53 protein-coding genes (1 of these 53 running past the window's edge) are annotated in these 57,671 nt (G+C 51.1%); all 53 read right to left on the minus strand.

The window, feature by feature from the left end:
* Positions 1–231: 231 nt before the first annotated feature.
* The gene (locus tag HFP08_RS18930; RefSeq protein WP_168122175.1) at positions 232–753 is read right to left on the minus strand and encodes a YlbF/YmcA family competence regulator; all 522 of its coding nucleotides are present in this window, start codon (positions 751–753) and stop codon (positions 232–234) included.
* A gap of 94 nt (positions 754–847) precedes the next feature.
* The gene (gene miaB, locus HFP08_RS18935; RefSeq protein WP_168122176.1) at positions 848–2,446 is read right to left on the minus strand and encodes a tRNA (N6-isopentenyl adenosine(37)-C2)-methylthiotransferase MiaB; all 1,599 of its coding nucleotides are present in this window, start codon (positions 2,444–2,446) and stop codon (positions 848–850) included.
* 92 nt (positions 2,447–2,538) lie between these two features.
* Positions 2,539–3,153 (minus strand): TetR/AcrR family transcriptional regulator, encoded by a 615-nt coding sequence (locus HFP08_RS18940; protein ID WP_168122177.1) that lies wholly within the window; start codon positions 3,151–3,153, stop codon positions 2,539–2,541.
* A 150-nt stretch (positions 3,154–3,303) separates the two neighbouring features.
* The gene (gene pduL / locus HFP08_RS18945; RefSeq protein WP_168122313.1) at positions 3,304–3,882 is read right to left on the minus strand and encodes a phosphate propanoyltransferase; all 579 of its coding nucleotides are present in this window, start codon (positions 3,880–3,882) and stop codon (positions 3,304–3,306) included.
* 107 nt (positions 3,883–3,989) lie between these two features.
* Positions 3,990–4,856, minus strand: coding sequence for a 2-oxoacid:ferredoxin oxidoreductase subunit beta (locus HFP08_RS18950; protein ID WP_168122178.1), 867 nt, complete (start codon positions 4,854–4,856; stop codon positions 3,990–3,992).
* Position 4,857: 1 nt separating this feature from the next.
* On the minus strand, positions 4,858–6,591 hold the full coding sequence (locus tag HFP08_RS18955) for a 2-oxoacid:acceptor oxidoreductase subunit alpha (RefSeq protein ID WP_168122314.1): 1,734 nt from the start codon (positions 6,589–6,591) through the stop codon (positions 4,858–4,860).
* A 190-nt stretch (positions 6,592–6,781) separates the two neighbouring features.
* Positions 6,782–7,729 (minus strand): dipeptidase, encoded by a 948-nt coding sequence (locus tag HFP08_RS18960; protein WP_168122179.1) that lies wholly within the window; start codon positions 7,727–7,729, stop codon positions 6,782–6,784.
* A 97-nt stretch (positions 7,730–7,826) separates the two neighbouring features.
* The gene (locus HFP08_RS18965) at positions 7,827–8,087 is read right to left on the minus strand and encodes a stage V sporulation protein S (RefSeq protein WP_006036664.1); all 261 of its coding nucleotides are present in this window, start codon (positions 8,085–8,087) and stop codon (positions 7,827–7,829) included.
* Positions 8,088–8,166: 79 nt separating this feature from the next.
* On the minus strand, positions 8,167–8,961 hold the full coding sequence (locus HFP08_RS18970) for a TIGR00282 family metallophosphoesterase (RefSeq protein ID WP_168122180.1): 795 nt from the start codon (positions 8,959–8,961) through the stop codon (positions 8,167–8,169).
* Between the two features lie 99 nt (positions 8,962–9,060).
* Positions 9,061–10,608 carry a ribonuclease Y gene (gene rny / locus HFP08_RS18975; protein ID WP_168122181.1) on the minus strand — a complete coding sequence of 516 codons (1,548 nt, stop codon included), beginning with the start codon at positions 10,606–10,608 and terminating at the stop codon, positions 9,061–9,063.
* Between the two features lie 185 nt (positions 10,609–10,793).
* Positions 10,794–11,507: a RecX family transcriptional regulator gene (locus HFP08_RS18980; protein WP_168122182.1), complete on the minus strand. Its 714-nt coding sequence runs from the start codon at positions 11,505–11,507 to the stop codon at positions 10,794–10,796.
* Between the two features lie 80 nt (positions 11,508–11,587).
* The gene (gene recA / locus HFP08_RS18985; RefSeq protein ID WP_277345867.1) at positions 11,588–12,637 is read right to left on the minus strand and encodes a recombinase RecA; all 1,050 of its coding nucleotides are present in this window, start codon (positions 12,635–12,637) and stop codon (positions 11,588–11,590) included.
* A gap of 266 nt (positions 12,638–12,903) precedes the next feature.
* Positions 12,904–14,151, minus strand: coding sequence for a competence/damage-inducible protein A (locus HFP08_RS18990; RefSeq protein ID WP_168122184.1), 1,248 nt, complete (start codon positions 14,149–14,151; stop codon positions 12,904–12,906).
* Between the two features lie 96 nt (positions 14,152–14,247).
* Positions 14,248–14,823: a CDP-diacylglycerol--glycerol-3-phosphate 3-phosphatidyltransferase gene (pgsA, locus tag HFP08_RS18995; RefSeq protein WP_168122185.1), complete on the minus strand. Its 576-nt coding sequence runs from the start codon at positions 14,821–14,823 to the stop codon at positions 14,248–14,250.
* Entirely contained in the window at positions 14,820–16,148 is a 1,329-nt protein-coding gene (rimO, locus tag HFP08_RS19000) for a 30S ribosomal protein S12 methylthiotransferase RimO (protein WP_168122186.1), read from the minus strand. The genes pgsA and rimO overlap by 4 nt, the downstream gene beginning before the upstream one ends.
* A gap of 29 nt (positions 16,149–16,177) precedes the next feature.
* On the minus strand, positions 16,178–16,669 hold the full coding sequence (locus HFP08_RS19005) for a YajQ family cyclic di-GMP-binding protein (RefSeq protein ID WP_168122187.1): 492 nt from the start codon (positions 16,667–16,669) through the stop codon (positions 16,178–16,180).
* A gap of 42 nt (positions 16,670–16,711) precedes the next feature.
* Positions 16,712–17,608 carry a helix-turn-helix domain-containing protein gene (locus HFP08_RS19010; protein ID WP_168122188.1) on the minus strand — a complete coding sequence of 299 codons (897 nt, stop codon included), beginning with the start codon at positions 17,606–17,608 and terminating at the stop codon, positions 16,712–16,714.
* A 73-nt stretch (positions 17,609–17,681) separates the two neighbouring features.
* Entirely contained in the window at positions 17,682–18,449 is a 768-nt protein-coding gene (locus HFP08_RS19015) for a DUF3388 domain-containing protein (protein ID WP_168122189.1), read from the minus strand.
* Positions 18,450–18,588: 139 nt separating this feature from the next.
* Positions 18,589–18,840 carry a DUF3243 domain-containing protein gene (locus tag HFP08_RS19020; RefSeq protein ID WP_168122190.1) on the minus strand — a complete coding sequence of 84 codons (252 nt, stop codon included), beginning with the start codon at positions 18,838–18,840 and terminating at the stop codon, positions 18,589–18,591.
* Between the two features lie 91 nt (positions 18,841–18,931).
* The gene (gene ymfI / locus HFP08_RS19025) at positions 18,932–19,678 is read right to left on the minus strand and encodes an elongation factor P 5-aminopentanone reductase (protein ID WP_168122191.1); all 747 of its coding nucleotides are present in this window, start codon (positions 19,676–19,678) and stop codon (positions 18,932–18,934) included.
* Positions 19,675–20,952: an EF-P 5-aminopentanol modification-associated protein YfmH gene (gene yfmH / locus HFP08_RS19030; RefSeq protein ID WP_168122192.1), complete on the minus strand. Its 1,278-nt coding sequence runs from the start codon at positions 20,950–20,952 to the stop codon at positions 19,675–19,677. Before yfmH ends, ymfI begins: the two co-directional genes overlap by 4 nt.
* A gap of 3 nt (positions 20,953–20,955) precedes the next feature.
* Positions 20,956–22,230: an EF-P 5-aminopentanol modification-associated protein YfmF gene (gene yfmF / locus HFP08_RS19035; protein ID WP_168122193.1), complete on the minus strand. Its 1,275-nt coding sequence runs from the start codon at positions 22,228–22,230 to the stop codon at positions 20,956–20,958.
* A 143-nt stretch (positions 22,231–22,373) separates the two neighbouring features.
* Positions 22,374–23,147: a spore cortex-lytic enzyme gene (sleB, locus tag HFP08_RS19040; RefSeq protein WP_168122194.1), complete on the minus strand. Its 774-nt coding sequence runs from the start codon at positions 23,145–23,147 to the stop codon at positions 22,374–22,376.
* A 131-nt stretch (positions 23,148–23,278) separates the two neighbouring features.
* A complete protein-coding gene (locus tag HFP08_RS19045) occupies positions 23,279–25,999 on the minus strand; it encodes a DNA translocase FtsK (RefSeq protein ID WP_168122195.1) in 2,721 nt (906 codons plus the stop codon).
* A gap of 55 nt (positions 26,000–26,054) precedes the next feature.
* Positions 26,055–26,300 carry a YlzJ-like family protein gene (locus HFP08_RS19050; protein WP_168122196.1) on the minus strand — a complete coding sequence of 82 codons (246 nt, stop codon included), beginning with the start codon at positions 26,298–26,300 and terminating at the stop codon, positions 26,055–26,057.
* Positions 26,297–27,067 (minus strand): ClpP family protease, encoded by a 771-nt coding sequence (locus HFP08_RS19055; RefSeq protein ID WP_168122197.1) that lies wholly within the window; start codon positions 27,065–27,067, stop codon positions 26,297–26,299. The genes HFP08_RS19050 and HFP08_RS19055 overlap by 4 nt, the downstream gene beginning before the upstream one ends.
* Positions 27,068–27,211: 144 nt before the next feature.
* Positions 27,212–28,891 carry a ribonuclease J gene (locus HFP08_RS19060; RefSeq protein ID WP_168122198.1) on the minus strand — a complete coding sequence of 560 codons (1,680 nt, stop codon included), beginning with the start codon at positions 28,889–28,891 and terminating at the stop codon, positions 27,212–27,214.
* 267 nt (positions 28,892–29,158) lie between these two features.
* Positions 29,159–30,040 (minus strand): 4-hydroxy-tetrahydrodipicolinate synthase, encoded by an 882-nt coding sequence (dapA, locus tag HFP08_RS19065; protein WP_168122199.1) that lies wholly within the window; start codon positions 30,038–30,040, stop codon positions 29,159–29,161.
* A gap of 110 nt (positions 30,041–30,150) precedes the next feature.
* Positions 30,151–31,365 (minus strand): aspartate kinase, encoded by a 1,215-nt coding sequence (gene dapG, locus HFP08_RS19070; protein ID WP_168122200.1) that lies wholly within the window; start codon positions 31,363–31,365, stop codon positions 30,151–30,153.
* 15 nt (positions 31,366–31,380) lie between these two features.
* Entirely contained in the window at positions 31,381–31,974 is a 594-nt protein-coding gene (locus tag HFP08_RS19075) for a dipicolinate synthase subunit B (RefSeq protein WP_168122201.1), read from the minus strand.
* Complete coding sequence (gene dpsA, locus HFP08_RS19080; RefSeq protein WP_168122202.1) at positions 31,971–32,870, minus strand: dipicolinate synthase subunit DpsA; 900 nt, start codon at positions 32,868–32,870, stop codon at positions 31,971–31,973. The genes HFP08_RS19075 and dpsA overlap by 4 nt, the downstream gene beginning before the upstream one ends.
* A 162-nt stretch (positions 32,871–33,032) precedes the next feature.
* Positions 33,033–33,434: a dUTP diphosphatase gene (gene dut, locus HFP08_RS19085; protein WP_240941596.1), complete on the minus strand. Its 402-nt coding sequence runs from the start codon at positions 33,432–33,434 to the stop codon at positions 33,033–33,035.
* Positions 33,435–33,456: 22 nt separating this feature from the next.
* On the minus strand, positions 33,457–34,722 hold the full coding sequence (locus HFP08_RS19090) for a M16 family metallopeptidase (protein ID WP_168122204.1): 1,266 nt from the start codon (positions 34,720–34,722) through the stop codon (positions 33,457–33,459).
* A gap of 52 nt (positions 34,723–34,774) precedes the next feature.
* On the minus strand, positions 34,775–35,773 hold the full coding sequence (locus tag HFP08_RS19095) for a polysaccharide deacetylase family protein (RefSeq protein WP_168122205.1): 999 nt from the start codon (positions 35,771–35,773) through the stop codon (positions 34,775–34,777).
* A gap of 205 nt (positions 35,774–35,978) precedes the next feature.
* A complete protein-coding gene (gene pnp, locus HFP08_RS19100) occupies positions 35,979–38,078 on the minus strand; it encodes a polyribonucleotide nucleotidyltransferase (RefSeq protein WP_168122206.1) in 2,100 nt (699 codons plus the stop codon).
* A 105-nt stretch (positions 38,079–38,183) separates the two neighbouring features.
* The gene (gene rpsO, locus HFP08_RS19105; protein ID WP_028561387.1) at positions 38,184–38,453 is read right to left on the minus strand and encodes a 30S ribosomal protein S15; all 270 of its coding nucleotides are present in this window, start codon (positions 38,451–38,453) and stop codon (positions 38,184–38,186) included.
* 116 nt (positions 38,454–38,569) lie between these two features.
* Positions 38,570–39,538: a bifunctional riboflavin kinase/FAD synthetase gene (locus tag HFP08_RS19110; protein ID WP_168122207.1), complete on the minus strand. Its 969-nt coding sequence runs from the start codon at positions 39,536–39,538 to the stop codon at positions 38,570–38,572.
* A 50-nt stretch (positions 39,539–39,588) separates the two neighbouring features.
* Positions 39,589–40,500, minus strand: a complete 912-nt coding sequence (truB, locus tag HFP08_RS19115) for a tRNA pseudouridine(55) synthase TruB (RefSeq protein ID WP_168122208.1) — start codon at positions 40,498–40,500, stop codon at positions 39,589–39,591.
* 2 nt (positions 40,501–40,502) lie between these two features.
* Positions 40,503–41,441: a DHH family phosphoesterase gene (locus HFP08_RS19120; RefSeq protein ID WP_240941592.1), complete on the minus strand. Its 939-nt coding sequence runs from the start codon at positions 41,439–41,441 to the stop codon at positions 40,503–40,505.
* Positions 41,442–41,485: 44 nt separating this feature from the next.
* Positions 41,486–41,842 carry a 30S ribosome-binding factor RbfA gene (rbfA, locus tag HFP08_RS19125; RefSeq protein ID WP_168122210.1) on the minus strand — a complete coding sequence of 119 codons (357 nt, stop codon included), beginning with the start codon at positions 41,840–41,842 and terminating at the stop codon, positions 41,486–41,488.
* A 6-nt stretch (positions 41,843–41,848) separates the two neighbouring features.
* A complete protein-coding gene (gene infB / locus HFP08_RS19130) occupies positions 41,849–44,470 on the minus strand; it encodes a translation initiation factor IF-2 (protein WP_481856587.1) in 2,622 nt (873 codons plus the stop codon).
* Between the two features lie 68 nt (positions 44,471–44,538).
* Complete coding sequence (locus tag HFP08_RS19135; protein ID WP_168122212.1) at positions 44,539–44,865, minus strand: L7Ae/L30e/S12e/Gadd45 family ribosomal protein; 327 nt, start codon at positions 44,863–44,865, stop codon at positions 44,539–44,541.
* Positions 44,855–45,166: an RNase P modulator RnpM gene (gene rnpM / locus HFP08_RS19140; RefSeq protein WP_168122213.1), complete on the minus strand. Its 312-nt coding sequence runs from the start codon at positions 45,164–45,166 to the stop codon at positions 44,855–44,857. Before rnpM ends, HFP08_RS19135 begins: the two co-directional genes overlap by 11 nt.
* Positions 45,167–45,220: 54 nt before the next feature.
* Positions 45,221–46,318, minus strand: coding sequence for a transcription termination factor NusA (nusA, locus tag HFP08_RS19145; protein ID WP_168122214.1), 1,098 nt, complete (start codon positions 46,316–46,318; stop codon positions 45,221–45,223).
* A 40-nt stretch (positions 46,319–46,358) separates the two neighbouring features.
* On the minus strand, positions 46,359–46,820 hold the full coding sequence (gene rimP / locus HFP08_RS19150) for a ribosome maturation factor RimP (protein ID WP_168122215.1): 462 nt from the start codon (positions 46,818–46,820) through the stop codon (positions 46,359–46,361).
* A 156-nt stretch (positions 46,821–46,976) separates the two neighbouring features.
* Positions 46,977–51,287 (minus strand): PolC-type DNA polymerase III, encoded by a 4,311-nt coding sequence (locus HFP08_RS19155; protein ID WP_168122216.1) that lies wholly within the window; start codon positions 51,285–51,287, stop codon positions 46,977–46,979.
* Between the two features lie 97 nt (positions 51,288–51,384).
* Positions 51,385–52,833: a proline--tRNA ligase gene (proS, locus tag HFP08_RS19160; protein ID WP_168122217.1), complete on the minus strand. Its 1,449-nt coding sequence runs from the start codon at positions 52,831–52,833 to the stop codon at positions 51,385–51,387.
* A 10-nt stretch (positions 52,834–52,843) separates the two neighbouring features.
* Positions 52,844–54,106 carry an RIP metalloprotease RseP gene (rseP, locus tag HFP08_RS19165; protein WP_168122218.1) on the minus strand — a complete coding sequence of 421 codons (1,263 nt, stop codon included), beginning with the start codon at positions 54,104–54,106 and terminating at the stop codon, positions 52,844–52,846.
* Between the two features lie 112 nt (positions 54,107–54,218).
* The gene (locus HFP08_RS19170; protein ID WP_206109290.1) at positions 54,219–55,358 is read right to left on the minus strand and encodes a 1-deoxy-D-xylulose-5-phosphate reductoisomerase; all 1,140 of its coding nucleotides are present in this window, start codon (positions 55,356–55,358) and stop codon (positions 54,219–54,221) included.
* A 21-nt stretch (positions 55,359–55,379) separates the two neighbouring features.
* Positions 55,380–56,174 (minus strand): phosphatidate cytidylyltransferase, encoded by a 795-nt coding sequence (locus tag HFP08_RS19175; RefSeq protein ID WP_168122220.1) that lies wholly within the window; start codon positions 56,172–56,174, stop codon positions 55,380–55,382.
* Between the two features lie 26 nt (positions 56,175–56,200).
* Positions 56,201–56,965: an isoprenyl transferase gene (locus HFP08_RS19180; RefSeq protein WP_168122221.1), complete on the minus strand. Its 765-nt coding sequence runs from the start codon at positions 56,963–56,965 to the stop codon at positions 56,201–56,203.
* Between the two features lie 37 nt (positions 56,966–57,002).
* Complete coding sequence (gene frr, locus HFP08_RS19185; RefSeq protein ID WP_168122222.1) at positions 57,003–57,557, minus strand: ribosome recycling factor; 555 nt, start codon at positions 57,555–57,557, stop codon at positions 57,003–57,005.
* A protein-coding gene (gene pyrH, locus HFP08_RS19190; protein WP_168122223.1) for a UMP kinase crosses the window boundary here: on the minus strand, positions 57,557–57,671 show its end. It continues 614 nt past the right edge of the window; the window shows 115 of its 729 coding nt (coding positions 615–729); its start codon lies beyond the right edge, outside the window; it ends in the stop codon at positions 57,557–57,559. Before pyrH ends, frr begins: the two co-directional genes overlap by 1 nt.

Below are 57,671 nucleotides of genomic sequence, written 5' to 3' on the forward strand. Positions count from 1 at the left end.
TGTCACAGGGCTTCAACCTTAGGATCTCTCCACCAGTTGCCTGTCAGCTACGAGGCGACTTGGCTCTTACCTCGACCGGACTTTCACCGGCTAGTTGTGCCTAGCTTGGCTAGGCGCGCACTACAAAAAAACCCAAAATCGAAGCCATCGATTTCGGGATTTTTTTTTTGCAGTTCACCGTTAGAGCCCATTGTTGCTTTGTCGCAATGGCCTAGCAGCAATCAGCTTCATTCAGTCGCTGCAATTCTCCGGATCCTGCGCTTCGGAAGCGTTCTCGACATTAATTTTCTCCGAAACAGTATCGCGAATGCTCGATACGACAAGCTGAAGCAAATAATTAATGTCTGCCTGGCTTTGCTGGAATTCGGAAACGATTGGAATCGCGTCGAGCTCATCCTGAAGCTGCTCCATCTCTGCTTCAATCTTCTTCACCATATCCGCATTTTTGAACGTCGTTTCGAAAGCCACAACTTCCTTTTGCTTTTTCTTAATGAGATTGATCAGCGATTGAACGCGTTCGTTCTTGTTGATCTGCTGCTCCGCGCGGCGATAATGCTGAACCTCTTCCGAGGTGTAGATCGCCCCTGCAAGCTCGTTCACCTTCGCCATAATATCTTCCTTCACGATCAAATCGCGTGTGTTGAAGGAAGGGATATTTTGAAATTCGGCAGGAATGCTGCTGCAATAATCGCCTCCGGAATGCTCATGATGATGGGCTTCCCCTTGATTTGCCTTCAGACTTTGTTCTGACATGTTCATCTCTCCTATTATAGGTCGTCTTACGCTATCCAAGTTGAACTTTTGTTTCTTACAGACAGGCTGCTGCGAGAGACGATCAATCTTTTTTTCAACTTATCTGGCTTACGGCTTCTTCTTTGGCTGCGTCGATTGCATCCGCTTTAATATACCAGGTTTGAGCGTCGGTCACTCTCGCCTTAATGAAGGAACCGATCCATTCCTTCGGTCCTGCCAGGTGCACCAGCTTGTTCGTGCGCGTGCGGCCGGATAGTATTTGAGCGTTATTCTTGCTTTCTCCCTCGATGAGCACATCAATCACTTGACCGGTTAACGCTTCGTTGCTCTCCCTTGCCAAAGCGCCTAGAAGCTCGTTCAAGCGCTGCAAACGACGTTTCTTGATCTCCATCGGCACGTTGTCCTCCATGCTCGCCGCAGGCGTTCCAACGCGGGGCGAGTAGATGAACGTATAGGCGGAATCAAAGCCGACCTCTCGAACCAGGGACAAGGTGTCCTCGAATTGCTCCTCCGTCTCGCCTGGGAAGCCGACGATAATATCGGTAGAGAGCATGACATTCGGAATCGCTTGCTTAATGCGCCCGACAAGCTCGAGATACATCTCCCGCGTGTATTTCCGGCTCATCCGCTTCAGCATCTCGGTGCTTCCCGATTGAACCGGCAAATGGATATGCTCGACGAGATTGCCTCCCTTGGCCAGCACTTCGATCAGATGATCGTCGAAATCGCGCGGATGGCTGGTCATAAAGCGGACGCGCGGTATATCAATCTTCGAGATTTCATCCATAAGATCGCCGAAGAGATAGTTGATATCCTCGAAATCCTTGCCGTAGGCATTCACATTCTGGCCGAGCAGCGTAATCTCCTTATAGCCCTGCCTTGCAAGCTCGCGAACCTCCGCGATGACATCATCGGGACGCCGACTTCGCTCCTTGCCTCTCGTATAAGGAACGATGCAGTAGGTGCAGAACTTGTCGCAGCCGTACATAATGTTGACCCATGCTCTTAGCCCCTCGCGTTTCTTCGGCATGTTCTCGATAATGTCGCCTTCCTTCGACCATACCTCCACAACAAGCTCCTTGCTGAAATAGGCGCTCTGCAGAAGCTGCGGAAGTCGATGAATATTATGCGTGCCGAAGATAAGATCCACGAAGGCGTGCTTCTGCAGGATGCGAGATACAACCGATTCTTCCTGGGACATGCAGCCGCATACCCCGAGAATGAGGTCCGGCTTCTCCGTCTTCAGCACCTTCAGATGCCCCAGCTCGCCGAATACCTTGTCCTCCGCATTCTCCCGAATCGCGCATGTATTCAGCAAGATGACATCCGCTTGCTTCCTGTCCTGCGTTTCCTCGTAACCCATTCCCTCGAACATGCCTTTCATCACTTCGGTGTCATGCTCGTTCATCTGGCAGCCATAGGTTTGGACCAAATAATGCTTGCCTCTGCCCAACTCGCGCAGCTCGTCCGCAATGTTGAAATCATAATGAACCTGTATCTCTTCCTTGCCCCGCTTCTTCTCATTCTGATGAGACGGCGCGGCGTTGATCTGTATATTTCGCCCCTTGATACGAAGGGTTGTTATGCCGTCCTCTTCGCTAATGAGTTTAGCTTCCGAGAAATCGAAGTATTTCGAGTAATCCTTCTTGGTGGCACTCGCTTTCGCATTTGAAGCGTCTTCGAAGGTAGCCATATGCGCAACTCACATCCTCATACTGATATCCGAACAATCAATATATGATTATAGCATAATTACAGTCGTCACAGCCATTGCCAATCGAATGCTTATGCCATCTTTTTGCGAAACAACGGCGTAATGAGCATTTCATTGAAATGCTTCTCTACCTCAGCCTGCGTATAACCCTGGTCCTGAACCAAATGCTGATAAGTATAAGGAGACAGGAAGCCAATTAACGCATGCGCCGCAAAATTCGGATCGAGCTGCGCGCAATCCCCTTCCTGCACCGCTTGAAGCAGCAAACCATGAAGTACGCCATGAAGAAACAAATAGGGCTTGGACTTGCAAAATTCATCCTTGCTTTTCGGATGAATCTGTTCGGCTTGAATGGTGCCGAGCCACATTGCTTTATCCGCAATGAATGCGATAATCTGGCTAATTACGCTTTTCAATTTCTGATCGACCGACTTCTCCGCATTTCTCCGCAAATCATCCTCAATATCCCGGCGAAAGCTCTCGAAGTAATCGAACATCATATCCATACAGAGATCCGCCTTATTCGAATAACGACGGTACAGCGTTCCTTGACCGATTCCAGCGCCTTTCGCAATTTGATGCATGCTGACTTCTTCGACGCCGTATTCATTGAACAACCTGTGTGCCGTTTGAAGAATGGCATGGTTTAAATGATCTTTCAACCTACACTGTTCTGGAGCAGCCATTGTCCTCACTCCTTCATCGAATGCTGCGGATTCCCTGCTCCGACTTTACTCTTGCTTTGGGGTTTGCAGGATCGATTCGGACAATTGTCCCCCCAGAATCCACATATCCATTGTAGCCTTGCGGCCAGATTCGGTCAATCCAAAGCCATGTTATCCTTCATCCAGAATTTCCGCAAGCTCGCCATTCTGCACGCCTGCCGCGTTCGCTTCATCCGTATCGATATGCATGTCCAGTGCAAAATTGTCCGACACCCTCGCAATCACATGCTCGAACACAACGCCGCGTTCTCCTCCGACGCGAACTCGCAGCTGCTGCTTGTCGGCTACTCCGAATTTCTTCGCATCCTCCGTATGAAAGTGAATGTGACGGGCGGCAATGATAACGCCTTCCTCCAGCTCTACTTCTCCGGCCGGTCCTTGCAGCTTGATTGCCGCCGATCCTGCGATATTGCCGGACTCGCGAAGCGGGGGATTTACGCCGAGGGCGAACGAATCCGTGCGCGATATCTCTAACTGGGACTGCTTTCTAACCGGTCCCAATATACGAACCTTGGCGAACGAGCCCTTGGGACCGATGACGGCAACCGTTTCATTCGCGGCGAACTGTCCCGGCTGGGACAACGGCTTCATGATCGATAGCTCGGCCCCTGCGCCGAACAATTTCTCCACATGCTCTTGCGTCAAGTGAATATGTCTTGCGGATACGCCAACCGGCACTGTTTTCTTCATCATTCCTACACATCCAATCTGTCAATGATAAGCGAGGCTGGTTGCCTCTACCGTCAATGAAATGCAAAACATGCGGCTGCAAAGCAGCCGCATGTCAAGTGTAGCATTTATTTAAACTCGGCTACAAGCTCATTGAATTGCGCCTGGCTCAGAGTTAAGTCCTGCTTTGACAGTCCTTCCGGTTGGAAGCCCGCAATCATATCCTCATATGCCTTTCGTTCTTTGTTCTGATAGATGAGACCGGTGAGCAGGCCGCCCGTTTCCATAATCTTGTTCATAGCCGCGATTCGGTTGGACGCGTCATAATCCGGGAATTGCTCGAGATTAACGATATTTTCCTTGAACCAGTCATACGTGTTCACCTTATTGAAGGTCACGCAAGGACTGAAGACATTAATGAGCGAGAAGCCTTCATGCTGAATGCCCTGCTCGATCAGACTCGTTAGCTGCTTAATGTCGCTGGAGAAGGACTGCGCGACGAAGGTCGCGCCTGCCGACATCGCGATCTCCAGCGGGGAAAGCGTCGACTCAATCGAGCCTTGCGGCGTCGATTTGGTTTTGAAGCCTTCTCCGCTTCTAGGCGATGTCTGACCCTTGGTCAGCCCGTAAATCTGGTTATCCATGACGATATAGGTAATGTTCAGATTTCTTCTGATCGCATGAACGGTGTGACCCATGCCGATCGCGAAGCCGTCGCCGTCGCCGCCGGAAGCTATAACCGTCAATTCGCGGTTCGCCAGCTTAACGCCCTGCGCGATTGGCAGCGCGCGTCCGTGAATGCCATGGAAGCCGTACGCGTTAATATAGCCGGAAATTCTGCCGGAGCAGCCGATGCCGGAAATGACGGCAAGCTGTTCAGGCTCCAGTCCGACGGCCGCCGAAGCGCGCTGTATCGCTGCTTGAATGGAGAAGTCGCCGCATCCGGGACACCAATTCGGCTTGACATTATTGCGGAAGTCTTTAAATGTTGCCATATCAGTTCAGCTCCTTGCAGGCTTTATAGATTTCAAGCGGCAGGAACGGATTCCCGTCGTATTTCAGCATGCTTTCGATCTTCTCCGCGCAGCCTGCGTGCATCTTGATCTGCCCGGCCAATTGCGCAGTCGCATTGTTCTCGATGACAAGCACCTTCTTCGCTTGCTCCAGATAAGGCTTCAATTGCTCTGTCGGGAACGGATGAATTTGACGGACCGTAATATGATTGGTCTTGATGCCATCCTTCTCAAGCAGCTTGCGAGCAGCATCGATCGTGCCGCCGGTCGATCCCATGCCGATAATGAGCAGGTCGGGCTTCGCTTCCTTCGCGTCGACTCGTATCGCGTCGCGAATGGCAAGGTTGTTCAGCTTGTTCAGTCGTTTATCCATCATACGCTGACGATTGCCCGCATTCTCGGATGGACGGCCCACTTCATCATGCTCGACGCCGGTCACATGATGCAGCCCGCCGATTTCGCCTGGCAATATTCTCGGAGACACGCCGTCCTCCGTGAGCTCGTAACGCTTGAACAGCTCGTTCGCTTCAAGAGTCGGCGCCTCAGCAGTGAGCTTGCCGCGGTCAATAGCGATTTTATTATAATCTAGCGGTTCGCAGGATTGCTTGCCGAGCGAAAGCTGCAAATCCGTCATGACGATGACCGGCACCTGATATTGCTCGGACAGATTGAACGCTTCGATCATATCGTAGAAGCAATCCTCTATGGAAGCGGGAGCAATGACAATTTTCGGAATTTCGCCGTGCGTACCGTATACCATCGCGTTGAGATCCGATTGTTCTTGCTTCGTCGGCAACCCCGTCGATGGACCGCCTCTCTGCGTATTCACAATGACAAGCGGCGTTTCCGTCATTCCGGCAAGCCCGATCGCCTCCATCATGAGGGACAAGCCCGGTCCGGCCGATGCCGTCATGGTGCGCACGCCTGCGTAATTCGCTCCAATCGCCATCGTAACGGCCGCGATTTCATCCTCGGTTTGCACGACTGTTCCGCCGAATTTCGGCAGCTTCTTGATCAAATATTCCATAATCTCCGAAGCTGGCGTGATTGGATATGCCGCCATAAGCCGGCAGCCCGCAGCCAGACTTCCGAGACCTATCGCTTCGTTGCCGATCATGAACAGCTTCTGCTTGCCGTCGGCTTCGTCCAGCTTGAACGCGTCAAGCGGACCGCCCGCCTGTTCAAGCACGAATTCGGCGCCGTTCTTGACGGCTTCGATATTCTTCTCGACGATGGCCGCTCCCTTGCGTCCGAACTCCTCCTCAACCGCCTTGTTGAATACATCAAGCGGCAGACCAAGAAGCGCCCATGAGGCGCCTGAGGCTACCATATTCTTCATTAGAGATGTGCCCAGACCCTCCGCGATCTTGGTGAACGGCACAGCGAACAGCGTCGCGTCTATTCCATCCGGAATGACCGGACTGAACTTCGCGTCCGCCACCACAACGCCGCCTGCGCGAAGCTCTCCGGCATTCAAATCGATGCTCTCTTGATCGAATGCGACCAGGATGTCGAGATCATCCGAAATTGCGCGAATCGGCTCCGTGCTGATTCGAATTTTGTTATTCGTATGACCGCCTTTGATACGCGATGAGAAATGACGATAACCGTATAAATAATAGCCCAAACGATTCAGTGCTGTGGAGAAGATTCGGTCGGTGCTCTCTACGCCTTCGCCTTGCTGGCCGCCGATCTTCCAAGACAATTGACTAATCAGAATGTCCATCTCCTCTGTCAAATGAAAATACGAATGCCGGAAACCTGCAATAAGCCCAGCCTATTAGGGATGCAATGTTAATGATCACACCAAGTGTAAGGGCATCATCTGCAAATTGCAAGATGTAAACGTTTAGCAAAGCATAGTTTGTTGCGATGGATATGATACCGTTTGGAGATGGAACCTCTAATCAGCCACCCGTCAACTGACTTCTCAGGAAAGCGAGCGCATTGTTATGCATAAAGCCCTTAACCTGTTCTTCCGTATAATTCTGCAATAGCGCCTCCCGCAGCGTCTCCACCTGTCCGGGATGAGTCAAGCCCGATATATGCGAAGCAATGCCGTCGAAATCGGAGCCGAGCATGATATACGGCTCACCGCCAAGGCCGCACATATAATCGATATGACGCAGAAGATCGGAGATTTCGACAGTTTCTTTGCCGGCGGCTACGAAATAAGGCACATACGTGACGCCTACCCTTCCCCCATGGGAGAATGTCGCCTTCAACTGATCGTCCGTCAGATTTCTCGGATGATCGCATATTGCCTTGGCATTGGAATGAGAAGCGATGAATGGCCGCTGAGCGAGTCCCTCCACATCCCAGAAGGCTTGTTCGGATAGATGCGACACATCCACGATGATGCCCAGACGCTCGCATTCTTTCACGAACTCTCTGCCCCTCAGCGTTAATCCGCCTCCTCTTGGCTCCATCACGCCGTCGGCAGCCCAATTCGCATGATTCCAGGTCAGACCCGCGGCGCGCACGCCAAGCCGGTGAAGAAGTCGCAGAAGAGACAGATTGCCTTGCAAGCCCCCTACGCCCTCAAGCGACAATAGCGCCCCTGTCTTGCCCTGCTCCAAACAAGCTTCCAAATCTGCTGCAGTGCGAACCAGCATCATTCTCTCGCAGCTCAGCACCTTCTCATAGAAGATGTCGATGCTTTCCAGAATCGGAACCATGTCGCCATCCTGCTCCGGCGGGATAAATATCGCAAAGGTTTGCAGCAGCGTACCCGCTTCGCGCAATCTCTCATACGTAACATCCATTACGCCTTCATTCTCTGCTTCGTCAAAGGTCAGCGTTTTATTCTCAAGCATTTTCAATAAAGCGTCGCAATGGAAATCAATTATATTCATGCTTGTCCACTCTACCTTTCTGCTATGAAATGAAAAAAACAAAAAACCTGTTTACTTTAAAATCGCAAACAGGTTCATAGACAATAATCCGCGGCATTCAGCGCGGCTCTACAATTAATTTGATTGCTGTTCGATCCTCGCCATCTATGACGATGTCCGTGAAGGCTGGAATACAGATCAGATCCACTCCGCTAGGTGCAACAAATCCACGGGCAATCGCGACCGCTTTAATCGCTTGATTGAGCGCTCCGGCGCCGATCGCTTGAAGCTCCGCGCCTCCACGCTCACGTAGAACGCCTGCCAACGCGCCGGCAACAGAGTTCGGATTCGACTTGGCTGATACCTTTAATACATCCATGAAAAGTACCTCCCCTAGAATGTTGGATGGATTCCACTTCTAAAATACTATTCGAGGAAAGGAGAAAGATTCCTGCTTTCTACATCACAAGCCATTCATCTTCGGTTAATCTGATTTTGGTAATTTTCGTAGCCGAGCCCGTCGCTTCGTCAATTTGCAGCGATAAGCCATGCAGATGCCACTTGCCTTCATCCACCACGAACCTCGATGGAAGCTGAGTAAGAAAGCGATGCAGCACCGCCGCCTTCTCCATGCCAAGCACGCCTTCCTTGGAGCCGACCATGCCCACATCGGTAATATAAGCCGTTCCGCCAGGCAGGATCGTCTCGTCATTCGTCTGTACATGCGTATGCGTGCCAAGCACGACGGAAGCTCTTCCGTCCAAATACCAGCCCATCGCGATTTTCTCTGATGTCGCCTCGGCGTGGAAATCGACCAAAATCGCTTTCGTAGTCTCTCCAGCCTCCTCGATTAATTCATCCGCCTTGCGGAACGGACAATCAATCGGCGGCAGGAACGCGCGACCTTGTATATTAATGATGGCCAGTTTTTTTCCGTTGGCGGCGATAATCGCCATGCCTCTGCCGGGCGCTTCCGAAGAGAAGTTGGCCGGTCTTACGATTCTTGGCTCGTCGTCGATCCATTCGAAGATATCTTTGTTGTCCCAGGTATGATTGCCCATTGTAATCCCGTGAACGCCCCATTCGAAAAATTCTTTCGCAATGGCTTTTGTGATGCCTCTTCCCGCAGCCGCGTTCTCGCCGTTGACAATAATTATATGCGGATTGTATTTATCCTTAAGAGCAGGCAATACCTGCTTCAATGTCTTCCTGCCTATATTCCCCACAATATCTCCAATAAACAGCACATTCATCGCAAATCCATCCTTTTTTCAATAAGTGGCCTTAAATTGTTTCTTTCATGCAGAAAAGTGGCTGACTGGCAGCCACTTTTCCGAAGGTGTATTTCTTTCTTATTTCGCGTATTCCACTGCTCTTGTTTCACGAATAACCGTTACTTTGATGTGACCCGGATAATCGAGCTCGCTTTCGATTTTCTTCGTAATGTCGCGAGCAAGACGGAATGCTTCCGTGTCGTCGATCTTCTCCGGCTGCACCATAACGCGAACCTCACGGCCCGCCTGGATGGCATAGGATTTCTCTACGCCTTCGAAGGATTCCGTGATGGCCTCGAGCTTCTCCAGACGTTTGATGTACGTCTCCAGCGTCTCGCGGCGCGCTCCCGGACGAGCGGCAGATAATGCGTCCGCTGCTCCGACAAGCATGGCGATAACGGAAGTCGCTTCCGTGTCGCCGTGATGGGAAGCGATACTGTTAATCACAACAGGGTGCTCCTTGTACTTCTTGGCAAGTTCCACGCCGATTTCGACATGCGAGCCTTCAACCTCATGGTCAAGCGCCTTGCCGATATCATGAAGCAGTCCGGCTCTCTTCGCGAGCGTAATATCCTCGCCAAGCTCCGCTGCCATCAGTCCCGTCAAGTAAGCCACTTCCATGGAATGCTTAAGCACGTTCTGACCATAACTTGTCCGATACTTCAAGCGGCCAAGAATTTTGATCAGATCAGGGTGAATGCCGTGAACGCCAACCTCGAAGGTCGCTTGCTCGCCGTATTCACGCACGCGTTCATCAATTTCCTTGCGCGACTTCTCGACCATTTCTTCGATTCTTGCAGGATGGATACGACCGTCTGCTACTAGTTTCTCTAGGGATGTTCGAGCAATTTCACGTCTGATTGGATCAAATCCCGACAAAATGACCGCTTCCGGTGTATCGTCGATAATGAGATCGATACCGGTCAATGTTTCCAAAGCGCGGATATTTCGGCCTTCGCGTCCAATAATGCGGCCTTTCATCTCTTCATTAGGCAAGGTTACAACCGATACGGTTGTTTCCGCCACATGATCGGCTGCACAACGCTGAATAGCTAGCGAAATGATGTCCCGTGCCTTCTTGTCAGCCTCTTCCTTCGCTTGTTGCTCGATATCTTTGATCATCTGCGCAGTTTCATGACGCACTTCCTGCTCTACATTGCTCAATATAATCGATCTTGCTTCTTCCATAGACAAGCTTGAAATACGTTCCAGTTCGCTTAGCTGCTGCTTGTAAATAGAATCAATCTGATCTTGCGTTTCCTCGATTCGTTTCTCCTTGTTGGCAACAGTTTCTTCTTTGCGCTCCAGCGCGTCTAATTTTTTATCAAGCGACTCCTCTTTCTGAAGCAGTCGTCTTTCCAGACGCTGTACTTCATTTCGCCGCTCACGAATGTCCTTTTCAGCTTCCGCACGTAGTCTGTGGACTTCGTCTTTCGCCTCAAGTACGGTTTCCTTTTTCTGTGCCTCCGCTTCCTTCTTCGCGTTTTCTATGATTTGGACAGCAGCTTGTTCAGCACTTGAAATTTTCGCCTCGGCAATCGACTTTCGATAAAAATAACCAATCAAAAAGAATAATGCGCCAACAAGGATACAGGCGAGGATCAAGATCCAGATGTTAACATCCATCTTGTTCACCTCCTTGCTGCATACACCAAGGCATTTGCCCCGTGATGTTATTAGGTTTTTAACCGGTTTCGATACCGTCTCATCATGTACCATTTTGACGAAAAAAATCGATTCGAATCAACTTTTGGAAGGAAAATTGATTCTAAAGTAGAAAGAATACAACCTCATTTTATCTTTTCGCAAATTCAATTGTCAAGCAAAACGCCATCATCTTCCTCATCATCGATTGATTCCGTTCCCAAGTCCGCTGTTCTGATCGCATCTCTGACAATATCTCCTGGAAATCCTCTTCGAAGCAGAAATCCCATAAGCTTGCTTCGTCTCGTCCTCGCGTCGCCCTTCAGCGATCTGCTCTTCTTGCTAGCAAGAACGCGGGCTGCGGCAAGCTCTTGCTCGCGATTGAGCTCCGAGAGCGCTTCTGCCGCAGCGGCCTTCGATATGCCGCGTTGCTGCAGCTCGTGTCTGATCATCAGCCTGCCCTTCTGGCCGGATGACATTCTGCTCTCCGCGAATTGTCTCGCATATCCTTCATCATCAACAAGTTGCTCGGATTCTAAACGGTCCAGAGCCGCTTCAATATAAATTTCTTCTAGTTCTTTCCTGATCAAATATTGCTTAATTTGCTTTCTTGTCCTCTGTTTCAAACCAAGATATGCGATTCCGAGCAAATACGCCCGATATCGCTCATCTTCTTCTCGAATCTCCCTCGCTTGCTCAGCCGATACGATCTGATCCTTCATCAGCCGATGACGAATCAGAAGATCTTCATGAAGCGACAGATAGGGCTCGTCCGAATAATCCCCGTACAGAAGATATCTTCGTTTTTCCTTCTTATCCCGTTTTACCGATGTGATTGTCCATTCTTGTTTTTCTTGCTTCCCCTCATCTTCCTTGGTCATCTTGGTTCCCCCTAACAACAGCATCGCCGCTCTCGGAAGAGAGCGGCGATGCTGGACGATATGCCATTCAGGTTATTCGATTAATCCAGTTCGTCGAACTCCTCGTCTTCCTCTTCTTCCTGGAAGTTCGCCGGCGTGGCAGTTGCCGACAGATTGCTTGCATCGCGAATTTGCTTCTCAATCTGAGCTGCAACTTCCACATGCTCCTTCAAGTATTGCTTCGCGTTCTCGCGTCCTTGTCCCAAACGCTCTCCGTTGTAGGAGAACCAGGCGCCGCTCTTCTGCACGATATCATGCTCGACGCCGATATCGATCAGACTGCCTTCCTTGGAGATGCCCTCTCCATACATGATATCGATTTCCGCTTGCTTGAACGGAGGCGCGACCTTGTTCTTCACAACCTTGATCCGCGTGCGGTTGCCGACCATGTCATTGCCTTGCTTCAACGTCTCGATCCTTCTGACATCAAGACGTACGCTGGAGTAGAACTTCAACGCGCGTCCGCCTGGCGTTGTCTCCGGATTTCCGAACATGACGCCAACCTTTTCGCGAAGCTGGTTAATGAAAATCGCAATCGTTTTTGATTTCGCGATGGCGCCGGACAGCTTTCTCAGCGCCTGCGACATCAAACGCGCTTGCAGACCTACATGGGAATCCCCCATATCGCCTTCGATCTCGGCCTTTGGCACGAGAGCGGCTACGGAGTCGATGACGATAATATCGACGGCGCCGCTGCGCACAAGCGCTTCCGCAATCTCAAGCGCTTGCTCTCCCGTATCCGGCTGCGACAAGAGAAGGTCGTCAATATTGACGCCAAGCTTGCTCGCATAGAGCGGGTCGAGCGCATGCTCCGCATCGATAAAAGCGGCTTGTCCGCCGACGCGCTGCACTTCGGCAATCCCGTGAAGCGCAACCGTGGTCTTGCCGGAAGATTCCGGCCCGTATATCTCAATAACTCTTCCTCTTGGCAATCCGCCTATTCCAAGAGCGATATCTAAAGCAAGCGAACCGCTGGGAACGGTTTCCACCTGCATGTGAGTGGATTCACCTAATTTCATAATGGAACCTTTACCAAATTGTTTCTCGATTTGACGCAATGCGTTATCCAAAGCCGCGCGACGATCCGCCAATATACTCACATCCTTCACCATTTATAATAGTATGATACCTTATTTCATGCTGGTTGCCAACATTTTTTTCGAACACACATTCGCTATTTTTCTCGAACACGCGAAGAGCGTCAGAAGCGACATTCCAGCGAAAACATAAAAAACCGCAGCAAAGTAATCTTCGCCACGGTTCTTCCGATAACTACAGCTATTATAGCGCCGTCACCATCATTTGACAACCACTTTGAGGAATTTTCTGCGAAATAATCGAAAACCATCGAAATCGATTATTGCTGAAGCGATTGCCATAAGCGGTAAAAGGCCGCTTTCACCGCGCGCAGACGAATCATTCCCCGGCCGCCGCTAAGATGAGTAGTATGCACCTTCGTCGGCTTTCCTTTCTCGGCGATCGCAAAATAAACGAGACCGACCGGTTTTCCTTCCGATTCGGCTGGACCGGCGACGCCTGTCAGTGCGATGCCAAAATCCACGTCGAGCAGCGCTCTGACATTCTCCGCCATCATAGCCGCCGTTGATTCGCTGACGGCCCCGGGCGCTCCTTCTCCCTCCAATTGCGACATCGGAATGCCGAGCAGAACATGCTTCATTCGATTGGTGTATGTAATTACGCCGCCTGCATACTCGCCGCTGCTTCCCGGCACATTGGTGACCATTTCTCCGAGCAGACCTCCGCTGACGCTCTCAGCGCTCGCCATTCGGCGTCCAGAGCTTCTAAGCAGTCTAACGATCGCTTCCTCGATCGGAATGTCCTCCTGAGCATACAGGAAGTCTCCTGCCCTGCGCATGATTTCGTTCACGCTGACATCAAGCTTGCCGTCCGCCTCCTCGGGCGTATAGGCCTTCGTCGACACTCGAATGGCCACCTCGCCTTCCTTCGCATAAGGCGCGATCGTTGTTTCTCCCTGAGATTCAATCAAATCCATCAGCTCGGCTTCCAGATTGGATTCGCCAATTCCGGCGAACTTGAGAAGCCTGGAATAGAGCGGCCGTTCTTCTCCGAGCAGGGATCGAAGCCAATCCGTCCCTGCGCCGTCCAGCATTGGCTGCATTTCCTTCGGCGGACCGGGCAGCAGCATATAATAAGTTCCATCGACCGCAAGACCGTTGCCAACCGCCAAGCCTGTCGTATTCTCCAGCGGCACGCAGCCTTCTATCATCATCGCTTGCTTGCGATTGCTTTCTACCATGGCCATGCCGCGCGAGGAGAACAGCTTCTCGATCTTCTCCATGGAGGGCTCGTGCAGCATAAGCCGCCGATTCAAATAAGCGGCCAGCACATCCTTCGTCAGATCATCCTGCGTTGGTCCCAGGCCGCCTGTGAATACCAGCAGCTCCGCTCTGCTTCTGCCAATCTCGATGGCTTCGCGCAGTCGTCCGGGATTATCGCCCACCACGGTTTGGAAATACACATCGACGCCAAGCTCGGCAAGCTTTATCGAAATGGCCTGAGCGTTCGAATTGACAATTTGTCCAAGCAGCAGTTCCGTGCCTACCGCAATCATTTCCGCTTTCACCTTGATTATTCCCTCCTCTGCGCAAGTCACGCGTATTGTCTGTTACCATGTATGGAATGAAAAGCACTCACCGCCGGAGCGAGGAGTGCTTCTACATTATTCTACCGGTATAAGCTGCTTATTCTTCACGAAATAATCAATGCCGGAGTATACCGTTATAAGGGCCGCCGCCCAGCTTGCGATGACATCAAAGGGAAAATCAATAAGAGCAAACGGGAAATTATTGATTAATATGGATATAATCATCGTGATCTGAATAGCTGTTTTCCATTTGCCCCATTTGCTTGCAGCCATGACCGAGCCTTCGAGCAAAGCGATCTGGCGAAGACCGGTTACGGCGAACTCGCGGCTAATGATGACGATCGCGATCAAGGCGTTCGTCTTATCCATCTCCACCAGGGAAATAAGCACGGCGGCCACTAGAAGCTTGTCGGCAAGCGGATCGAGCAGCTTGCCCAAATTCGTCACAATCTTGTTTTTTCTCGCGATATAGCCGTCAAGGCCGTCGGTGCTTGCCGCCACGATGAAAATAATCGCAGCTACGATCTGGTTATACGTAATGGAGAAATCATTAAAGCTCAGAGATCCCAAATCAACCTTGATCAACAAGAAAAACATGATGATCGGAACCAGGAATATGCGTGCAAGCGTAATACGATTAGCTAAATTCAAGCGATTCCCTCCCCGGACAGGTCGAACTCGTAAGCATGCGTCACGCGAACCTTCTGTATGTTGCCGATGCCGGAGGAGCAATTCGAGATGAATACCTCGCCGTCAATCTCCGGAGCGTCATACATCGAGCGTCCTACGTAGATATCGCTTCTGCCGTCATAGCGTTCAACCAATACATCGATTTCCTTGCCGATATATCTGCTGCTGTTGTCGCGGGATACCATTCTCTGAATTTCCATCAGCGTGTTCACTCGCCACTCCTTGACCTCGTCGGGAACATGATCGGGAAGTCTTACGGCAGGCGTGTCTTCTTCGCTCGAATAAGCGAATACGCCAAGACGGTCGAACTTCATATCCTTCACGAATTCGCACAAACGCTCGAAGTCCTCCTCCGTTTCACCGGGAAAGCCCACGATCAAGCTTGTGCGTAGAGCGACATCCGGAATCGCGCTGCGAATTTTCGCAACGAGCTCGCGGGTATCGCGCTGCCTCCCGGGTCGGCGCATTCTTTTCAGAATGATATCTTCGCTGTGCTGAAGCGGCATGTCGATGTATTTGCAAATTTTCGGATTCGTTCGAATCGCTTCTATCAATTCGTCGGTGAAGAAGCCCGGGTAAGCATAATGCAACCGAACCCACACAATACCTTCCACTTGACTGACCCTGTTCAGCAATTCGGGCAGCATGAAGCCGTCATACAGATCCGTTCCGTAATTCGTTGAATCCTGGGCGATCAAGCTTATTTCCTTTACGCCCTGTGAAGCGAGCAGTTCAACCTCCGCGACGATGGACTCCATGGACCGGCTGCGGAAGGCGCCTCTCATAATCGGAATGCTGCAGAAGGTGCATGCATTGTCGCAGCCCTCGGCAATTTTCACGAAGGCCGAATAACGCGGCGTCGACACCATTCTGGGAAGCTTCTGTTCATAGTTGAATATCGGATTGCCGACTCGAATCGGCTTCTTGCCATGAAGCGCTTCGTCCACAATTTCCGTAATGTTGTGGAAATCACCCGTTCCGACGATACCGTCAATCTCCGGCATTTCCTCCATTAATTGCTGCTTGTAACGCTGCGTCAAGCAACCGGATACGATTAAAGCCTTGAGCCGCCCCGTTTCCTTCTTGTCGGCCATATCCAGAATCGTATTGACGGACTCCTCCTTTGCTGCATCGATAAATCCGCAAGTGTTGACGATTATAACCGTTGCGTCATCCGCTTCTTCCACGAGACGATAGCCTCTCTCATGGATCAGGCCTGACATAATTTCGGAATCCACCAAATTTTTCTCGCAACCCAAGGTAACAACCTTTACTCGCTCACTCATGTTTAATCCTTCCAATCCCTTCTATCCGCTTACCTGTAATTTGTGAATTGAAGCTCGACCGGAAGATCGGCGCCGCGAAGCATATGCATAACGGCCTGCAGATCATCGCGGCTTTTACCTGTCACGCGAATTTGATCGCCTTGAATCTGACTCTTCACCTTCAGCTTGGAGTCGCGAATCATAATATTGATTTTTTTCGCCACATCCTGCTCAATGCCCTGACGCAATTTAATGCGCTGCTTGACGGTGCCGCCCGAGGCGCCCTCGATCTTCCCATAGTCCATGTTCTTGATTGGAACGCCGCGTTTTACCATCTTCGACAATAGAATATCGATCACGCTCTTCAGTCGATATTCGTCATCGGAGCCGACAACCAGCTCCTCCTTCTCCAGCGCAATGCTGCTCTTGCTTCCCTTAAAGTCGAATCGGTTCTCAATCTCCTTCTCCGCTTGGGAGATGGCATTGACAAGCTCCGGCATCTCCACCTTCGACACGATATCGAACGAGCTTTCTGAACTCATTATGTACACTCCCTTCCCTACTATTGAAATGAGTGACGGCTTCTATTCACTCCCAATAGATCCGCCCGACTCGCTTCCTTGGCTATTTGTATTGGTTTCTTTCAACGGCTGAAGAAGCATCGTCTTCTTGCCAGCCTTGTCAGTGTCCGGAACAAGCACGCCGTCTACGCGAATTTCCGCAAAATCGGCACGTCCCACGTTGATGTACAAGGTGTCCGTCAATTCATAAGTCTGTACGGAGCCCTCTTGCGCATTAGCGTAAAAGAGCTTTTCACCGGAAGTGCCGCCAGAGCGAACCTCCACCCAGCATTTTCCTGAAATTTTAATTTCAACGGTGTGAGCGACTCCGGCAGGACCGATATCATATTGGTCGGAAATGCCCACCTTGCTGTTGAAAACAACCGTAGTCGGCGGCGCGGTTGGCGGCGGCGGAGTTGGCGACACGACTGCGTCGTCTGTCGGCGATCCCGTTCCGTCCGTCGCGTTCGGCTCGCTGGATTGCTCGGTAATTGGCGTATCATCGGCCGTTCCTGGCGGATCGGACTTCTTGTTGATCGCATAATACCATATTACCAACACAATTAAAACAAGGAAGCTCCACATCAAAACATTGAAGCCTATTTTGCCGAGTTTCTCTGATTTCTGAGATTTCATCTTTCTCGGTTTGCGCGCGGGAATAGGCTCCGCAGCCTGCTGAATGTTCGGAGCAGGCACTTCATGTTTATATAAACGCAGAACTTCGTCCGGCTCAAGACCGACGGCTTCCGAATAATTTTTCACAAAAGCGCGAACATAGAACGTTCCCGGCAGCACACGGTAATCGCCCGTTTCGATCGCTTCCAAGTAGCGTTTTCTTATCTTCGTCACTTCCTGTATATCGTCCAGCGATAAGCCTCGCTCTTCTCTTGCTTGACGAAGCAATGCGCCTAGATCAGACATGATAACGCCTCCTTTCTATACAACCCACATCCCGATTCCAATAACGTAGTTAAGAACTTATTATACAAAATAATTAGAATTCCTCGGAATAATTGGCGGTAAACGATTCATAGGTAATCTCTTCATCCGGCGTGTTTCGCAATTCAATTATAATATCGAAATGGCTGTAATCATAGTGCGATTCTTTGACGAATATATCGGGATGCTCAATTACCTTCGTAGACGGCATCGCCATAATTTCTTGCAGCAAAGCGTGATGCTTGTCATTGGACCTTACCGTGCTGACGATGCCGTCGATGATGAAGATATTATTCGGCTGCATCTCTTCCTCGGACAACTGACTGCGCACCGTCTGTCTAAGCAGCGTTGAGGATACGAAGGTCCATCGCTTATTGGAGCACACGCTGCCTGCAATAATGGATTCCGTCTTGCCGACACGAGGCATGCCTCTCAGGCCGATGACATGATTGCCGTCCCTCTTGAACACTTCTCCCAAGAAATCAACCAGGATGCCAAGCTCGTCTCTCGTAAAGCGAAAGGTCTTGCGGTCATCCGAGTCGCGTTCGATATAACGGCCGTGACGAACAGCAAGAATATCCACTATGGTAGGCGTTCTCAACTTATTGACCGTTATGTTGTCCACCTTGCGGAGCATCTTCCCAAGCAGCTCTATCTTCTCGTCGTCGTTCGTTTGAAGCAGCATGCCTCTCGTTCGATCCTCAACCCCGTTGATCGTCATAATGTTAACCTCGAGCATTCCGAGCAATGAAGCAATATCGCCAAGCAAGCCAGGTCGGTTCTTATGTATCTTGTATTCCATGTACCATTGCTTTGATTCCAACTCATTTCACCTTCCTAAGCTCTAATAATAGCAGGTATACTTGTCTATTCTACAAAATTCGCCATAATCCTGCACATTCAAAGAAACATTGCAGAAAAGCCTCCGATTTGGAGGCTTTCCCGCAACGATATGATGATGATTACGATTTTTCGACGAGTCTAACCATCAGCCTTGCAATGGTTTTTCTTTCGGATTCATCGCCAACATCCCATAGCTGCTTCAACACACGCTCTTGCTCATTTTTGGGATCCACCTTCTCGTCAAGGAAAGAACCGATCTCGTATGCCAGCTTGGCAATCGTATCTTCGTTCATCCCCATCGACTTCGCCTGCTCAAGACGGTCCTCCAAAAAATGCTTCCATGTTTCGAAATTCGTAAGAACAGTTGACATGCCTCTTCGCCTCCTAGTCTGATGTGAAAAGAATCATCAACAGTACCTATTCTGCACGTCAACCCCGAAAGTTATTCGTGTGGATTCCTGATCATGTATGCCAACCGCCGTTTGGACTAATAATTTGGCCGGTTATGTAGGATGATTCCGGCAGCGACAGAAAATAAACCAGGCTGGCCACTTCTTCGGCAGAACCGAATCGGCCCGCGGGTATTTCCTGCTGCAAGGCGGCCTTCTCCTTCGAATCGAAGCCGCTCATCATAAGCGTATCGACCACGCCGGGAGCAACCGCATTGACAGTGATGCCGCTCGGAGCAAGCTCCTTGGCGAGCGCCTTCGTGAACGCGTTCATGCCTCCTTTGGTTGTGGAATACAGCACCTCGCAGGAGGCTCCGACATTTCCCCAGACCGAGGATACGTTAATGATGCGACCGTAGCGCTGTCCGACCATATACGGCATGAATAGCTGCGAGCAAAGAAACATGCCTTTCAGGTTGACCGCCATCACATCGTCCCAGTCCTGCTCGGACACCTCGGAGAGCATCCCGTAATGCGAGATGCCTCCGTTGTTAACGAGAATATCCGGCTTGAAGCCATGCGCGTCAAGCTTATCGCGCATGCGCTCCAGCTGCTCCTTCGAACGCAAATCGGCGGTCATGGTCATCACATTCGCTCCCATAGCCATGCAAGCCCTTGCCGTTTCATTCGCCCGTTCATGCGATTCCAAATAATGAATAACAATATTGACGCCTTCTGCCGCAAATCGCTTCGCGATCGCCGCGCCTATGCCGCGGCTTCCACCGGTTATCAGTACGGTCGTTTCCTGCAGCGTCTTCATTCCTGAACAATCGATACAGCCATCTGTTCAGGATCGAAATGCTCAGCCAAACGATTGTTAACCTGTTGAAGCGTACAGTTTTCGTACAGCGAGAGCACATCGAACATATCGCTGTTGCGGAATCTGTATCTTGTGAATTCGCCCGCTATGGCTTCCGGCGAGTTCAGCATGCGAAGGTAGCTGCCGATCTTTTTGCGCTTCGCTCTTTCGAAGGCGATTTGGTTAATCCCGACGGCAGCGCATTCCGCTATCGCCGCTTTCAGCTTCTCGATCAGATCATCCGGATTCGGGGTATCGCCGCCAAAAACCGAAAAGCTGTATTCCGTCGCCGAATTATATTCATGGCCGAAGGAGTCGGAAATCAATCCCTGTTCGTACAAATCTTGATAGAGCTTCGAGCTGCCGCCCATCAGCGCTTCCAGCATCAGCTTGGTCGTTACTTCTTGCCGCAGCAGTTCTTCTCCTTCTAAGCCAACCTTCTTGTCCTTGAAACCAATCATGCATTTCGGCAGGGAAACGGGAAGCTTGGCTATTTTGCGCGGAATTTTGACAGCGGCCGGCTCTTGATCGAAATCACGTTTGATTTCGCCCTGACGCTGGAATGTTTTTTTGCTTTGATTGACTCTTACGAGTTCCATCACTTCATCCGCATTCACGCCGCCCACAACGAAGAGCAGCATATTGGAGGGGTGATAGAAGGTTTCGTAGCATTTGTACAACGTTTCCTTGTCGATTTCATAAATCGACTCGACCGTTCCCGCAATATCAATATGAACGGGATGCTTGTGATACATCGCATCGATCAATCCGAAGTAAACGCGCCAATCCGCATTGTCCTTGTACATATTAATTTCCTGCTCGATAATCCCTTTTTCCTTGTTCACGTTAGCGTCTGTAAAATATGGATTTTGAACGAAATTAATAAGCGTCTCCAAATTCTCGCTGATTTGCTCTGTCGCGGAGAACAAATATACGGTTCGATCGAATGAGGTGAACGCGTTGGCGGATGCGCCTTGCGAAGCAAATACGGCGAAAATATCGCCCTGCGGCTCTTCGAACATTTTATGCTCAAGGAAATGCGCAATGCCGTCCGGAACCTGCTGAAGCTCTTCTCCTCCTACCGCAAAACGATTGTCCACCGAGCCGTATTTCGTGGAGAAGGTTGCATAGGTTTTCTGGAAGCCGTCCTTAGGAAGCACGATAACCTCCAAGCCGTTCGGCAGCACCTCGCGGTACAAGGTTTCCTGAACATTCGGATATTGCAAGGTTTCCATGGCTTACGCCTCCTTTCGATCGCGCAAGAAGTAGATGGTGTCAAGCTGTACCTTCTCGGCGACAGCAATAATATCCTTCGTCGAAACAGCGTTAACCTGCGCGAGCAAATCTTCCGCCGATCTGTGTTTGCCCGTCAACACACTGTTGAAATCATAACTAATCATCTCGTACGCCGAATCCTGAAGCTCTCTCAGATGATTCGAAATCATCGCTTTTGTCTGATTCATTTCGAGATCGGACAGCTTTCCGGCAAGCATATCGTCCATTTGTTCTTTTATAATTTGAACAGCCTTCTCGTAATTCGCGAATTCAATGCCGGACTGAATCGTGCAAATGCCCTTATGACCATCCAGTCTGGAGGCTGCGTAATAAGCCAAACTTTCCCTCTCGCGAACGTTAAGAAACAGCTTCGAATGCGGATATCCGCCGAGAATGCCGTTATACATCAATGCAGCAGGATACAGCGGGTCATCGTAGCCTATTCCGGTGCGAAGCCCCATATTCAGCTTGCCTTGGCTGACCTCCATCCGGTCGACGACCGTTTTCACTTCCTTCACGGCGTGGGTCACATCAGGAGCTTTATAGTCCGACGGCGTTCCCGATTTAAGTGTGAAAGCTTCTCGAACCCATTCTTGCACCTCAGCCATGGACGTATCGCCCACTATATACAGATCGAGCGCCGCTTCATCCAGCCAACGCTTATACTGCGCATACAGCGATTGCGGCGTTATCGCTTCAATCTCCGAGAGCTTTCCAAGCGGATGCAGCCGGTAGGGTTCGTCCGCGCACATCTCCTCGAGACATCTTTCCGCCGCGTATCTGATCTTGTCGTTCTTAATCGCTTCAAGCCGTTTTTTTAAAGTCAGCTTCTCCGCATCCACATACTTCTCTCTGAATCCTTCATTCTCCAGACATGGATTCGCGACAACATCGCCCAAAAAACTGATGGCGGCCTTCAACAAAGAGCTTTGGGATGAAACGAATTGATCGTTAATGACGTCCATGCGGAATTGTATGATTTGCGAATCGCCGCGTTTGTAGACGTCGAAGCCGAAGCCTGCTCCATACATATCATCGAGCTTTTCGCGAAACGCAATCGTTTCCGGCGTATTCGCCGTGCCTCTGCGAAGCACGAAAGGAATGAGAGCGGTTGAAGTGACCGACTCCTCGTCGAGCGGAATTCCTGCGAACAACGAAATGGCAAACGTTTTGAAACGTTTTGTAGGAAGCACATGCAGTCGAATGCGCTGCTGATTTCCTCTTTCAAATTGAGTCACTCGATTAGCTCCTTTCCGGCATCCGTTTTTTTCATTTTAACGCATTGGAAATGGAAGAAGCAACCACTGCTGCTATTCGCAGAATCGGCTGCTTCTCCCTAGCTTCCCATGTTTTTGCAATTGGAATCAACTATTTTTACGCCTTACATGCAGAAAATATGCTTGCCGATTGTTTTCACCTGCGGCCTCGACCAAATCCACTTCGAGGTTGCGGTTTCCGGATTGAAATAATAGAGACATCCGCCCGTCGGATCGTAACCCTGCAACGCGTCCTTAACCGCTTTTTTGGCTGTCTCGTTCGGCGTCAGATAAATTTGACCGTCGGCAACCGCCGTGAAAGCGCCCGCCTGAAAGATTACGCCATACACCGTATTCGGAAATTGCTGTGATTTGACTCGATTCAGAATGACGGCTGCCACGGCGATCTGACCTTCATACGGCTCTCCGCGAGATTCTCCGTATACGGCATTGGCCATAATCTGCAGATCGTTATCCGAAAGTCCGAGATTGCTCGAGGAGGGGAGATTGCTCCCTGAACTCCCGCCGTTCCCGCTCCCGCTTTGAGAGCCCGCGCCGCTCGACGTGTTTGCCCCAGGCTGCCAATCTTTTGAAGCATTATACAGCTTCAGCTTCGTCTTCGCTCCGACTACACCGTCTGATTTCAAGCCGAACTTCCATTGAAACCAGGTGACCGCGCCTCTCGTCTTTGAACCGAATACGCCGTCAATCCCGCCATTGTAATAGCCAAGATACGTTAGCCGCCCCTGCAATTCAGTCACATCCTGGCCGGATGAGCCCACAGTGAGCGTTGCGTTGCTGAAAGTTTCTGCCGTGTCGCCAATCATGCCCTTCATGATCGGAAACGTTGCGAACAGCAGAATAATTATTGAAGTGTACATGATCAATCGATTTTTCATGTAGGGATCTGCCTTTCTCATACAAGTTAGTTCGCTTCCTAAAGTTGTTCACATCAACTTTAGGAAGCGTTGCCTGACTTTAGTATGAGAAATCCTCCCTATTTCTATGCAAATCTCTTCGGTCGGCGAAATTACGAGCTTATCTTGGTTGCCTGGAACTGCTCCATCGTCATGAGCACCTCGCGAGGTTTGCTGCCTTCATACGGCCCCACCACGGAACGAGCTTCCATCTGATCGATAAGACGGGCGGCTCGGGTATACCCTATTCTCATTCTTCGCTGCAGCAACGATACAGAAGCTTGCTTAGCTTCGACGACGATCTGAACGGCTTGATCAAACAATTCATCAAGCTGCATATCCTCGTTCTGCGACTCCTCGTCTACTTCCGGGACGAGATCTTCCTTGTACTCCGCCTCGGCTTGATCTCTGGAATAAGAAACAAGAGCTTCAACCTCTTGATCCGACAGGAACGCTCCCTGCACACGGATTGGCTTCGACATGCCGACGGGCAGGAACAGCATATCGCCTCTTCCCAGCAATTTCTCAGCGCCCGCCATATCCAGAATCGTTCTGGAATCGACTTGGGATGACACGCCGAATGCAATGCGGGACGGGATATTCGCTTTGATTACACCGGTAATGACATCGACGGACGGCCGCTGCGTCGCAATGATAAGATGAATCCCCGCGGCGCGCGCCATCTGGGCCAGTCTCGCGATGGAATCCTCCACATCGTTGGCGGCGACCATCATCAAGTCGGCAAGCTCGTCCACAATAACAACGATATAAGGAAGAACGGCCGCGGGATTTTCCGCCATCAGCGCATTATACCCTTCAATATTACGGGTAGCCGATTTCGAGAACAACTCATAGCGTTTCTCCATCTCGACCACGATTTTTTTAAGCGCGAGCGACGCTCTCTTCGGATTTGTCACTACTGGCGCAAGCAGATGGGGAATGCCGTTATAAACGTTGAGCTCGACCATTTTGGGATCGATCATCAGAAACTTGACTTCATCCGGCTTCGCCTTGTACAGAATGCTTGTAATAATGCCGTTGATGCACACGGATTTCCCTGACCCCGTTGCGCCGGCTACCAGAAGATGGGGCATGCGCGCCAGATTGCCGACGATGGTCTGCCCCGCAATATCCCGGCCGAAGGCGATGGACAGCTTGGAAGACGAATTTTGGAAAGCCGGCGTTTCCATGACCTCCCGCATCGTGACCATCGATACCTCCATGTTCGGCACCTCGATGCCGATTGCGGATTTGCCCGGAATCGGTGCTTCCATTCGAATATCCTTGGCTGCAAGGGCAAGCGCGATATCATCCGTCAGACCGACAATCCTGCTGACCTTCACGCCGCTCGCAGGCTGAACCTCGTAGCGCGTAACCGCAGGTCCTCTGACAACATCGAGCACCTTCGCTCTTACGCCGAAGCTTTCCAAGGTAGCTTCAAGCTTCCGCCGGGAATCGAACATATCGGAGGCGTCAGCCGCTTTCGCAAGACCGTTCGGCTTCTGCAGCAAGGTGAAGGGCGGCAAATAATAAGGTTTTTCCTTCTCCCCCGATTCCTCTTCGCTCTCCATCGGTCTTCTGGGAGCCGATTCCTCCGAATCGAACGAATCTCCTTGAACGAGAGCATCCGAATCCAGCAAGCGATTAGAAGTGCCTTGCTCGGAATCTTCTCTTCTTTCGTCCTCCGATTCTTCGCCGTACTGAACGTTCCCAAGGTGATTATCGATAAGCTCAGGGATCTCATCCCGTTGCTCGCCATACTGAGCCATAACGCTTTGTTCGGCGTTTTCTCCAGCTACGTCCGCAATTGGAAATTCGTTATGTATCCCGGCTTCCGTTAAGCCATCCATCGCTTCAGCATCCCAGGCACGATCAAGCTCATCCCTGTCCTTCCTTGCTGCCTCATTCCGTTCTGGAAGGCCGGAAGGCTCCCAATCCTGAGTTGAATCGTTCAAATCGCTCTTCCAAGCCGGGGTCGGCCCGGAAGACAAATCATCCCCGTCATTCGCAAGAGCCCATTCGTCATGAGGCACTTCCTCTGGCTCCTCATGCCGGTCATGCTTCCAAGAGAAGAACAACGACTTTCTTTTCTTTGGAGGCTCCGGCATGTAGTCGATATCATCATCGATTACATCCCCGTCATCGGGTTCAGGAGCTTCATTCTGCGCGGCCGCGATAGCAAGCCTTCTGGAGCGCCGTTTATTTCGCTTGGCGTTGAGCAGCTTCAGCATATGGAGAAGCCGTTTCTTGAACAGCCCAAGCAACTCGACGTAGGACTTTCCTGTTATCAATAGAATAGAGATCGCATACATGACGAAATTTAAGATATAAGCGCCATAATAGCCGAACAACATGAACAAGACGGAATATTGAATCGCTCCCGCATAACCTCCGCTTATCGTTTTGCTCCCGATCCTGACATCGTCTTCGGGCGCCACCGTAATTAACTGGGTCTGAAGATCATCGCTTAATGCCCGCAGAATCATTCCCCCGGTTAGATTGCTTCTATCCAGTCCTTCCGTTCTTGCGTTAATTTCCGATATGGAGCTGCTGAGCGTTAAAGCAAGCACGAGAATGAGCAGTCCGGTTCGCCGGCTTGTCCAGCCCTTCGGCCAGGCTCGCTTGACCATGACATGCAATCCGACATAAATGCCGACAAGCGCAAGCACAAAATAAAACTTGCCCAGCACTAACCCGAACAGCTTGGACAATGCGCGTCCAACAGCTGCCTCGCCTGACATCGCGATAATGGAAATAGTGATGAGCAGAATGCCGTAAACCTCATATTTTAATTGAGCGCCAATGGATTTTTTTCGTTTTCTTTTCTTCGCCAATTCCGTCACCTCTGGTTTCTCATTATAGCACAAACCAGGATTTGGGTCGAAGATTTCATCCTTGGCCTTCGCGATTGCGCTCCTCTGCCCCGGAATAATGAATCAAAGTTCCCGGAGCGAGTTCGGGACGCAAATAATCGTCTAATCTGCATTCGAGCAGCCTTACGATACGCCCGATTCCCGGTGCAACCGCGACGATCTGCATGCGAATGCCCCCCGTGCTGATTTCATGCAACTGCTCAGGCTCTTGATCGTAGCCCTGAAAGACAAGCTCGAATGGAACGGCGGTATATAAGGTCATTTTTCTTCGCTCCCCTCTTCCGTTTCCAGCGCGCTTGCCTTGCGATGATCGATTAATTGCGACAAAGCGCGCAGCGCATCGCCAAGTCCGCCCATCTCGTCGATCAGGCCATGCTTGACCGCATCGGGACCAATCACTGTCGTTCCGATATCTCTGGCCAGCTCTCCGGTTTTGAACATAAGCTCCTTGAACTTCCTCTCCTTGATATTCGAATGCGCAATAACGAAGCGCACCACTCTCTCCTGCATCTTGTCCAAATATTCGAACGTCTGGGGAACCCCGATTACCATTCCGTTAAGACGTATGGGATGTATGGTCATCGTTGCCGATTCTGCGATGAAGGATTTGTCGCCGGCAACCGCAATCGGCACACCGATGGAATGCCCCCCTCCGAGAACAAGCGTAACCGCCGGCTTGGACAGTGAAGCAATCATTTCCGCTATGGCAAGCCCCGCCTCGACATCGCCTCCTACCGTATTCAGCACAATCAGCACGCCTTCGATTTTATGATTTTGTTCGACAGCGACAAGCTGCGGAATAACATGCTCGTATTTTGTCGTTTTGTTCTGGGGAGGAAGAATCATGTGGCCTTCCACTTGTCCAATAATCGACATGCAGAATATATTGGACTCCGCCGGCACTGGAGGGCCTGTCGTGCCCAGTTGCCCGATGCTTTCGATCGCCGCGCTTGCCTTTTTCTTCTCATCGCCGCCTGGATCAGGCTGCTCGGAGCGACCTCCGTTTATCCGTTCGTTGGTCGAAATCATGACCATTCCCCCTATTCGCAGTTCACTCGTCATAGTATGGGGACGGCGCCCTAAATTATTCTGCTCTTGGCAAAAAAAAAATCGCTCTCACACCCCGCGTATGCAGGATATAAAAGCGATTGCTTTCGTGATGGGTTACAAGCCTTATACCTCCATGATAATCGGCAATATCATTGGACGGCGACGTGTTTGCTCATAGAGGAAACGTCCCAGAGCGTCTTTCACATTTGTTTTGAGCGAAGCCCATTCGTTAACCTTGTCGTTCATGAGCTTGTTCAGCGTAGAGGATACGATCCGGTTCGCTTCATCGAGCAAGCCTTCGGATTCCCTTACGTAGACAAAACCTCTTGAAATAATATCCGGACCGGACATAATGGTTCCGTCCTGCTTGCTTAATGTCACCACGACGACCAGAATGCCGTCCTGCGACAGAAGCTTGCGGTCGCGAAGTACGATGTTTCCTACATCGCCGACTCCCAAACCATCGATGAGCACATTCCCCGCTTGTACCTTGGAGCCTTTGCGCGCGTTGCCGCCTTGGAATTCGACAGTATCGCCGTTATCGACAATGAAGATATTCTCCTTCTCGATTCCGATTGCTTCTCCCAGCTTGGCGTGCTGGCGAAGCATGCGGTATTCGCCGTGAATGGGAATGAAAAACTTCGGTTTGATCAAATTCAGCATCAGCTTAAGCTCTTCTTGACTTCCGTGACCCGAGACGTGAACGCCGGATACGGAGCCCGGTCCATAGATGACATTCGCTCCCAAACGGAACAATTCATCTACTGTGCGTCCAACGTAACGTTCATTGCCAGGTATCGGCGTAGCGGCAATGATTACCGTATCTCCCGGCAATATATCCACCTTCCGGTGTGTGGAACGAGCCATTCGCGTCAGCGCGGACATCGGCTCGCCCTGGCTTCCCGTGCACAGAATGGCAACGCGGTCTGCAGCCAGCTTGTTCACTTCCTCCGGCTCAATGATCATCCCCTCAGGAATATTCAGATAGCCAAGCTCGGAAGCAATGCCAACTACGTTGACCATGCTGCGTCCGATTACTGCAATTTTGCGGCGGGTTGCGATTGCAGCGTTAACAATTTGCTGAATCCGATGAACATTCGATGCGAATGTCGCCACCACAACGCGCTGCGAGGATTTGCGGAAAATATCTTCCAGCTCTTCGCCGACATTGCTCTCGGATGGCGTGTAGCCAGGGCGCTCCGCATTGGTGCTGTCCGATAACAGAGCAAGTACGCCGCGACTTCCAATTTCAGCGATACGCTGCAAATCAGCGAATTGATCGTTGACGGGCGTATGATCGAATTTGAAGTCCCCTGTATGCACGACCGTTCCTTCAGGCGTGTCCAAGCATACGCCTACAGAATCCGGAATGCTGTGATTGGTAGCGAAGAAGCTTGCGCGAATCGATCCAAGCTGGAGCTCGGAATCCGCGTTGATGAGAATGCGTTTCGTCTCGCCAAGCAAGCCCGCTTCCTTCAATTTCCCTTCGATTAAGCCCAAAGTGAGCTTTGTGCCATAGATCGGCACATTCAGATGCTTGAGCACATAAGGCAGTCCGCCGATGTGATCTTCATGTCCATGTGTAATAAGAATGGCTCGAACCTTGTCGCGGTTCTCCGTAAGATAGGAGATGTCGGGAATGACAATATCAATGCCGAGCATGTCCTCCTCTGGAAATTTAAGCCCCGAATCAACGACAACAATATCATTGTTGTATTGAATGACATACATATTTTTTCCGATCTCGCCTACTCCACCTAGTGCAAAGATGAGCAGCTTATCTTGGTTGTTCTTCTTAGACAAGTGTATCTATACCTCCTATAAATTTTCGTTTTTTCCACAAAAAGCCTTCCTATTGTACATTGCAAAATATGCGTATTGGTTATTAACGTCAGATGCCGCTCTGACGGTTTCATCCATTGCTATTCTATTGCCGCACCCAGTCACTTGTCCTCATTATACATGATCAAAAAGAGTAAACACAAGTCAAACCCTTAAATCGCATATTTATTAGCTTTCCCGCAACAAAAAAACCGATGCGAGGAGCATCGGCTGTTCATCGGGCGATTATTAAATACGGTGAATAAGATCATGGAGAAATCTGGCTTCGGCGTCATTCACGTCGACTAGCGGAAGTCTGACTCCGCCGACCGGCAATCCTTTGAGACCCATAACGTACTTGACGGCCACCGGATTCGGCACGGGATGCGGGCATTGGAATAATCCCTTAAAGATCGGAAAGAGCTCCCCGTTCAGCTTCGCGGCGCGCTCATGCTGACCTGTTAGGTAGGCTTCGATCATCGCTTTCATCTCGGCGCCGATAATATGGCTGGCAACGCTCACGATGCCGTACCCGCCAATTGCAAGCGCAGGCAGAGTCGCGCTGTCATCGCCGCTGTACACCTTGAAGCCCTCCGGCGCCTGAGCGATAATTTGCGTCAATTGATCGAGCGAAGCGCAGTCCTTGGTCGCGACGATATTCTCGATCTGAGCAAGCCTCAACGTTGTCACCGCTGATATATTCACGCCCGTTCTGCCTTCCACGTTATACAGAATAACCGGAAGAGAAGTTGATTCCGCTATCGCTTTGAAATGCAGATACAGACCTTCCTGCGAAGGACGGTTATAGTATGGAGCTACGAGCAGGATACCGTCTACGCCGCACTCCTCCGCGGCCTTGGTCAGATGGATGGAATGAGCTGTATTATTGCTGCCCGTGCCGGCAATGATCTTGCAACGCCCGTCGACATGCTTCACGACAAATCGAAACAGATCCAGCTTCTCGTCCTCTGTCAAAGTAGGCGACTCGCCGGTCGTTCCGGAGACGACTAAACTGTCGCTCTTCTGATTATCGATCAAATAATCGATCAGCTTCTCCGTCGTTTGCCAATCAATATGTCCTTCCGCGTCGAACGGCGTAACCATCGCGGTTATTAATCTTCCGAATTCCATCGTTACTCCTCCTAGAAGGTTTTGCAGCGCAAAACCAGCATCATCAGCATGATTTCGTAGTATAATTATAATTTTATTTTTTCTTTATAAAAACTGGGTGGAATTACAAGTTATAAATGCAGATCGAATTTGCTGTGCAAGGCTCGAAGCGCGGGAGCCATGTCCTCCTCCCGCACCAATACCCATATCGTCGTATTGGAATCGGCCGATTGCAGAATATGAATGCCTTGCTGCGTCAATGCTTCCACGATACGCGCCATAACGCCGGGTTCACCGTTCATGCCCCCGCCGATTACGGAAAGCTTGGCGCAGCCTGCTACGACAGCAGGCTTAAGTCCTGCATGTTCCAGCAAGCGTACTGCTTCCTTCGCATCCCGATCATAGACGGTGAATACCGCTCCGCTTGGCGTCACGTTGATGAAATCGACGCTGATATGATGCTTCGCCATCGTCTGGAACACCTGCAACTGCATATCGCTCCGACCATCATTCGCGGCAACGGATATTTGCGTCAAGCCGGCAGCATGCGCAATTCCCGTCACATGACGATCCTGAAGCACAAGCTCATCCCGGACCTTCCCGCGATCTGTCACCAGAGTGCCGGGCTCGTCGGAGAAGGTCGATCTGACGCGCACGGGAACGCGCGCTTGCTGCGCAATCTCGACTGCTCTTGGATGGATCACCTTCGCTCCATGTCTGGCAAGATTGCAAATTTCGGCATAGCTGACAACAGACAAAGGCCTCGCTTCGCTAACGATTCGAGGATCCGCAGTAAGAATGCCGTTCACATCTGTGTAAATATCGACAATTTCTGCATGCAAGGCCGCGCCAAGAGCCGTGGCGGACGTATCGCTTCCGCCGCGTCCGAGTGTTGTCACCTCTCCTAGCGAGGTCATCCCTTGGAAGCCCGCAACGATGACAATCTTGCCAAGCTGCAATTGCGTCAAGATTCGTTCCGGATCTATTCGCTTAATTCGAGCGCTTCCGAATTGTTCATCCGTCATAATGCCTGCGGCACCGCCGGAGAAAGCGACAGCCGGCATGCCTCGTTCAATCAGCTTGGCGCATAACGCTGCCGCCGATATGAGCTCGCCGCAGCCAAGCAGCATATCCGTCTCACGCGGCGGCAAGCTGTGATGATCGTCCCTGACCAACTGCAGCAGCGTATCCGTCGCATAAGGATCGCCTTGCCTCCCCATCGCCGACACAACTACAACGAGGGCATAGCCTTTGTCCTTCTCCCTCGAAATATGATGAATGACCTTGTCTCGCGCTTCATCCGTTGACAGCGACGTTCCCCCGAATTTCTGTACAAGAATTCGCATAATGATGAGCCCGCGTCAGGATTGGGAACGATCGATCAATAGAGGCTGAAGCTGTCTGCCTTGAAGCGCTGCTTCGCATGCTTCCATGACCATATCCATTCTGGCAACCAGAGAATTCGGTTTCTGCAGGGGATTGTCTTGGCCGAACGGCACGAAGTAGATATTCTTCGCAACCAGCAGCTTCGCGATATTCGCCGCATTCAGCCCCAGACCGTCATTCGTCGAGATCGCGAGCACGACCGGTCTGCTGTTCCTCATCTGCGCCTTGGCAGCCATCAGCACCGCGCTGTCGGTAATGGCGTTCGCCAATCGGCTTGTCGTGTTTCCCGTGCAAGGCGCTATGACAAGCACATCCAATAGCTTGGATGGACCAAGCGGCTCAGCTTGCACGATCGTCGAAATAATTTCGTTGCCGGTTATGCCCGTCAACTGCTCCTGCCATTCTTTGGCCGTTCCGAATCTGGTATCCGTCGTAATCAGCGTATTCGAAACAATAGGCACAACCTTCGCTCCAGCATCGACGAAACGCTTGATTTCCGGCATAACCTCCGCAAACGTGCAATGCGAGCCGGACAAGGCATAGCCTACCGTAATTCCGTTCCAATTCATATCCCATTCCCCCGCTTTATCGTTTCGTCCATAATCAACTGTCCCAAGCATTCCGCTATAATCCGACCAGCTGTTTTGGGAGCGACGATTCCGGGGAGTCCGGGAGCAAGCATCGCCTTGATTCCTCGCTTCTCTGCGAAGCGGAAATCCGTTCCGCCCGGCTTGGAAGCAAGGTCAATGATGACTGCCCGCGAGGGTAAATTCGCTATAATTTGCGCTGTGATTATCATAGTCGGAATTGTATTAAAAAGCAAGTCAATATTGCTCGCATTCTGCAACAAAACGCCCGTATAGAAAGGCTCGTAGCCCATTTCGGCGGCGCGCGCATAATGCTCGGAGCGCCTGACCCCGACCTTGACTTTAGCCCCTATTCCCTGCAATGTGCGAGCCATTGTAAATCCGGTCCGGCCGAAGCCGAGAACGACGCAGGCGGAGCCGTGAATCGTAATATCCGTGTTCTGGATCGCCATCATCAATGCGCCCTCAGCAGTCGGTATGGAATTGTAGATCGCAACGTCATCGCGCTCGAACAGCTCTACAAGCTTCAAATTTCTTTGCTGGCAAAGATGCTTTAGATAAGGTTTGGCCATTCCCGTATATACAACGCAATGCTCGGGAAGATGGGTGAAATGCTTCTCTGTCAGCTTAAGCTCTCCATCGCTGAAAACCGTATGAATCAATCCGTTATCGTCCGTTCCAACAGCGGGAAGCAGCAATGCGTCAACGCCTTCGAATAACGATTCGTCGAAAGTCGCTTGCACAGCTCCCTGAGGAGGAGAATGCAATCCGTCGAAGCCGCATACCGTGATTGCCGCGTCAAGCTCGCTCAGCTTCTTGATGACCTCGAGCTGTCTGGCATCGCCGCCGAGCAGAAGCACGTGAACGCCTGTCAGCATTAGGCTTCACTCCTTTCTGCAACTTAGGTATAGATTCATCTTATGCCGCTGCCTATCATCGGGTGAGGAATGTGCAACAAAAAAAGACCGGGGCTCGCCCCGGTCTGTCGCCGCATATATGCTGTTCACGCTGTCCTAATCTGTCTCATCCTCCCGAACAGCCTAGACTCCTGTATGCCCGAAGCCGCCTGCGCCTCGAATCGTATCCGGAAGCTCCTCGGCTTCTTCGATTCGAACGGACGGCACCACGCCGAACACCATTTGAGCAATTCGCTCGCCTCTGGTAATTGTAAACGGCGCGTTGCCCAAATTCACAAGAAGCACCTTCACTTCGCCGCGATAATCCGCGTCGATCGTTCCCGGTGAATTAAGGCATGTAATGCCGTGCTTGTATGCAAGGCCGCTGCGCGGGCGAATTTGCGCTTCCAAATCGCTTGGCATCGCCATCGCGAAGCCGGTAGGAACAAGCATTCTCTCCCCCGGCTGCAAATCAATCGGTTCGGCAACAGCCGCTTGAAGATCAAAGCCTGCCGCAAGCTCCGACATTTTCTTCGGCAACTGCATATCCTCATTGCCGCCTAAGCGTTTAAACAATACCTGGTACAAAACGATCCCTCCTGAGATTTGCTGTGTCCTTATCTGAGCTTCCCACCATTGCAACCGCATAAGGCTTCGCGAGCATTCGCTTCGTAACCTCGCGAACATCATCCATCGTCACCGATTCAATGCGTTCCAATAGTTGATCCAAATTATAGTGACGTCCTACCATCAATTCATTCTTGCCGATGCGGTTCATGCGTGAGGAAGTGCTTTCGAGACTAAGAATCAGCGAGCCTTTAAGCTGCTCCTTGCCACGCAGCAATTCTTCCTCCTCCAGCCCCTTTACCGACAACTCGTTCAACTGCTCCAGCGTTAATTCCAGCACCTCTTTGGTCTGCTTCGGCGCGGTGCCTGCGTAGACCGTGAACAGCCCGGAATCCGCGTAGCCCATATGATAGGAATAGACGGAGTAAGCAAGTCCGCGCTGCTCCCTGATTTCCTGAAACAATCTCGAGCTCATGCCTCCGCCGAGCGCGTTGTTGAGCAGAATCATCGCATAAAGCTTGGAGTCGGTGTTGGAGCAGCCGGGAAACGATAAGCAGATATGATTCTGCTCCGTCTTCTTCTTGAAGAATATGTATTCGCCGTTAAACTCGGGAACGATAGGACTTGCAGGCGAGGAATGAACATGAAAGCCTCCGAAATGTTTCTCCAGCATCTCAAGCAGCTTCGTCTCTTCGACATTGCCTGCCACGCTGATGACCGTGTTTTCGATTGTATAATGCTCCTTCATATAAGCTCTCAGGTTATCCGGACCCATTGCAATCAAGCGGTCCTTCAAGCCAAGAATGGAATAGGCGAGCGGATGCTCACCGTATGCCGCGCGAGAAGCTTCATCATGCACCCGGTCATCCGGCGTATCTTCATACATCGCGATTTCTTCGAGTATGACGTTTTTCTCTTTCGTTAACTCCTCTTCATCGAACTGAGAGTGGAAAAACATATCCGAGAGAGCGTCCACCGCGATAGGCAGATGCTCGTCAAGCACCTTGGCGAAATAGCAAGTGTATTCCTTCGCTGTGAAGGCATTGACATTGCCGCCGATCCCGTCGAACAAGTCGGCGATATCCTTCGCGCTCCGTTTCTCGGTTCCTTTGAAGAGCATATGTTCGATAAAATGAGATATGCCGTTGTTCTTCAGGGTCTCGTATCTTGAACCCGTCTTCACCCAAATGCCGAAGGCTACTGAACGAACGGTTGGAATATTCTCGACCACGATGCGCAATCCGTTACTAAGCGTGTATTTGTTCACCAAGCGACCTCCTGAATCGTTGTATGATTGGAATGTTATCACTATATCAGAATCAGCTATCTCCCTCAACAAGAGGATGCTCTCTTGCCGAAGACAGCGTTTCGCTAACTGTTCCGATTTGATACCCCTTCGCCTTCGCGCTTTCAATCATGCCCGCGAGCGCGTCTCTTGAAGACGCGGTGGGATGCATGAGAATGAGAGCGCCAGGCTCGAGCTTTGCGTTGATTTTCTTCACGATTGATGCAGGAGACGGCTTCATCCAGTCAACGGTGTCGATCGTCCACAGCACCGTCTTCAGTCCCTGCTCCCTCGCGATTTGCACAGTTGCTCCATTATAGGAGCCTGAGGGCGGGGCGAACCATTTGTTGTCCACCTGAAGCTTTTCCTTCAGAAGCTTCTCCGTTTTTGCGATTTGAGCATATTGCTCGCTTCTGCTCAAGCTTTTCATATCGGGATGCGAATACGCATGATTTGAAAGCTCATGCCCGGCTGCTTTTATTTTCTCGGCCGTTTCCACGTTTTTCTTCAGCCAACTGCCATCGAGGAAGAATGTCGCCTTCACATCTTCTCGTTCAAGCGTATCAAGTATCGCATCCAGATATTCGTTGCCCCAGGCGACATTGATCATGAATGAAATCATCTTCTTCTGTTCATTTCCCCGATAAATCGGCTGCGCTCCCAAATCGTCAAGCCTAATCCTCGGCTCCACCTCTTGATAATGATACACAATCGGTTTAGAGCGCGGAGCGTTCAAGGCATCCCGATAAGTCTTCTCGATATCGACCGTCAATCCGTTGTAGCCGGGAATCGCATGCCAGACACGATCGATTCGAGCATTGACGGGAGAGATGCTCACAGCCTCCGAATGCGCGACGATTTTCTTGTAGAGCTCGTCCTTCTCAGCCTCCGTCAGCGAAGGAGGGCCGAACGCGTATGTTGCGTCTCTTGCTTTGACCGTCGCGATGAATGCTCTTATGTCCCCGTTCATTTGCACGAATACAAGCAGCATGAGAATGCTCGCGGCGATAACCGATGCCTTCCGCAGCTTCATTGTTTCATCCACTCCCAACATAGCCCTGAGCCTGCGGAGCGCAACCTCCTGCAAGCGTCTTTGATCAACTATATGAAGAGAAGGACAAGATTATGCTGGGAATGGGGGGATACTCGGTGTGCCAAACCATTCTTGGAATAAAAAAAGAGACAGAGGTACTCTGGCTCTTCACTGTCTTTCCTATGGTTGGAGAATTGTTGCTTGCTTAGGATTGAGTCGGCACTTCAGGCGTCAGAAGCACCTTGCGCGACAAATTGACTCTGCCCTGCTGATCGATTTCCGTAACCTTCACGGTAATCTGATCGCCGATTTTTACGACATCCTCGCATTTCGCCACTCGTTCCGTTGAAAGCTGGGAAATATGAACCAGCCCGTCCTTGCCTGGAAGAATTTCCACGAAGCAACCGAACTTCTCGATTCTCTTCACTGTGCCGAGGTAAATCTCGCCGACAACGACTTCCTTCACAAGGTTTTCAATTATAGATTTCGCTTTTTGGTTCATCTCTTCATTCGAAGAAGCGATAAACACCATGCCATCCTGCTCGATGTCGATTTTAACGCCGGTTTCTTCGATAATCTTATTAATAATCTTGCCTCCGGCTCCGATGACATCGCGGATTTTATCCGGATTAATGCGCAAAGTCACAATTTTTGGCGCATATTTCGACAGAGAGGTTCGAGGCGTATTCATGACCTCAAGCATCTTGCCCAGGATGAACATACGACCTTGACGGGCTTGCTCGAGAGCTTGCTGCAGAATGCTGCGGTCAATGCCGTCAATCTTGATGTCCATCTGAATGGCCGTCACGCCTTCTGCCGTTCCCGCAACCTTGAAGTCCATATCGCCAAGATGATCCTCCATGCCTTGAATATCAGACAGAATGGAGAAATGCTCGCCGTCTTTAATCAGCCCCATGGCAATGCCGGCAACGGGAGCTTTAATCGGTACGCCAGCGTCCATCATTGCCAGCGTGCTCGCGCAAATGCTTGCTTGCGAAGTGGAGCCGTTCGATTCCAACACCTCGGAAACGAGGCGAATCGTATACGGGAAGTCCGCTTCCGAAGGAATAACCTTGGACAGTGCGCGTTCTCCAAGAGCGCCGTGACCGATCTCTCTGCGGCCCGGAGGACGCAGCGGACGAGCCTCGCCTACGCTGAATGGCGGGAAGTTGTAATGATGCATGAACCGCTTCGTTTCTTCCGGCGCGATTCCGTCAAGAATTTGAACATCTCCCATCGCTCCAAGCGTACATACGCTAAGCGCTTGGGTTTGTCCCCGAGTGAACAGTCCTGTGCCATGCGTGCGCGGCAGAATCGACACATCGCACTCAATCGGACGGATCTCGTCCAATGCGCGTCCGTCGGGACGAATCTTGTCATGCGTAATCAACCTTCTTACTTCTTCCTTGACAATGTCATAGAGCACTTCCTTCACATCGTCGATCAGCTCGGGCTTGTCCGCCAGCAGCGCTTCGAAATGCGCAACCGTGTCGCTGTTTGCTGCGTCGATCGCTTCCTGTCTCGCATGCTTCTCGGCTATCTTGATCGCTTCCGTCAATTGCGCGGAAGCATAGGCGCGAACCTGCGCGTTCACATCACCGTTGACTGTATGTAGCTTCACCGCCATTTTTTCTTTGCCTGCAATGGCTTGCAATTCATTAATTTTCGCGACAATGCCTTTGATCGCGTCATGGCCGAACATAATCGCTTCAAGCATGACGGTCTCTTCCACTTCATTCGCTTCGGCCTCAACCATCATGATCGCGTCCTTGGTACCGGCTACCACGACGTAGACATCGGATTTCTCGGACTGCTCGGAAGTTGGATTGATCACGAACTCGCCGTCCACGCGTCCGACGATAACGCCGCCGATCGGTCCGTCGAACGGCACATCGGAAATGGTAAGCGCCGCGGATGTGCCGATCATGGCCGCAATCTCAGGCGAGCACTCCTGATCCACGCTCATCACGATATTGGCAATTTGAACATCATTGCGGAAGCCTTCCGGGAACAGGGGACGAATCGGTCTGTCCGTCAAACGGCTTGACAGAATCGCTTTCTCGCTTGGTCTTCCTTCGCGTTTGATAAAGCCTCCTGGAATTTTACCAACCGCGTACATTCGCTCTTCATAATTGACGGTCAGCGGGAAGAAATCAAGATCCTTCGGCTCCGTCGAAGCGGTAACGGTGCACAAGATAACCGTTTCGCCGTAGCGCACGGTTACTGCAGCGTTCGCTTGTTTTGCCAGACGGCCTGTCTCAAGAATGAGCGGTCTGCCGCCTAATGACATTTCAATACTATGCATGAACCATAATCCCTCCTTTTTCTATTGCAAAAAGCAACCCGAATCCCCAAATCCAGTATATCTGGAAGGCAGGATGACCAGGTTGCTTTTCTCAAACGCATGTTTTTAGCGGCGAAGGCCGAGTTTTTCAATCAATGCGCTGTAGCGTTTAACATCTTTGTTCTTCAAATACGCGAGCAGCTTACGGCGTTGACCGACCATTTTCAGCAAACCGCGGCGGGAATGATGATCCTTCTTATGCTCCCGCAAATGCTGAGTCAGGTTAACGATGTTCTCCGTAAGGATAGCGACTTGAACCTCAGGGGATCCTGTATCGCTGGCATGAGTCTTATGCGTCTCAATCAGCTCGTTTTTGCGTTCTTGTGTGATTGCCATCCTTGTTCACCTCCTTCTTCATAATCGCCGTTAGCCACGTTGCCGGCGGTGAGACCGAACAACCAAGCTAAGGTTCCTTGTACATTCATAACGTCGACTAGTATACCATACCCATCTCAGGTTTGTCGAGGAAGCTTCTGGGCTTCCTCGAGCAATTGCTTCGCCTTGGCCGAATCATTGCCGATTTGCTCGATCAATTCCGCGATTGAATTGAATTTCTGCTCGGGTCTGATGAAATCCTTGAATTGAAGCTTGATCGACTTGCCGTAGATATCCTCGCCGAAATCGAACAAATGAGCTTCCATCACCGGCATTACCGTCTTCTTGTTGAAGGTCGGCTTCATGCCGAAATTGAGCACTCCATTATGCTTGACCCCGTCGATCCAGGCTGTAATTGCGTATACCCCGAGCCTTGGAGCGACATAAGGACCGTCAAGCTCCAGGTTCGCCGTCGGAAATCCAATGGTTCTGCCTCTTCCGTCTCCATGTACAACCATGCCGGAAACCTCGTACGGCCTTCCAAGCAATGTCGTAGCCATCATCACTTCGCCTTGCTCCAGAGATTGTCTGGTGTAGGTTGAGCTGATCTTTACGCTTTGCTCGTATAGAGGCTCTACAATATGAACCTCGATATCGTCCTTGCATAGCTCCTTAAGCAGCTCCGCATTGCCGAGTCCCTTGTTCCCGAATGTGAAGTCAAAGCCGACTACCGTATGCTTGACTCCGAGCGGGCGCAGCACTTCATCAACGAATTGCTCGGGCTTAACAGCCGCGAAGGATAGATCGAACTGCATGACGAACATAAGATCGATACCGAGCTCGTCAAGCAGCTCCGTCTTCTTCCCAAGCGGCGTCAAGCAGCTGAAATATTGATCTCCGTGACCCAGCACTTCTTTTGGATGCGGGGAAAAGGTCATGACTGCCGACAGCATCCCGTTCTCTCTCGCAACCGCCTCGGCATGCCTGATAACATTCTGATGACCGCGATGAACACCGTCGAAATGGCCGATCGCAAGAGAAATCGGCTTGCCTCGAAAGCGCTCATCTAACGTTGTTAGAGGATAGGATAAAGTAATCACTTCCATTAATGACACACCTGCATTCCTTCATTAGCTTTGTTTAAGAGATTGGCAATTTAAGAAAAAACCTTGACCGGGACGAGCAGCGCCGCCTCAACATCGGATTGATAGATGCCTATAAAGCTTTCCGATTGATCGTACAGCCTGAGAAGCTCATCCTGCTTCCATTCGCCCTTCGCCAGGCGAAGCTTATGCAGCGGAATTTTCCGCCCTTGCAGCGCTTGCTTGGCAAGAGCGTCTTCCGCTTCCGCCTTATTCATGTAGGATAAAGCATCATCAGGCGCCATCACATGCTCCTGCAGTTCGCCGGATTCGCTGAGACGCTCGATATCGTCAAGCGTCAAACAAGCATCCGCCGTTATTCCGCCAGACATCGTGCGGGTCAGCTTCGCCATCGCAGCCGGAACGCCTAACGCTTTACCGATATCCACGCATAATGTCCGGATATAGGTTCCTTTGGAGCAAACCGCTCTGAATGTAATTTCCGGCTGCGGCGAATCGAGCTTTGCATGCATCAGCTTCAGCTCATGAATGGTTACTTGACGTGACTTTCTTTCGATCGTCTTGCCTTCTCTGGCAAGCTCGTAAAGTCTCTTTCCGTTCACCTTTACAGCCGAGTACATGGGAGGCACTTGATCTATGCTTCCGATAAATTGCTGAAGCGCGGCCTCGACCTGTCCGAGCGTCAGTTCCTCGACAGCTTTGGTTTCTATAACCTCGCCGGTCATATCCTCGGTATCGGTCGCGATGCCGAGCTTAAGCACAGCTTCGTACGCTTTCGGTCTTTCTTGCACATATTCCACAACACGCGTAGCCCGGCCCAGACATAACGGCAAAACGCCGGTCACCATGGGATCAAGCGTTCCCGTATGTCCAATTCTCTTCATGCGCAAAACTCTTCTTACCTTCGCTACAACATCATGCGAGGTCCAGCCCTCCGGCTTCCATACTGCCAATATGCCGTCCATGGCTAGACCAACGCCTTTCCTGCTTCGGAGATCAGCTTCGGCATCGTATCTTGAAGCGAGCCTTCCAGTCTGCAGCCTGAAGCGCGCACATGTCCCCCGCCCCCGAATTTCTGAGCGATTGCGGCGACATCCGCTTTGCCCGCTGAGCGCAAGCTCGCCTTCACTCCGCCGTCTGCCGTTTCCTTGAACAGAATGCCAATCTCCACGCTGTCAATATTGAGCGCATAATTGACAATCCCTTCTATATCTTCGGAAACAGCGCCGCAGTCTTTCAAATCATCCTTTGTGATATACAGCCAGCCGATCGTGAAATCGTCCGAGAATTGCAAACGGCCAAGCGTTGATTGAAGCAGCTTAAGCTTGGCAATGGACATCTTCTCTAGCAGTTGATCGGCAATCCAGCTTCCTTGAACGCCGGTTGCCAGCATATCGGCTGCGGCTTGCATCACGCGAGGCGTTGTATTGGAGTAACGGAAACCTCCTGTATCGGTCAAGAGCCCGGTATAAATCGCAGTCGCGCAATTCAAATCCGGTTTCAGTCCTGCAGCCAAAATCAAATCGTACAGAATTTCGACCGTAGCCGCCGCGTCGGGCTTGATGACATTCACAGCGCCAAATCCATTATTCGTGGGATGATGATCGATATTCAACAGCTTTGCGTCTGCGGCAAAATAGGATGAAGCTTGCCCGATTCTGCGGAAATCCGCGCAATCCACAGCGATTACAGCATCATAGGTACCTTCCAAGGGGGATGATTTCAAAGAATGAATAGCTTCGTATTGATAGAGATATTGCATTCTGCCTGGAAGCTCGCTTTCGTTCACCATCGTATAAGATTTACCTAATTCGTTCAGCAGCCAAGCTGTCACAACCGTAGAGCTGATAGCATCGCCATCCGGCTGAACATGCGACACAACAAGGAATGAGGCATGGTCCTTCATGAAAACCAATGCCTCATCCAGTTTCAATCTATAATCATCCGCCGTCATTTCGATTCATTCCCGCGATTCAGATCGTCGATAAGTGATTCGATTCGGCTTCCGTATTCGATGCTGCTGTCAAACTTGAACACCAGTACGGGCGTATGACGAAGCTTCATGCGCTTGCCAAGCTCCGACCGCAGAAAGCCTGTCGCGCTGTCCAGCGCCTTAAGTGAATCTTCTCGCTGTTCATCGCTGCCCAGCACGCTCAGATAAACTTTGGCTTGCGACAAATCGCTTGTCGTTTCCACGCCGGTCACTGTAATAAAACCAAGGCGCGGGTCCTTCAGCTCGGTCTGTATAATCTGACTAAGCTCTTTCTTTATTTGTTCGCTTACTCGACCTACGCGAATTTTAGCCATATGGGATCACCTCTCTACCGTTTCCATCACGAACGCTTCGATAACGTCTCCTTCTTTAATATCGCTGAAACGTTCCAGAGTTATACCGCATTCGTAGCCTTGCGCCACTTCCTTGGCGTCGTCCTTGAAGCGCTTCAGAGAATCGATCTTGCCTGTATAGACGACGATGCCGCCGCGAATGAGTCGCGCTTCCGCCGAGCGGGTAATCTTGCCGTCTGTAACCATACAGCCGGCAATAGCGCCAACCTTGGTCACTTTGAATACGTTGCGAACCTCGGCATGACCGATAACCGCTTCTTTGAAGATCGGATCCAGCATGCCCTTCATCGCTTGCTCGATCTCATCAATAACGTTGTAGATGACGCGATGCATGCGCACGTCTACCTGTTCTTGCGCGATCGTCGCTTCCGCTTGCGGATCTGGACGAACGTTAAAGCCGATTACGATCGCATTCGAAGCCGATGCGAGGATAATATCGGATTCCGTAATGGCGCCGACGCCGTTATGAATAATTTTGACGCGCACGCCTTCAATGTCGATCTTCGCAAGCGATCCTTTAAGCGCCTCAGCCGAGCCTTGAACATCCGCCTTCAGAATGACATTGAGATCTTTGATCTCTCCATCCTTAATATGCGTATACAGATCATCCAGCGTAACGCGGGTGTTCGCTCCCATCTCGGATTGACGATGCTTGATGGAACGACGCTCGGCGATTGCCCGCGCTTTGCGCTCATCCTCGAACACCATGAACGGATCGCCCGCCAAAGGAACCTCTGTCAGACCCGTAATCTCCACTGGCGTCGATGGTCCCGCTTCCTTCATACGGCGGCCTTTGTCGTTGACCATCGCTCTTACGCGGCCGAAGCAATTGCCGGCTACGAACGCGTCGCCGATTTTGAGCGTACCGTGCTGCACCAGGATGCGCGCAACCGGACCTTTGCCCTTGTCGAGCTCAGCCTCGATAACCGTTGCACGGGCGCGCTTGTTCGGATTGGCTTTGAATTCGTTCACTTCGGATACGAGCAAGATCATCTCGAGCAAGCCTTCAATATTAATACGCTGTTTCGCGGAGAGCTCTACGAAGATCGTATCGCCGCCCCACTCCTCGGGTACAAGCTCATACTCGGTCATTTCTTGCTTAATCTTATCTACATTCGCTTCCGGCTTGTCGATCTTGTTCACTGCAACAATGATCGGAACTCCCGCAGCCTTCGCATGATTGATCGCTTCAACCGTTTGCGGCATAATGCCGTCGTCGGCCGCGACCACGATAATCGTTATATCGGTGACCTGAGCGCCGCGGGCGCGCATCAGCGTGAACGCCTCATGGCCCGGCGTATCCAGGAATGTAATCTTCTTGTGATTGATCTCCACTTGATAAGCGCCGATATGCTGCGTAATGCCTCCAGCTTCTCCGCCTGTTACATTCGTTTTGCGAATCGCGTCTAGAAGCGTCGTCTTCCCGTGGTCGACATGCCCCATAATGGTCACGACCGGCGGACGAACTTCAAGAGATTCTTCTTCGTCGGTTTCTTCGACCGTTTCGAAGGAATCCTCCTCCACCGGAATTTTCACTTCTACTTCCACGCCGTATTCGCTTGCCATCAGCATGATCGCGTCCATGTCGATTTCTTGATTAATGGTAGCCATGACGCCCAGGAACAAAAGCTTCTTAATGACTTCGGACGCATCCTTATGAAGCAGCTTGGCCAGATCGCCCACGGTCATCGTTCCGCGGACAATAATTTTCTTCGGCGTATTGTCGATTTTCTCGCGCGGCGGCTGATTTTGCTGTTGGTTGCGCCCTCCGCGACCCTTTCCTCCACGATTATTGCCGCGGTTAAATCCGCCCGGACGCCCGTCGTCGAAGCGTCTTTGGTTCTGATTGCCGTGATTGCTGTTCTGTCTCGGCTTCTCGCTTCTTGCGAAACGATCCTCTGATGCACCTCTCGCCGGGGCCGGCTTGGAATCAAAGCTGCGTCCTTGGCCGCCTCCCTGAGGAGCCCGGTTACCGGATCCGCCTTGACCTGCGCTGCGGTTCTGATTGCCTCCCGGAGCTGATGAGCGATTGCCGCCGCCCTGGTTCGAGCCGTTTCCAGAACGATTGCCTGAACCGCTTGAATAACCGGATTGACCTTGCCGATTGCCGCCCTGGCCACTTCCTCCGCGGTTGCCGCCTTGACCGCCGCTCGGACGGTTGCCTTGACCGCTCGAGGATGGCCGGTTGTTTTGTCCTGGGTTTGATTGGCGGTTTGAATGTCCTTGACTCGCATTCTGGCTCGATCCTTGACCTCCGCCTCCAGATCGATTTGATTGTTGCGGTCTTTGTTCGCGTCTTTGTTCTGTTGGTTGTTGTGTTGTCGTATTAATAGAATTCATTGTCCCCTGTCTGTCTTGCGTGGAATTTTGGTTTGGCGCTTGGGCTTGCGGACGCTTGGCCGATTGAGTCGAAGCGGCGACGGATGCTCCGCCTCCGCTTTCTTGCGCTCGCTTGGCGGCGGCGTTTGATTTGATTTCGCGGAAGAAGCCTTCCACTTTATTTACCATCTCGTTCTCCATCACGCTCATGTGATTGTTAACGGGAAGATTCAACCTTTTCAGGATTGTTATGATTTCTTTGCTGCTCATATTCAACGATTTCGCGTATTCGTATACGCGAAGCTTGTCTTTATTGTCCTTGCTCTCTTGTTTGTTGGTCAATTAAGATCCACCTCCGTATTTTGGCTCAGATGATTTCCAATTATTTTACCGAACTGCATATCCGTAACGGCCAGCACAACGCGCTCGGGCTTGCCGATCGCTCTGCCGAGCTGCTCCCTGTCGTATGCTTCAGCGAGTTGTATTCCGTAGGTGCCGCATTTATCTCGAAATTTTTTTTTTGTATTGTCAGACGCATCGCCCGCGACGATAACCAGGGAGGCCTTCCGCCCGCGCACCGCCTTCAGCACAATTTCATCGCCGGTAATAAGCTTTCCCGCCCGCATCGCCATGCCGAGGCTTGACAGCGCTTTGTCAGGCTTCATCGGCCTTCAACTCCTTGGCTTCGATGAATTCGTCCTGAACGGCGATAAATTCGTTCTCCAGGCTGTCGTAGATCGACTCGCTGACGCTTTGCTTCAATGCACGATCCAGAGCTTTTGATTTCTTCGCGAGCTTAAAGCAGCTTACATTGCCGCATAGATAAGCGCCCCTGCCCGCCTTCTTGCCGGTAAGATCAATCTGTATCTCCTCGGACGGTGTCCGAACAACCCGGATCAGCTCCTTCTTCGGCTTCATTTCCTGACAGGCAACGCATTTGCGAAGCGGCAGTTTTCTCGGTTTCAACGCACACCCTCCTCAGAATAAAATTTGCTGGTCTCCGCTTTCCTGTCCATGCGGCTAATCAATCGATACCGAATCTTGATGCATAGCGACGGATTCCGTCTTCGGCCTGCCGTAATCCTGCTCGGCCTGCGTCTCGCTCTTGATATCGATTTTCCAGCCCGTAAGCTTGGCCGCCAGTCTGGCATTCTGCCCCTTGATACCGATCGCAAGCGACAATTGATAGTCCGGAACGATGACTCTGGCCATCTTCTCCTGCTCGAATACGATTACCTCCAGCACCTTCGACGGACTTAGCGCATTCGCTACGTATTCCTCCACATTATCGGACCAGCGCACGATGTCGATTTTCTCGCCCTTCAGCTCGCTGACGATGGTTTGCACGCGCATGCCCTTCTGCCCTACGCAAGAGCCTACCGGATCCACCTCGTCGTTGCGCGAATGCACGGCGATCTTGGAGCGGAAACCGGCCTCGCGAGCGACGGAACGAATTTCGACGACGCCGTCATAAATTTCCGGCACTTCCAGCTCGAACAGACGTTTCAGCAAGCCGGGATGCGTCCGGGAAAGAATGATTTGAGGTCCTTTTGTCGTATTCTCCACCTTCGTAATGAAGGATTTCACGCGATCCCCGTGCTTGAATTTATCGGTAGGCATCAGCTCGGTAAGCGGCAGCACCGCCTCCACCTTGCCGAGATCAATGAACAGGTTTCTCGTATCCTGACGCTGCACAATTCCGTTCACGATATCTTCCTCTTTGTCGATAAAAGCGTTGTAGATCAACCCGCGCTCGGCTTCGCGAATTCGTTGGGTAACGACCTGCTTCGCCGTTTGCGCGGCGATTCTTCCGAAATCACGAGGCGTAACCTCAATCTCCGCGATATCATCGATATGATAATGGGGATTGATTTCCCTTGAGGCCTCGACCGAAATTTCCAGTCTGGGATCCAGCACCTCGTCAACGACTGTCTTGCGGGCATACACCTTGATGACGCCGGTATGGCGATTAATGTCCACGCGCACATTCTGCGCCGTGTTGAAATTGCGTTTGTAGCTCGATATCAGAGCAGCCTCGATCGCTTCGAGAAGCACATCCTTCGCGATACCCTTGTCTCTTTCGATCTCCTGCAAGGCTTCAATAAAATCCATACTCATTGGAAATACGCTCCCCCTCTCATAAATGAAAACATCATCGCTAGAATACGATGGCCAGACGCGCGCTGGCGACCTTCTCGTATGGAATTTCAACCTCTTTTTTGCCTATGCGAACAGAAGCGTTCTCGCCGTCGAACGCCGTAAGCATGCCCTCAAACTCTTTGGAGCCGCTGATCGGCTCATAAGTGGTAATAAACACATGCTTGCCGATCGCTTTGCGGACATCCTCCGCCTTCTTCAGCGGTCTCTCGGCTCCCGGCGATGATACTTCAAGGAAGTAAGCGCCTGTGATCGGATCGTTCTTGTCAAGCTGCTCGCTCACATATTCACTGATGCGGCCGCATTCATCTATGTCGATTCCTCCGTCTTTGTCAACGAATAAGCGAAGGAACCAATTGCTGCCTTCCTTGATGTATTCAATATCGACCAGCTCAAAGCCATTTTCATTGAGAAAGGGCACTACCATAGGCTCAATGACGGATTTGATTTTGGATATGCTCAAATTGAATTGACCTCCTAGTTCATGCTGCGCAATGGGGAATTGCCGAATACAAAAGTCAAAGAGTGGGTTTCCCCACTCTTCTGCATCAAAGATTCTATCCACATCATTGCCACAAAAATTATAACATAATCGCAAAAACGTGACAAGAAATGATTTCTAAAACAAGGAAAGCTGATTCGACTCCGGCAAGCCTCTGAAGCAACCCATGCCCCCGAGCACTTCAACAATGGTTTTGGTCGCTTTGGATTTCATCTGGAAATCCTCAATCGACAGAAATTCGCCGTCGCCCCTGGCCGCTGCGATGTTCCGCGCCGCATTGTCGCCGATTCCGGCAATAGCCGCGAACGGCGGAATCAATGAAGCGCCGTCAACCTGGAATTTCAAAGCGTCGGATCGATAGAGATCTACCGGCTTGAACGAAAAGCCGCGCGCCGTCATCTCCAGCGACATTTCGAGCTGCGAGATCATGTTCTTCTCCTTCGGCAGCGCCTGAAAGCCTTTCGCTTCAATCTCGGACAATCTGCGCGCAATGGCGTCATAGCCTTGACAGAGCAGCTCCAGCTCGAAATCATCCGCCCGCACCGTGAAATAGGTCGCATAATATTCAATCGGATAATAGAGCTTGAAAAACGCGGTCCGCACGGCGGATATAACATAGGCTGCGGCATGCGCCTTCGGAAACATATATTCAATTCGAAGACAGGAATCGATATACCATTGCGGCACCTTGCAGCGCTTCATCTCGTCAATCCATTCCGGCGTCAAACCTTTGCCCTTCCTCACGCTCTCCGTAATTTTGAAGGCAAGCCCCGCATCCATTCCCGCCTTGTAGATCAGATAGAGCATAATATCGTCACGGCAGCCGATAACGGTCTTGATATTGCAAGTGCCGCTCTTGATCAACTCTTGCGCATTGCCGAGCCAAACGCCGGTGCCATGCGACAAACCCGAAATTTGCAGAAGATCGGCGAACGATGACGGCTGCGTCTCCTGAAGCATCTGACGCACGAACTTCGTGCCCATTTCCGGTATGCCGTACGTCGCAACAGAGGAACGGATTTTCTCGGGAGACACCTCAAGCGCCTCCGTCGAGTTGAACATGCTCATAACCTTCGGGTCGTTCATCGGAATGGTCGTCGGATCGACTCCTGTCAAATCCTGCAGCATCCGCATCATCGTCGGATCATCATGACCCAGAATATCGAGCTTGAGCAAATTCTCGTCGAAGGCGTGATAGTCGAAATGCGTCGTTTTCCATTCCGCGTTCACGTCGTCCGCAGGGAACTGAACCGGCGTCACATCCTCGACCTCGATATAATCCGGCACAACGACAATTCCGCCCGGATGCTGTCCGGTGCTGCGCTTTACGCCCGTGCATCCGCTGGCAAGCCTCGCAAGCTCCGCTCCGCGCCATTTCTTGCCATGCTCCTCCTCGTATTTCTTGGCAAAGCCGTATGCGGTCTTCTCCGCCACCGTGCCAATCGTTCCCGCGCGGTACACGCATTTCTCGCCGAACATTTCCTTGGTGAAATTATGCGCGATCGGCTGATATTCGCCGGAGAAGTTGAGATCGATATCGGGAACCTTGTCGCCCTTGAAACCAAGGAAGGTTTCGAACGGAATATCCTGTCCTTCGCCCTTCATTGCTTTGCCGCAATTCGGACAAATCTTCGCCGGCAAATCGAAGCCGCTCGGCACGCTTCCGTCGAGGAACCATTCGCTATGCCTGCATTCCGGGTTTTTGCAAAGATAATGCGCCGGCAGCGGATTAACCTCGGAGATGCCAAGGAACGTAGCGACGACGGATGATCCAACAGAGCCCCGTGAACCTACGAGATAGCCGTCACGGTTTGATTTCTTCACCAGTTTCTCCGAAATGAGATAGTTGGCGGAGAATTTGTACTTAATAATCGGCACAAGCTCCTTCTCCAAACGATCAATGACCACTTGAGGCAAATCATCGCCATACATCGATTTAGCTGTATTGTAGCAGGTATCCCGAATTTCTTCGTCAGCGCCTTCAATGTTCGGCGTGAACAGCTCCTTCGGAAACATATCATAGCTCTCGAATCTCTCGGCAAGCAAATTCGTGTTCGTAACGACGACTTCCTTCGCTCTCGCTTCGCCGAGAAACGCGAATTCCTCCAGCATCTCGTCCGTTGTGCGGAAATGAGCATCCGGCTTTCGCATGCCTTTGAGCGGACTGAAGCCTGTGATCCCTTGGATCGTAATATCCCGATACATCTTGTCGCGCGGATTCAAATAGTGCACATTGCCCGTGGCGATAACCGGCTTGCCGAGCCCATCTCCGATTTCGCAAATCCGACGCATCGCGCCTTCAATCTCGGCGCGGCTTCCGACCAGACCTTTCTCGACCAGATGCATGTAGAAATCGATCGGCTGAATTTCCAGCACATCGTAGAATTCTGCGACATCGACGGCTTCTTCATGCGATTTGTTGAGCACCGTCTCGAAGAACTCGCCCTTCTCGCAGCCTGACACGACGAGCAGACCGTCTCGCAGCTCGGTAAGCCTGCTCTTCGGAATGGTCGCGACCCTTTTGAAGTATTCCGTATGCGACAACGAAATCAGCTTGAACAGATTTTTTTTGCCCATGGCGTTTAAAGCGTAGATATTGCAATGAAACGGTCTGGAATTGGATAAATCAAGCCCTACATAATCATTTAATTGATGAAGATCCACAATTTTACGCTCGGCCGCATCCTTGATAAGTCCGAACAGCACGCCGCCCAGGGCGATGGAATCATCGATCGCTCTATGATGGTTTTCAAGACTGACCTTATATTTGGCGGCAAGCGTGTTCAATCGATGATTTTTCAGCGAGGGATGAAGAAATCTGGCCAGCTCCAGCGTGTCTAGAACCGGATTCTTCACCTCCGGAAGCCCGATTTCCTTGCAATTCGCTTGAATGAAGCCGATATCGAATCTCGCGTTATGCGCAACAAGAATATCGTCTCCAATAAAATCGATGAATTCGCGCAGCTTGGGTTCAAGCTCAGGAGCGTCCCTCACCATATCGTCGTTTATATTCGTCAATTGTTGAATATGATACGGAATGGGCTCATGCGGATTAATGAAGGTGGAGAAGCGATCCACCTCTTTGCCGTCAATCATCTTCACGCCGGCAAGCTCGATAATTTTGTTGTTGATAACCGACAAGCCCGTCGTCTCGATATCAAATACGATATAGGCCGACTCCGCAAGCGATTGCGGACGTGAGTTCAGCACCATCGGAACCGCATCGTTCACGACATTCGCCTCCACGCCGAAGAGCACCTTCACGCCATGCTTCTTCGCCGCTTTCACGGCATCGGGATAGCACTGCACGTTGCTGTGATCCGTCACCGCAATCGCGGAATGCCCCCATTTTGCCGCCATTCTTACATACTCTCCAATTGGAGCGACAGCATCCATCGTGCTCATCGTCGAATGCAAATGGAATTCAACGCGTTTCTCTTCCGCTTTGTCCATTCGCTCAGCAGGCGCTTTCACCTCATGCAGATCATTGGGCATCATCACCAGCTCCGGTTCCTGCATGAAGCGGTCGTATTCAATCCGCCCCCGCGCCTTGACCCACTTGCCATTAGCCAATTGCGATAGAATCTTCACATCTTCCTTCGTCTTGGCGAACATCTTCATCGCGATAGAATCGGTGAAATCCGTCACATTGAAGGTGAACAAGGTACTGCCGTTTCGAAGCTCCTTCACATCCAGACCGAATACGGCGCCTTGAACCGTAATCTTCTTCTCCTCATCCTGAATGTTCATAAGCGGCACAGCCTCTTCACGAATATCGTAGCCGACGGCAAGACGCACCGCTTCTTCGCCGTTCTCGCTCGCTTCGGTCGCTTCCACCATGGCATCCGCCATTAGTTGCTGAACAGCCTCGCGCTCCTCTTGCTCGATCTTCTGCATGAACTGGTCGTATACCTCTTGATTATTCTCCCCTGCGAGCATCTTTACCGTGCACTCCCGCTTGAACTGCGACTGGAAAAAGGCAATGATCGCATCGTCGATTCTCTTCTTTTTGGCCAGCTCCAGACCGGTAGCATCATGGAAGGTTAGTTGAACTGCCTTTCCTTGCGCTTCCACCCCCGCCTTCTGCAACCACCCGTTGACGGAAGCAATTTCGCGACCCGCCCAATCGAGGAATAAAGGCCAATATTGCAGCACGATATTTTCGGTTTCGATGATTTCGTCATAGTCGAATATGAAGGAAGTATCAGCAATATGATCAAAGGTCGTTCGAATCGCTTGACATAAGCTGTTATAGGCTCCAAAAGGAACCATGGACGTTTTGCGTATGCAAAACGTCCATTGTCTATTATTGCTGTTCACGATAACTTGATCGATGTATCCATCCTCGAAATAAGATTGAATGATCTCTTGCGGCAGTCCGGATTGCTTCAGCAACAGCTCGAACCGTTCTCGTTTCTCCTTGTTCATGTCAATCCTCCCCCATAGAAGTTGCTCAAAAAGTCCGCTTTTGATCACGAAGCATCCCAAGAAGCTTATTCGACTTCGAATCTCTAATGAACTTTTATTAGTAGGCGCGGGCGAATACGACGGTGTGGTTGGCTTTGTCGCCGCATACAAGACAAGTCGGCTTCTGAACTCGCGGCTCGAACGGGATATTCCGGCTCGTCGCCCCCGTTTCTTCCTTGACTTGCTTTTCGCAAGCGGAGGAGCCGCACCATCCGGCCTCGATAAATCCGCGTTTTTCTTCCATAGACGTCTTCATCTCGTCCAGCGTGTCTACCGCTCGTGAATTGTCGTCCCGGAAACGTTTTGCTCTCTCGAACATCTCCGTTTGCGTTTCCTCCAGCATGCGCTGAACTTCCCCAATCAACTCCGATTGCTGAACGATGCGCTTTTCGCCCGTAATCCTGGACACAAGAACCACGACGCCGTTCTCCATATCGCGAGGGCCAAGCTCAAGTCGCAACGGCACGCCTCTCATCTCATATTCATTAAATTTCCAACCGGGGCTCACGTCGGTTCGATCATCGACCTTAACGCGAACGCCCGCTTGCTTCAGCTCCGCATACAGCTCGTCCACTCTGCCGACGACCTGCTCGCGCAGCTTGGCGGGACCTATAGGAATCATGACAACCTGAGTCGGAGCGATCTTCGGCGGAAGCGCCAAACCGCGATCGTCGCCATGCACCATAATGAGCGCTCCGATCAATCGCGTGCTGACCCCCCAGGAGGTTGTATGCGCGAATTGAAGTGAATTGTCGCGATCCAGATATTTGATATCGAACGCAATCGCGAATTTATTGCCGAGATAATGCGAGGTTCCCGCCTGTACGGCCCGGCCGTCCTTCATCATCGCTTCAATGGAATAAGTATCCACGGCTCCGGCAAAACGCTCGGAAGGCGTTTTCTCGCCTTTGATTACCGGGATCGCAAGAAAGCTCTCCACGAAATCCGTATAGATGTCCAGCATCTGCATCGTTTCCTGGCGCGCCTCTTCTTCGGTTTCATGCGCGGTATGACCTTCTTGCCACAGGAATTCGCTTGTTCTAAGGAATGGCAACGTCCGCTTCTCCCAGCGCACAACGTTGGCCCATTGATTAATCAGCAATGGCAGGTCGCGGTAGGATTGAATCCACTTCGCGTACATATGTCCGATCATCGTCTCCGAAGTCGGACGGATGGCCAGACGCTCCTCCAGCTTTTCTCCCGCAGCCTCCGTCACCCACGGCAATTCGGGATTAAAGCCTTCGACATGCTCCTTCTCCTTCTGGAAGAAGCTCTCCGGGATGAACAGCGGGAAGTAGGCATTTCGATGACCTGTTTCCTTGAAACGGCGGTCTAAATCGCGCTGAATATTTTCCCACAGCTCATACCCCTCCGGGCGGAACACGATGCATCCGCGGACCGGCGAATAATCCATCAGCTCCGCCTTCTTGATGACATCGATATACCACTTCGAGAAATCTTCGCTTTGCGGTGTAATTTCCGTAACAAATCCTTTATCCTTCGACATAAGCGACTGATTACTCCCCTCTTACTAATCTCAATATATCGTTATAGGTGACAACCAGCATGAGCAGCATCAGCATCGCAAAACCGATAAAATGCACCATGCTCTCCTTATTCGGATCAAGAGGTCTTCTCCTCACGGCCTCAACGCCAAGGAACAGCAGCCGGCTTCCGTCCAGCGCCGGCACGGGCAGCAGGTTAAATATGCCGAGGTACAGGCTTAGCAGCGCCGTCCAAGACGTTAACTGCACGAAGCCTTGCTTGGCAATCTGGCTCGTGACTTCCGCTGTGCGCACAGGCCCGCCGAGATCGTCAAGCTTGAATTGACCCGTAATAAGCATCTTGAAGCTTTGGAAAATATAAACCGTCATTTGCTTCATCAAAGAAGCCGATTTCGTAATGGTTTCGCCAACCGTCGCGGAACGAGTCTCGTATTTCGGCGTAACGCCGATTTTCCCTACCCCGGCGTCATCCGCTACCGGCGTAATCTGCAATTGCTTGGCTGCGCCGTCGCGAATGATTTTGAGCGTAATCGGAACTCCTGCCGAAGCGCCGATAATATCAATCATCCGATTGAAATCGGCGCCGATCTTCTCGCCGTTAATGCTGTCGATCACATCGCCGGACTGCAGTTGAGCCTGCTCGGCGGGCATCCCGCTTTGAACCGTGTTCACCAGCACCTTCTCCGTTACGCCAGCCATCTGTATATAAGCGGCGAACAGCACGAAGGCGAGAATAAAGTTCATCATCGGTCCTGCGAAGAGAGCCATGGCGCGCTGAGGAAGCGTTTTGCTGCCGAAATGTCTGTCGATCGGCGCGATTTGCGTTTCTTTGCCTCTCGCAATGATAAGAGCTTGGGGATGAACGGCAAACGTTTCCGCTTCTCCCTCGACAAGCATGGAAATCTGGAGCTTATGCTCCAAATCAAGCGATTCTACTTCGCCGCGAATCGTTCCGGTCCGCTCGTCCAGCCGATCCAGATAAATGCGCGTAATGAGATTATCCTTCAGTCGCACTGCTACGGTTTGCCCCGGCTGAACCTCAACAAGCTCGGGATCCTCGCCCGCCATGCGGACGAAGCCGCCCGCCGGAATCAATCGAAGCGTATATCTCGTTTCCCCGCGTTTGACGGAGAATAATTTCGGACCAAATCCGATTGCAAATTCCCGCACGAGAATGCCTGCGCGCTTTGCAAAGAAATAGTGCCCCCATTCATGGATGGTCACAATGACAAAAAACACTAGCACGGTCATAAAAACGACCTGAATTGTCCCCATAGAAGTGATGCCCCCTGTTCGTTACGGCCTGTACATAGATTATCATTATTCTCCTATGCGATACAAGAGAACCACTTTCTCGTTAGCTTCCAGAGGTTATTCAAGTCTGTCCTTAGATGGAACCGGCAAGCCTTCGCGCCCATTGATCCACTTCCGCTATCGTCTGCAAATCATTCATATCACAGACTTCATGAGCGTACACGACGCGTTCCAGAATCGATTCGATGCCCAGGAATTCAATCTCGCCCTTTAAAAATCTCGCAACGGCAATTTCGTTAGCTGCGTTGAAGACAGCGGGAGCGGAGCGTCCGAGCCTTCCGCAATCGAAAGCGAGACGCAGAGCCGGAAAGCGATCATAGTCCATCTCTCTGAAACGCAACGCTCCTAACTTCGCAAGATTTAGCGGCTCGGTAGGCGTTTCATCGCGTTCGGGATAGGTTAACGCATATTGAATGGGAACTCGCATATCCGGCATGCCCATTTGAGCGATAATGCTGTGATCCACGAATTCCACAAAGGAATGAATGATGCTCTCCGGATGAATGACGACCTCGATTTGATCATAGGACAGATCGAACAACCATTTTGCTTCGATTACTTCCAGGCCTTTGTTAACCATCGTAGCGGAATCAATGGTAATTTTGGCGCCCATTGACCAATTCGGATGATTAAGCGCTTCTTGCACCGTAACCCCCTGTAACTGCTCTCTGGTATGATCACGGAAGGAGCCGCCCGATGCCGTAATCGTAATCTTGCCAATCGCTTTACGAGATTCGCCGTTCATGCATTGGAACAATGCCGAATGCTCGCTGTCAATCGGCAGAATCTTAACCCCTTTGCGCTTGGCCTGCTCCATGACGATATGGCCTGCAGTCACCAAAGTTTCTTTGTTGGCGAGACCAATCGATTTGCCAGCTTCAATCGCCGCAAGCGTAGCTGACAATCCACGGCTCCCCACAATGGCCGTCACGACTGTATCCGCATCTGTGCCGGCTGCCGTTTCGATCAAACCTTCCTCACCGAATAAGACCGTCGTTCCCGCAGGCATATGCAGTCTCGCCGAGTCCGCAAGCTCCTTCGAGGATAAGCATACAACAGCGGGTTTAAAAGCATTGGCTTGCTCAATCAGCAAATCTACATTCGAACCCGCAGAAAGCCCAACGATTCGAAAGCGCTCCGGATGATGCTTGACCACATCCAGAGTTTGTGTGCCTATCGAGCCTGTTGAGCCTAATAATGATATTTTCTTCAAAGACGCTTCCCCCATCATCCGCTAAATCGGAACGAGATCTGTCACCATGAGCAGCGGAAACACGATAAGCCAGCTGTCGCAACGATCCAGAACTCCTCCGTGTCCAGGCAGCAATGTGCCCGTATCCTTCAAGTTTCTTATCCGTTTGTAAGCGGATTGGATCAGATCTCCGAATTGCCCCGCAATGGCGACAACCAATCCGAATAACAAAGCTTTCCATAACGGAATCAAATCCGTCGAGAAAACAGCAAACAGCACAGCAACGATTAATGACAAGAGCACGCCGCCCAGCGCGCCTTCTACCGTTTTGTTCGGAGATATGGAAGGCCACATCTTCCTTCTGCCAAAAGCTCTGCCGGCGAAATACGCGCCTACATCCGAAGCCCAGATGCATCCAAAGGACAGCGCCGTCCAGAATAAACCGTCTGATTCAATGCCTCGAACAGCAATCATGGCCGAGAAGCCAAAACCGACATAGATCGCGCCGAGAAGCAACAACGCAACGCCGTCTATTGTTGTTTTGTTCTTAGATACGACCGTTAGCGCAAGCAACACAAAGGTAAGCGTCCAAACGATTGTCAGCGCCGATGGAAATTCTACTTCCCACGCTCTCCACGGCAAGACGAATAAAAGCACGCCCAAATAGCCAAGCAACGCCGAGGGCTGTAGAGGCGAGACCCCGTTCATGCGTGTATATTCAGAAAAACCGATAATAGCGAGCAGAACCAGCAATAGGGTATATAACGGACCGCCAGCAATTGTGATGGCGAAAAATATTGCCCCAGCCAATACACCTGTAATCAAACGTTGTCTCAATGCTCTGTCACACTCCGTTAGTGTTGCTATATTCCTCCGTAGCGGCGAATTCGCCGCTGATATTCCTGAACGGCTTCATGGAAATGCTCTTCCGTAAAGGCAGGCCAATAGACATCTGTGAACCATAATTCACTGTACGCCAGCTGCCACAGCATGAAATTGCTGAGCCTGAGCTCCCCGCTCGTGCGTATGAGCAAGTCGGGATCGGGCATATCGCCTGTCAGCAAATGATGATCCATCAACGATTCATCGATCTCATCGATCCGCTTTCTGCCTTCTTGCACCTCTCGCGCAATTGCCTTCACCGCAAGGAGCATTTCGCTGCGACTGCCATAATTCAAGGCAAAATTCAGAACGAGTCCGGTATTATGTACCGTTTTGCTTACCGCTTCTTCCACGGCTTTCAAGGTATGGGGAGGAAGAAGACTTCGATCCCCCATCATTCTGACTTGTACGTTGTTTTGAATCAGTTCATCAAGTTCTATTTCCAGAAACAGCTCGGGAAGCTTCATGAGATAATCCACTTCTTCCTTTGGCCGTTTCCAATTTTCCGTAGAGAATGCGTATAAGGTCAAATATTTGACGCCAATCGCATTGGCCGCCATGGTGATTCGCTTTACCGTCTTCATCCCGGAGTGATGACCTGCCATCCGAGGCAAACCACGTCTTTTGGCCCATCTTCCATTTCCATCCATAATAATGGCGATATGTTCCGGCACATTTTCGAGCATTTGCGGTTGAACCGGCGGCAAGGACGCTTTGCCACGTTTGGCCCAAAGTCGCTTGATCATCTAGCTTCCTCCCAACCGAAATGAAACATATCTCCTTCTAAACTTCCATAATTTCTTTTTCTTTGGAAGCCAATACTTTGTCAACCTCGGCTATGAATTTATCCGTTGCCTTCTGAATATCATCCTGATGACGACGGGATTCATCCTCGGAGATATCGGTCTTCTCCAGCTTTTTCACATCATCATTCGCATCGCGACGAATATTGCGGATTGCCACTTTAGCTTCCTCTCCGAATTTCTTTGCCGTTTTGACGAGCTCTGCGCGGCGCTCTTCGGTAAGCGGGGGAACGGAAATCCGAATGGCTGCTCCGTCATTCGAAGGCGTAAGGCCGAGATCGGATTTCATAATAGCTTTCTCTATCGCGCCTACGGACGATTTATCCCATGGCTGAATCATAATGGTGCGTGAATCCGGCGTATTAATATTCGCCAATTGATTAAGGGGCGTCATCGCACCGTAATATTCTACCTGAATGCGATCCAGCAAAGCCGGATTCGCTTTGCCCGCGCGCAAAGTGGACAGATCACGTTTCAATGACGAAATCGCCTTTTCCATTCGTTCTTCCGCACTCTTCTTAATTGCTTCTGGCATTATTTCGCACTTCCTTTCACAATCGTTCCGATTTTTTCTCCTTGCACAACCCGTTTAATATTACCGTTCTCCGTAATCGAGAACACAATTAGCGGTATGTTATTATCCATGCAA

Origin of the sequence: Paenibacillus sp. HB172176 (assembly GCF_011947265.1) — a bacterium.
GTDB lineage: Bacteria > Bacillota > Bacilli > Paenibacillales > Paenibacillaceae > Pristimantibacillus.

Excerpts from the sequence above, each read along its gene's own strand:
- HFP08_RS19120 (WP_240941592.1), bottom strand. The coding sequence starts at position 41,441 with ATGAAGGACCATGCCTCATTCCTTGTTGTGTCGCATGTTCAGCCGGAT.
- HFP08_RS19180 (WP_168122221.1), bottom strand. The coding sequence starts at position 56,965 with ATGATCAAGCGACTTTGGGCCAAACGTGGCAAAGCGTCCTTGCCGCCG.
- HFP08_RS19020 (WP_168122190.1), bottom strand. The coding sequence starts at position 18,840 with ATGTCAACTGTTCTTACGAATTTCGAAACATGGAAGCATTTTTTGGAG.
- HFP08_RS19050 (WP_168122196.1), bottom strand. The coding sequence starts at position 26,300 with ATGACCTTATATACCGCCGTTCCATTCGAGCTTGTCTTTCAGGGCTAC.
- dut (WP_240941596.1), bottom strand. The coding sequence starts at position 33,434 with ATGCAGTTGCCGAAGAAAATGTCGGAGCTTGCGGCAGGCTTTGATCTT.
- rpsO (WP_028561387.1), bottom strand. The coding sequence starts at position 38,453 with ATGGCAATCACACAAGAACGCAAAAACGAGCTGATTGAGACGCATAAG.
- rseP (WP_168122218.1), bottom strand. The coding sequence starts at position 54,106 with ATGGGGACAATTCAGGTCGTTTTTATGACCGTGCTAGTGTTTTTTGTC.
- pduL (WP_168122313.1), bottom strand. The coding sequence starts at position 3,882 with ATGAAGAAAACAGTGCCGGTTGGCGTATCCGCAAGACATATTCACTTG.
- HFP08_RS19095 (WP_168122205.1), bottom strand. The coding sequence starts at position 35,773 with ATGAAGCTGCGGAAGGCATCGGTTATCGCCGCGAGCATTCTCATGCTG.
- HFP08_RS19075 (WP_168122201.1), bottom strand. The coding sequence starts at position 31,974 with ATGAATTGGAACGGAATTACGGTAGGCTATGCCTTGTCCGGCTCGCAT.
- HFP08_RS19005 (WP_168122187.1), bottom strand. The coding sequence starts at position 16,669 with ATGAGTTCAGAAAGCTCGTTCGATATCGTGTCGAAGGTGGAGATGCCG.
- HFP08_RS18930 (WP_168122175.1), bottom strand. The coding sequence starts at position 753 with ATGTCAGAACAAAGTCTGAAGGCAAATCAAGGGGAAGCCCATCATCAT.
- HFP08_RS19155 (WP_168122216.1), bottom strand. The coding sequence starts at position 51,287 with ATGAACAAGGAGAAACGAGAACGGTTCGAGCTGTTGCTGAAGCAATCC.
- rimO (WP_168122186.1), bottom strand. The coding sequence starts at position 16,148 with ATGAGTGAGCGAGTAAAGGTTGTTACCTTGGGTTGCGAGAAAAATTTG.
- dpsA (WP_168122202.1), bottom strand. The coding sequence starts at position 32,870 with ATGCTGACAGGCGTTCACGTGCTTCTGCTCGGCGGCGATGCCAGACAG.
- HFP08_RS18980 (WP_168122182.1), bottom strand. The coding sequence starts at position 11,507 with ATGACCAAGGAAGATGAGGGGAAGCAAGAAAAACAAGAATGGACAATC.
- HFP08_RS18970 (WP_168122180.1), bottom strand. The coding sequence starts at position 8,961 with ATGAATGTGCTGTTTATTGGAGATATTGTGGGGAATATAGGCAGGAAG.
- dapA (WP_168122199.1), bottom strand. The coding sequence starts at position 30,040 with ATGGAATTCGGAAGATTAATAACCGCGATGGTTACGCCGTTCGACGCG.
- truB (WP_168122208.1), bottom strand. The coding sequence starts at position 40,500 with ATGGACGGCATATTGGCAGTATGGAAGCCGGAGGGCTGGACCTCGCAT.
- rny (WP_168122181.1), bottom strand. The coding sequence starts at position 10,608 with ATGGATGTTAACATCTGGATCTTGATCCTCGCCTGTATCCTTGTTGGC.
- HFP08_RS18960 (WP_168122179.1), bottom strand. The coding sequence starts at position 7,729 with ATGAATATAATTGATTTCCATTGCGACGCTTTATTGAAAATGCTTGAG.
- HFP08_RS19135 (WP_168122212.1), bottom strand. The coding sequence starts at position 44,865 with ATGAAGCCTGACAAAGCGCTGTCAAGCCTCGGCATGGCGATGCGGGCG.
- sleB (WP_168122194.1), bottom strand. The coding sequence starts at position 23,147 with ATGAAAAATCGATTGATCATGTACACTTCAATAATTATTCTGCTGTTC.
- frr (WP_168122222.1), bottom strand. The coding sequence starts at position 57,557 with ATGCCAGAAGCAATTAAGAAGAGTGCGGAAGAACGAATGGAAAAGGCG.
- nusA (WP_168122214.1), bottom strand. The coding sequence starts at position 46,318 with ATGAGTATGGATTTTATTGAAGCCTTGCAGGAGATCGAAAGAGACAAG.
- HFP08_RS18965 (WP_006036664.1), bottom strand. The coding sequence starts at position 8,087 with ATGGATGTATTAAAGGTATCAGCCAAGTCGAATCCGAACTCTGTTGCC.
- yfmH (WP_168122192.1), bottom strand. The coding sequence starts at position 20,952 with ATGGAAACCTTGCAATATCCGAATGTTCAGGAAACCTTGTACCGCGAG.
- HFP08_RS18950 (WP_168122178.1), bottom strand. The coding sequence starts at position 4,856 with ATGGCAACATTTAAAGACTTCCGCAATAATGTCAAGCCGAATTGGTGT.
- miaB (WP_168122176.1), bottom strand. The coding sequence starts at position 2,446 with ATGGCTACCTTCGAAGACGCTTCAAATGCGAAAGCGAGTGCCACCAAG.
- HFP08_RS19110 (WP_168122207.1), bottom strand. The coding sequence starts at position 39,538 with ATGGAAGTGATTACTTTATCCTATCCTCTAACAACGTTAGATGAGCGC.
- infB (WP_481856587.1), bottom strand. The coding sequence starts at position 44,470 with ATGAGCAGCAAAGAAATCATAACAATCCTGAAAAGGTTGAATCTTCCC.
- HFP08_RS19010 (WP_168122188.1), bottom strand. The coding sequence starts at position 17,608 with ATGTCTGATCTAGGCGCATTGCTTCGTCAAGCAAGAGAAGAGCGAGGC.
- ymfI (WP_168122191.1), bottom strand. The coding sequence starts at position 19,678 with ATGAAGACGCTGCAGGAAACGACCGTACTGATAACCGGTGGAAGCCGC.
- dapG (WP_168122200.1), bottom strand. The coding sequence starts at position 31,365 with ATGCGAATTCTTGTACAGAAATTCGGGGGAACGTCGCTGTCAACGGAT.
- rbfA (WP_168122210.1), bottom strand. The coding sequence starts at position 41,842 with ATGGCTAAAATTCGCGTAGGTCGAGTAAGCGAACAAATAAAGAAAGAG.
- pnp (WP_168122206.1), bottom strand. The coding sequence starts at position 38,078 with ATGCATAGTATTGAAATGTCATTAGGCGGCAGACCGCTCATTCTTGAG.
- HFP08_RS19055 (WP_168122197.1), bottom strand. The coding sequence starts at position 27,067 with ATGATTTCGACCAACGAACGGATAAACGGAGGTCGCTCCGAGCAGCCT.
- HFP08_RS18940 (WP_168122177.1), bottom strand. The coding sequence starts at position 3,153 with ATGGCTGCTCCAGAACAGTGTAGGTTGAAAGATCATTTAAACCATGCC.
- proS (WP_168122217.1), bottom strand. The coding sequence starts at position 52,833 with ATGTCGAAGGATAAAGGATTTGTTACGGAAATTACACCGCAAAGCGAA.